We start from the raw sequence: 56,150 nt of genomic DNA on the forward strand, positions 1-56,150 counted from the left end.
GTTCTCATGGACGTTCCAGACATTCTTGCTACAATTCAACCCACCGGGCGGTCTCGCCCGCACTCTAGAGTTGGCTTCTTAACAATTAGCCAACCATGGCCCGCATCACTTCGGTGTAAAACCACATGGGAAGTGACTTGAGCACAGGACAAATGCACGGCTTTGGCCCCAGCATCACCCGCATCTTCGGTTCCATTGGAATATGGCGGCAACGTGGCTGTTGCTCGAATTTGGATCGGCCGGCCTGACGAAACGGCAAGACCGGTGCTTTTCGGCACCGGCCTTTGGTCCACTCCGCGGCAGCACTTCCGTAGTCCAGCTTCAAATCTAGATGCGGCGGATGCGATTACATCCGGTAGGCGATGGTATCGTTCCAGAACCGATCCAGGCGCTGCAGGGCGCGGTTCATCTGCTTGAACTCCTCCGTGTTGATGCCGCCAACCTGCTCGATCGAACCGACATGGCGCTCGTAGAGGCCGGCGACGACTTCCGCCACCTCATTGCCCTTCGGCGTCAGCGAAACCCGCACCGAACGGCGGTCGATGCGCGAGCGCTGGTGGTTGATGAAGCCGAGATCGACCAGCTTCTTCAGATTGTAGGAGACGTTCGAGCCGAGATAGTAGCCACGCGAGCGCAGTTCGCCGGCGGTCAGCTCCGAATTGCCGATGTTGAACAGGAGCAGCGCCTGGATGGCGTTGATGTCGGAGCGACCGTTGCGGTCGAATTCGTCCTTGATCACATCAAGCAGACGGCGATGCAGCCGCTCGACCAGCTGCAGCGATTCCATGTACAGCGAACGGATCGCCTCGCGGCGGTCATCGGATACGTTGGCGGTCTTCGCCGCCGGACGCGAATTGATCATTGTCTTTGCCTCTCGTTTGTCGCCCGGTGATTTTTTGTTCTTCACCTTGACCGCGACACTATCGAATACTCATAAAATTCGACTTAAACGCCAAGGCTAACAAGAGCTTACCGGTAAGGGGTTTCGAAAGAGGCTTAACGGACGGTCACCCGAGCAAGGATAATTAACCTAAAGATTTAGCCAACGATCCTGGCCGGAATTGCTATCGCCGGGGTTGCCGCTTCTGGATCCAGATCACCACGCGGAACACTATGTAGAGCAGCGCCACCGCAAGGTGCGAGGCGACGATCAGCGGCCGGTGGCCGAACAACTCGGGGAAGCCAGCATACATGACGCACTCGGTCACCGCGCAGATGAACCAGATCACCGGCCCCCAGGACGCCAGCATCCACAGGCCGGCGGCAGCGAACGGAAAAAACACCGCCAGCACCACCGCCGCCACCTGCCAGTGTACCGGCATCAGGTCGAAGCGCCACAACGGGCCGGGGTAAAAGCCGATCAGCCGGATCCAGTACAAGATGCCGAACAGCAGACAGTAGCCGGCGATGACGCGCTGGAACCAGGCGAAGATGACCTCGATCGTCGAGGGCTGCAGCACCACGCGTCTCGAGGCGACCTCGCTCACAGCTTCAGTTCCCGTTCGCCGAGCGATGCGAAATAGGCGTCGACGTTGGCGGCGCTGACGTCATCGATACCTGCCGGCCGCCATTGCGGCGTCGAGCCTTTATCGATGATGGCGGCGCGGATACCTTCATAGAAGTCGTGCCCGGCAAGCATGCGGTTGAGGATACGGAACTCCATTTTCATGCACTCGTCCATCGACAACGTCTGCCCGGCGCTAATCTGGCGCCATGCAACATGCAGGCTGGTCGGTGAACGTGTGCGGATGGTGGCCAGCGTCTTTGCCGCGAACTCGTCGGCAGCGGCTGCCCGCTCCAGACTGGCGACGATATCGGCCAGCGACGGCTGCGCGAAATGCCGGGCGATGGCTTCCAGCGTCGGCCTGTCGGTCTCGCGCCTGGCTGGGACGAAGCAGCCGCGCAGCACCGATTCCGGGTCGCCGCTTTCCGCCAGACGGTCGAGGAAGCCGGCCTGGTCCTCCGCCTTGATCGTATGGGTGGCGAGGCCCGAGCACAAAGCATCGCCATAGCGGATGCGGTTGCCGGTCAGCGCCAGATACATGCCGAAGCTGCCGCCGAGATCCGGCAACAGATGGCTGGCGCCGACATCCGGGAAAAAGCCGATGCCGACCTCGGGCATGGCAAACTGGGCGTTCTCGGTCAGCACTCGCTGCGAACCATGGAAGGAGATACCTACGCCGCCGCCCATGACGATGCCGTCGATCACCGCGACATAGGGTTTCTTGAAGCGGGCGATGCGGGCGTTCAGCCGGTATTCATCGGCGAAGAAATCGACCGGAGGCCTTCCTGCGCGGCCGGCTTCGTAGATGTGGAGGATGTCGCCGCCCGCCGAAAATGCCCTGCCCTCGGCCTTGACGACGACAACGTCGACGCCGTCGTCGCGCTCCCAACTGCGCAGCGCCTTGTCCAGCGCCTTGACCATGCGGTGGGTTACGGCATTGAGCGCCTGCGGCCGCGTCAGCGTGACGACGCCAGCCCTGCCCAATCTTTCGAAGCGAATCTCGTCGCCTCCGCCAAAATCCATCGCCAGAGAATCCCTCCCCGCGCCCGCCGGGAGTGAAGTGCTAAAGCGTGGCGCATGGCCGCGTCAATGGCGGCGGCCAATCCGCTGCATGGTCGTCGGCGTCACCCAGTGCTAATGCTGGCGCTTTGAACCGGAAGGTTGAACCATGCCTTGGTTGCCGCGCCTTGCTGTTATGGTGGTCGGCCTGATCGCTGCGAACACTCCTCCCGTATCGGCCGAAACCGTCGACGAGCTCTATCAATCGCAGACCATCGTCACCGGCCAGGGCGAGGTCAACAGGCAGATCGGCTTCAAGGCCTGCCTCGATGCGGTGCTGGTTCGTGTGTCCGGCGATCAGCGGCTGCCGAAGAGAACTGAGATGGCGGCGCTGCGCGACAAGGCCGGCAGCTTCGTTGCCGAATTCCGCTATCGCGACCGTCTCGAAGGCATTCCAATCCATGACGAACAAGGCACCCATGACCGGCCGCATGATCTCACTTGTCTGTACAGGCCTGACGTTATCGATCCGGTGCTTGCCGCGCTTGGCAGCAAACCATGGCTTGGCGAGCGGCCACGCCTGGCAATTTTCCTGGCGGCGGAGCAAGGCACAAGGCAGTTCGTGCTGACCGCCGACGATGAGGGGGCGGCGATGCGCGAATCCTTCGTCAATGCCACCGGTCCGCTGGTCATGCCGATTGTGTTTCCCGAAGCGTCACTGCTGTCGGCCTCGAAGCTTGACGACCAGGCCCTGCGCCATGCCGATATCACGACGCTGGACCAGCTTGCCAGGAAGGCCGGAGCCGACCAGGCGCTCGCCGGCAGTATCGTCTGGAGCGACAAGGAACTGGGCTGGATAGCCGACTGGCGGCTTGCCTTGAATGGCAAGAGCTACAATTGGCAAGTGCGCGGCGTCAGCTTCGACGAGGCATTCCGCGTCGCCATGCGGGGTGCTGCGCAGATCCTGTCGGGCAATGGCCAACCAGAATAGCGCCCGACAGGACCCTGGCACAATCGTGTCGCATTGGTCAGCAGCGGAGGCTCGTGGTAAAAGCCGCCCGATCCGGAGTTTTTGCGATGAACAAATTCACCCCTGCAAAGCCTGCCGGCGCGCGCAGCGTCGACGAGATCACCGGCAGCCGGCGTCTGCGGCGCATGCGCAAGGCCGATTGGTCGCGCCGCCTTGTCCAGGAGAACCGGCTCTCGGTCGACGATCTGATTTGGCCGATCTTCGTCGTCGACGGCAGACAAGTGCGCGAACCGATCGCCGCCATGCCCGGCGTGTTCCGCCTGTCGCTCGACCTCGCCGTCAAGGAGGCTGAGCGCGCGGCCAAGCTTGGCATTCCGGCGATCGCCACTTTCCCCAATGTGGAGCTCGGCCTGCGCGATCAGACCGGTTCGCACATCCTCGATCCGGAAAACATCATCAACCGCGCCACCCGCGCCATCAAGCGGGCGGTGCCGGAGATCGGCATCATCACCGACGCGGCGCTTGACCCGTTCACCTCGCATGGCCATGACGGCATCTTGCGCGAGGGCATTATCGTCAATGATGAAACGGTGGAGCAAGTGACGGCGGCGGCCGTCATCCAGGCGGCGGCGGGGGCCGACATCATTGCCCCCTCGGACATGATGGACGGCCGGATCGGTGCCATCCGCGATGCGCTCGACGCCAATGGATTTCAGGATGTGGCGATCATGTCCTATGCGACCAAGTTCGCATCCGCTTTTTACGGCCCCTACCGTGAGGCGGTCGGCACCGCCGGCCTGCTCAAGGGCGACAAGAAGACCTATTATATCGATCACGCCAATTCCGACGAAGCGGTGCGCGAGGCCGAGCAGGATCTGGCCGAGGGCGCCGACATGCTGATGGTCAAGCCCGGCCTGCCCTATCTCGACATCATCCGCCGGCTGAAAGTCGAGTTGCAGATGCCGACCTTTGCCTATCAGGTCTCGGGCGAATATTCGATGATCAAGGCCGCCGCCGCCAATGGCTGGATCGACGGCGAAAAGGCGATGCTGGAATCGCTGCTCGCCTTCAAGCGCGCCGGCTGCGACGGCATCCTGACCTACTTCGCGCCGGAAGTGGCGGCGATGCTCAAGGGGTGATGCGCCTTTGTAGCGTCTACATCGAGTAGTGTTCGTTCGTCCAAAGCGCGACATGGAACGCCGCAGGACATCGCTTCAAGTTTACGCTGCCCCTCGTTGCCCTGCCGGGTATTTCTCCCCGTAAAGTGGCAGGGAGAAAGACGCGTTCGTAAAAGATTTTACCAATCTCCAGCGTTGCAAAAACATCGACGTTGCGGCCGGCCCCTTCTCCCCGTCACTATACAGGGAGAAGCTGCCGGCAGGCGGATGACGGGCGGCGCCGACATTGAGATTGGTTATTCCAACATGATTTGGAAGCGATTGCCCCGCCAGCAAAAATACCGCTTGCAAAATGCAATCAGTTAAGCTACCCCGATAACTGCTTGCGTGTCACAATTGGTTATCGAGGAGGCTCCCATGTCCAAGCTTCGCGTCAGCGCTTTCACCCTGTCGATCGACGGCTTCGGCGCCGGTCCCGACCAAGACCTGAAGAACCCGCTGGGTGTTGGCGGAGAAGCCCTGCACGAATGGATGTTCGGCACCCGCACCTTCCGCAAGATGGTCCTCGGCAAGGATGGCGGGACCACGGACACCGACGAGGCGTTCGCGGCACGCAGCTTCGAAAATGTCGGCGCATGGATCCTCGGCCGCAACATGTTTGGGCCGATCCGCGGCGAATGGCCGGATGACAGCTGGAAAGGCTGGTGGGGTGACAACCCACCCTACCACGTGCCGGTCTTCGTGCTCACGCACCATGCGCGTGATCCTATTGTCATGGAGGGCGGCACGACCTTCTATTTCGTGACCGACGGCATCCACTCAGCGCTGGAGAAGGCGAAGGCAGTGGCTGACGGCAAGGATGTACGGCTGGGCGGCGGCGTTTCTACGATCCGGCAATATCTCAAGGAAAAGCTCATCGACGAAATGCATCTGGCGATCTCACCGGTCCTGCTAGGCGCTGGCGAGAGCCTTTTTGCCGGCATCGACCTGCCCAAGCTCGGCTATCGCTGCAGCGAGCAGGTCGCGACGCCGAAGGCCACGCATGTCATCATCGAGCGCACCTAGCTTGTTGCAGGGTGCCGCCATGGAGCGGCGCCCTCCTCGCCGCTTTAGTCAGTACTTCTCCGGCACATACTGTTTGCGCGGCAGTACCTGGCGCTCGTATTCGGGATTGAAGACGCGCTCCGCAGTGTGATCTCCTCGTGCGGCACCTCCTCATAGGGCACCTGCTTGAGGAGATGGTCGATGCAGTTCAGCCGTGCCTGTTTCTTGTCGTTGCCCTCGACGATGAACCACGGGGCTTCCGGGATATTGGTGCGGGCGAACGTTTCTTCCTTGGCCTTGGTGTACTGCTCCCAGCGCACGCGCGACTGGAGGTCCATCGGCGACAGTTTCCATTGCTTCATTGGGTCATGGATGCGCATCAAAAAGCGCATCTGCTGCTCCTCGTCGGTGATCGAAAACCAGTATTTGACAGGCGTAATGCCCGAGCGGACCAGCATGCGTTCGAAATCCGGAACGTCGCGGAAGAACTCCTCGACCTGATCCGGCTGGGCAAAGCCCATTACCCGTTCGACGCCGGAGCGGTTGTACCAGGAGCGGTCGAACAGCACGATCTCGCCGCCGGCCGGCAGATGCGGAACGTAGCGCTGGAAATACCATTGCGACTTCTCGCGCTCGGTCGGCGCCGGAAGTGCTACGACACGGCAGATGCGCGGATTAAGCCTCTGGGTGATGCGCTTGATAACACCACCCTTGCCCGCCGAGTCACGGCCCTCGAAAACCACGACGAGCTTCTTCTTGTGATAGGCGACGCAGGACTGCAGCTTGATCAACTCGGATTGCAGCGTGATGAGATCGCGAAAATACTGCAGGCGGTCGATCGATGGCGGATGTGCATTCTTGTAGATCTTGGCGATCTCCATCGACAGCGCCGGCTCCGAGATTTCCAGCTCATAGTCTTCATCCAGCGTGTCGGCGAGTTCCGCTTCCAGCCAGTCCCTGGCCGGGGAATTCTGTTTTATCTCGGTCATTTATGCTGCTCCGCTTACAGGCCTTGCCGGCCGCTGTCAGGCGCTCTGCCGCCCGGCCCGGCGGCCGGAAGTCGAAGCGCTGGACCGATGTTACTATAGGCCGGCAATGACGGTTTTATTGCAGCCACTACTGCGCTGGCTGTGCGTTTCAATCCGCAAGATGTGATCGAGCTTGCCCTGCGGAACGGGCGACAAGCGGAACGAATTATCCTACAAATAGCTGGTTCATTGAGGGCTGTCGTCTGCAACGCCCTTTCCCGATAAATTGTGAGGATACGACATGGAATACCGCACTCTCGGCCGTTCCGGGCTGAAGGTTTCAACGCTGACCATGGGCACCATGACGTTCGGCGGCGGCGGCGCGTTTTCGGCGGTCGGCAAGACCGACCTCGACGAGGCGCGCCGGATGATCGACCTTTGCATCGATGCCGGCGTCAATGTCATCGACACCGCCAACGTCTATTCGAACGGCGTGTCGGAAGAGATCATCGGCGAGGCGCTCGGCGGCAAGCGCAAGGGCGACGTGCTGATCGCCTCCAAGGCGCGCATGCGGATCGGCAAAGGCCCCAATGATGAAGGCCTGTCGCGCTACCATCTGATCCGCGAATGCGAGAGGAGCCTGAAGCGGCTCAGGACGGATGTCATCGACATCTATTTCCTGCACGAGTGGGATGGCCTGACACCGCTTGAGGAAACCATCGCTGCGCTCGACACGCTGGTCGCGCAGGGCAAGGTCCGTTATGTCGGCTGCTCCAATTATTCCGGCTGGCAAGTGATGAAGGGGCTGGGGATCAGCGACCGTCATCACCAGCCGCGCTTCGTCACCCAGCAGATCCATTACACGTTGGAAGCGCGCGAGGCCGAGTATGAATTGTTGCCGATCTCGGTCGACCAGGGGCTCGGCGTGCTGGTCTGGAGCCCGCTTGCCGGCGGGTTGCTGTCCGGCAAATACCACCGTGACCAGCCGACCGCCCGCCAGCTCAGCGGCTGGTCGGAACCGCCGATCCGCGACGAGGACCGGCTGTGGCGGATCGTCGACACGCTGATCGATATCGGCGATAACCACGGCGTGTCGGCGGCGCAGGTGGCGCTTGCCTGGCTGCTCGGCCGGCCCGCTGTCAGTTCGCTGGTGATCGGCGGACGAACCGAAGCGCATTTCAAAGACAATATCGCCGCTGCAAGCCTTGTGCTTGCCGATGAGGAGCGCACACGGCTCGATGTGGTCAGCAGGCCGCCCGTGCTCTATCCCTACTGGCACCAGCAATTCACGGCAAAGGACCGGTTCGGGCCGGCCGATCTCGTTCTCGACCGCGACGGCGCCTGAAAAGCCGGGCTCTCCGGACTGCGCCGAGATATGGAGCCCGATCGTGCCTTGCGGTGTTGTGTTTGCGGTCCAATGCTCCTAGGCAAAGGCCAAGCACAACGAAAGGAAACGATATGGCACGAGCACCGAACTACGGTCAGGAACGCAAGGAACGCGACCGGCAGAAGGCCGCCAAGAAGGCGGAAAAGCAGGCTGCCAAGGTCGCAGCCAAGGAGCGATCGAAGCCCGAGGGCGAGAGCGAGTCCCAAACCAAAACCGAAACGACCGAGTGATGACGCCCGGCCTGTCAGGCGGTCCGGGCCTCGGTCAAATCCCGCTATGCCTCAGGCGGGCGCCTTGTCGCTGACGAAGACGTTCACTTCACGAGCGGCGGCAATGAAGGCCCGTCTTGCGTTCATGGCCGGCTTGTCGCCGGCCAGCGCATCATGACAGGCTTGCAACGCTTCGCGGTGCTTGGGGCTGCGCTTGCCGGGCCAATTGTTGAGGAGGTAGTCGGAAGCCTCACGGGCCGTACGCAAGAGCTGATTGCTTCCCGCCGCGCCCTTGACGGTCACGGGTGTGTCAAATCGGTTGTTTTCCATCGCCGCTCTTACGCCATCGGCATTTGCGAAGCGAGACCGAAAGTAGCATTCTTCGCTCATCTGCTCTTTTCGTGATCAATGGCAGCCGATCCTCACTCAAGCGACGACGGCAAATCCCCGGGCGCGCAGGCCGCGCCGGTCGTTGCGCAGCGAGGTCACCAGCCGGTCGCGGCTGCCGATGATATGGGCCGAAAGCAGGCGGGCGGCGCTATCGGCATCGCCGGCCCGCACCGCCGACAGAATGGCATGGTGTTCGGCCCAGGCACGGCCAAGCGCTGCCTCGTCCCGAACCTCGAGCCAGCGGGCGCGCGACAGGCGCGTCATCGCATCGCGAACCGCTCTGAACAGGAACTCGTTGCCTGACAGGCGTGCCAGCTCGATATGAAAATCCATGCCGACACGATGCCATTCCTCGCGCGACGTCTTGTCGTCGCAAGAATCGAGCATCGCCTCGATGATTTCGACGGCACTTCTGTCCTGCAAGGTGCAAGTCAGCCTGACTGCCGCGACCTCGACCGCCTCGCGATAGACGGCGATCTGCTCCAGCTCGGCAAGATTGATTGGCGAGACCGTCCAGCCGCGGCCGTCGCGGCAGATCAGGCCTTCGGTCTCGAGCCGCAGCAACGCAGCCCTGACCGGCGTGCGCGAGGCGCCGAAGCGGCTTTCGACCCAGCGCTCCGTCAGCCGCTCGCCGGGACCAATCTCGAGCCCGAGGATCATCTCGCGAAGCTGCTTTTCGACGTTCTGCATCTGCGACATTGGCGTTCCGTTCAGGTCATTCGTTCCGGCAATCGGTTCACTGGCCGGCGTTGGCCGATCACGCCGGCCTTTGTCGATCATGTTTGAGAGGCCCGCATTGACAGCGACGGGGCTTGCGTTCATGACAGATACCAGGTTGGTATCCCAAATTGGTATCCACAGCAAGTTTCATGCAAGCTGGCCGGACAGGACAGACATGCCGCAAGACGCCAACCGCGCCACGCACAACGTCCACTGGCGCCGCAATCTCGCCGTGTGTTTTGCCGGCTCGTTCAGCACGCTTGTAGCGATGACGCTGCTGTTGCCCTTCCTGCCGCTTTACGTCGAGCAGCTGGGCGCAGAGGGCCATGCGGCGATCGTGCAGTGGTCGGGCGTCGCCTACGGCGCCACCTTCCTTGCCGCCGCGCTGGTCGCGCCCCTGTGGGGGCGGCTAGGCGACCGCTACGGCCGCAAACTGATGCTGGTGCGCGCCAGTTTCGGCATGGCGCTGTGCATGTCGCTGACCGGCATGGTGCAGACTGTCTGGCAATTGGTGCTCTTGCGCCTGCTGATCGGCTTTGCCGGCGGCTATTCTTCGGGCTCGACCATCCTGGTTGCCATGCAGACGCCGAAGGATCGCTCCGGCTGGGCGCTGGGCGTGCTGTCGGCCGGTATCACCGCCGGTGCCCTGGTCGGTCCGCTGCTTGGCGGCGCGCTGCCGCCGCTGATTGGCATCCGCGCCACATTCCTGCTCGCCGGCGGCGTCATTTTCCTGGCTTTTCTGGCAACCACCTTGCTGATCAAGGAGGCGCCTCGCCCGGTTGCCGCCAAGGCCGCGTCAGAAGAAAAAGTGAAAGACAGCTGGTCGCAGATTCCCGACAAGCGCCCCGTCGTCGCGATGCTCGCGACCGGCATGCTGTTGAGTTTCGCCACCATGTCGATCGAGCCGATCATCACCGTCTATGTCCAGCAGCTCATCGAAGACCAGAGCCAGGTCACGCTGGTCTCCGGCATCGTCATGTCCGCGGCAGCGCTCGGCGCCATCCTGTCGGCGTCGCGGCTCGGCAAGCTCGCCGACCGTATCGGCCACTGGAACGTCATCGTTGCCGCACTCGCCGTCTCGGCGCTGCTGCTGATCCCGCAGGCCTTCGTTACCCAGGGCTGGCAACTCGTCGTCCTGCGTTTCCTGATGGGCCTGGCGCTTGGCGGTCTTTTGCCCTGCATCACCAGCGTCATCCGCCACAATGTGCCCGACGGGGTCGGCGGCAATGTGCTGGGCTTGTCGATCTCGGCGCAATATGTCGGGCAGGTCGCCGGACCGTTGCTCGGCGGCTTTGCCGGCGGCCATTTCGGTATGCGCTCGGTGTTTCTCGGCACATCCATTCTGATGGCGGGCGGAGCGGCCTATAACTGGCTGGTCCAGTCGCGCCGCGAACGCGACATGCTGGCGGAAGCCGGCAAATCCTGACACGGTTCGCGGCACTATCTCAGGCGGTCGCCAGGAATCACGGAGGCGTGGACATGAGCACGGATGAACACGCGGCAGACGGCCGCATTCTGGTTTTTGCCGGCGGCCTATGCGGCGCGGCTGGCGTGGCGCTTTCGGCGGCGGCGGCACATCTCGGCCGCGCTTTCGTCGGTACGGCCGCATCCTTCCTGCTCTTGCATGCGCCGGTCTTCCTTGCCGTCGGGCTGCTCGGTGGCAATAGCATCCTGCGAACCGGAAGCCTCATCCTTCTCGTCGGGCTTCTGCTGTTCTCTGGAGATCTTTTGGCCCGCGACTTCCTTGGCTCGCGGCTGTTCCCGATGTCGGCGCCGATCGGCGGCACGTTGCTCATCGGCGGCTGGCTGATGATGGCCGCCTCGGCGCTGGTGCGGCCGCGCCCTTGACGCGGCAGCCAGGTTCGCCGGTTCTGTCAGTCTTGGCGACGTTCGGGCCGGACTTGGCCGTCGCGTTTGGCCGTTTTGACCACACGCCGCCGCTCCGGCCGTTCGGTGGCCGGCGATATGCCCCAATAATTGCGATAGATGTCTTCGAACAGATGCTTGATCGGGTGCATGGCTTAATCTCCTTTTTGAATCGATCCAATCAGCGGGCACAAAAAATAGGCCGCCGATCAGCTCCGCTTGCGTCCTACGAGGAAACGCAGGTCGCGAATCCACGGACCGGTCCTGTCGCGCCCCTTGCGGGCCTCCGCGCTCGAGCGGATGCTCCAGTCGTTCCGGTAAATGTCCTCGAACAGATAATTGACGGGGTGCATCGCACTCTCCTCTTGTATCGATCCAATCTGCGGGTAAAGCCGCTCTTGGATCGATTCAAGAATATGCGTCACAGCATAAATGTCAAGCAAAAATTTGAATCGATCCAAGGAAGATGTTAGGTAATCGGCACTACTGTCGGACAGGAGTCCTGGAGACGAACAAATGACATCACCCACCGAGGGCAGCAGGAGGCCCATCCGGCTGGCGGACATTGCCAAAGCCGCGGGCGTATCGCACGGCACTGCCTCCAATGTCTTCAGCCGTCCCGAAATCGTGCGCGAGGAAGTCCGCGAGCGGGTCAAGGCGGCGGCCGAGGCGCTGGGCTACGCCGGCCCGGATCCCAAGGGCCGCCTGCTGCGCGCCGGCAAGGTCAATGCAATCGGCGTCGCCACAACCGAGCCGCTGTCCTATTTCTTCGACGACCCGTTTGCCCGCGTGATGATGGCCGGCATCTCGGAAGCCTGCGACGCCACCGGCGCGGGGATAGCCCTCGTGTCGGCTGGCAACGAGGAAAAACTTGCCTGGAATATCCAGAGCGCCCTCGTGGACGGCTTCATCCTTTTCTGCATCGAGGGCGGTCCGCGTCTCGTTGAGCTGACGCGCGAACGAAAGCTCCCCTTCGTCGCGCTCGAGCTCGGCTCGCAGGACGAGACGGTCTCGGCGATCAGTATCGACAATGTTGCCGGCGGCCGGCTCGCGGCGCGCCATCTGGCGGAACTTGGACATCGCCGCTTCGCCGTGCTGTCGCTGGCCTTCGCCGACGACAGCACCGGTCTTGTCTCCCCCGAGCAGGTCCGGACCGCGGTCTATACCGGAACCCGTGACCGCCTCCTCGGCTATTTCGAAGAGCTTTCCCGGTTTGGTATCGGCACCGCCAAGGTGCCGGTCTACGAGACCGAAAACGACAAGGCGAGCACAAGGGCTGGTCTCGAAACCATCTTCGCCTCGGCGGAACCGCCGACCGCCATCCTGGCGATGTCGGACCGGATCGCGATGGTGGCATTGGAATGGCTCAACGCACGGGGCATCGCGGTTCCCCGCGATGTTTCCGTCGTCGGCTTCGACGGCGTGCCTGAAGCCGCAACTTGCGAGCCTCCGCTCACCACCATCGCCCAGCCGATCGCCGAGATCGGCCGCCGGGCAGCGCGAAGAATCCTCGACTTCGACGGCACGGTGCGGCGAGAAACGCTCGATGTCGAACTTGTCGTCAGGGCATCTTCCGGACCGCCGCCAAGTACAGGCTGACTGGGGCAGATCGGCTCCAAATCTTACCTATTGGCCGCCATGGGACCGATGCCAAAGGATGGACGGACAGGCGGCGCCTCGTTGCGGACCGGCTTGCCCTTGCCGGACCAGCCGATGGCGGACAGCCACTCCAGATAGAAGGCGAGCGCGAACTGCATGGCGATGCCGGCGGCGAGCAGCAGACTGTCATAGGCAAAGCCGCCCGGGTTGATCAGCTTCATCACCTGCACCGCCATGGCAATCACCGTGCCGGCAATGAAAACCGGCAGCGAGCGTTTGCCCAATATGGCGAGCGGATTGTCGCGGCCGGTGCGGAACAGGTTCGAGACGACAGGCAAGGCGACGACCAGATAGCTCATCGCCAGGATGTGCAGCAGCCGCGGCAACGACAGGAACGTCTTGTCGAAACCGGTCAGCACCACCGGCAGGTCGAGCCATGAAACATGCCCCCATAAGGGGCTGTGCACCCAGACGAGCGACGTCAGCACATAGGCGGCCGCCGCGCCGACCAGCCAGCGATTGACCGGGATGGCGCCGCCGCGCCGCACATGCAACACGCTGGCCATGCCGATATTGAACAGCAATTGCCATGACAGCGGATTGAGGAACCAGAAGCCGGGCTCCGGGTAGTTCGGCGGCGCGATCTGGTAGATACCGGCAATCAGCCAAAGGGCTGCGGATACGGCGAGCGCCGCCAGTGGCCGGTAGCTGATGAACAGCAGGAAGGCCGGCGCCATCAACAGCAGGGCCGCATAGACCGGCAGTATGTTGTTGTAACCGAGCTGATGGCCGAGCGTGACGATGCCGACGAGGACTTGCGGCGGGTTCCTGACGAGCGGCTCGATGTTGATCAGGGTCAGAAGGTCCGGCCGTTTCGCAAACACCGCCGCTGCGCAGAAGATAGCCATGACCACCATCGTCGTGACGATGTGGGTGACATAGAGCACGCCGGCGCGGCGCCACATCTTCAGCGTTGCGACCAGCCGGTTTCCCGGCTGGAATTTGGTGCCGTAGGCAAGAGCGACGGACATGCCGGAGATCAGCACGAAGGCCTCGGCCGCATCCGAAAACCCGAAATTCTTGTAGGTCAGGGTTTCGAAAACGGTGCCCGGCACGTGGTCGATGAATATGGTCAGGAGGGCGAGAGCCCGGAACACGTCAATACGCGTATCGCGTTCCGGCGAAACTGGCATGGTCATCGATAAAAGGCCTTAAAGCTGGTTGTTTATGCCCGGCATGCGATCACTCGGGCGACCACCCGGCGCACACTGCTTCGATCCCCCCGCGGGGATTATATGGGCAAAGAAACGGACTGAAATGCGCCCGGTTCAATCAATTTTCGCGGAGCTTGAAAATATTTCGTTTTGAAGCCGGCAAATTAACGAAAGTAACGCGAAATCAAAAGGATGTGACTATGGCCGAGGAGAGCCTCGAAGACGGTATTCTGCAGGAAAATTCAGGCTTTTTCTACCGGCTCCTTCGACCCGCCAACTTACCCGGTGACTGGCTGTTCCTGTTGCATGGATCGGGTGTCGACGAGACGACCTTGCTGCCGCTTGGTCGGCAAATCGCGCCGCATGCTGTGCTGGTTGCGGTCCGTGGCCGCATTCCTCAGGAGGACGGGTTCCGTTGGTTCACGCGAATCACCCCGACGCGATTCGAGCAGGCAAGCATCCGCACGGAGGCGGAGGCATTCGCGGGCTTCGTCGCCGGCGTCGCGAAGCGCCACAGCCTCGATCTCCGTCGCGCGACCTTTCTCGGTTATTCGAACGGCGCCAATTTGGTTTCAAGCGTCATGCTGCTGCATCCGGGCCTCATCGAGCGCGCCGCATTGCTGCGTCCGATGCCGGTGCTCGACGAGGTGCCGCCGGCCGACCTGTCGAAGGCGCGGGCGCTGATCATCGCCGGCGCCGCCGACCTGACCTACGTGCCATTCGCGCCGGTGCTGGCCGCTCTACTGAACTCGCATGGCGCCAAGGTCGAGGCCCACACCGTCGCCTCCGGCCATGAAATTGGCGATCCGGACGCCGACATCGTCAGGCAATGGCTGGCGGATCCTGCGGTCGCCGTTGCAGCGTCGGATCGATGAGCCCCGAAGCTACCCTCGCCCCATGCGGTTCCAGGCGTCCAGCCCGGCGATCTTGTAGGCTTCCGCCAGCGTCGGGTAGTTGAAGGTGTTGTTGACGAAGAAGTCGACTGTGCCGCCGAGATTGATGACCGCCTGGCCGATGTGGATGAGTTCGGTCGCGCCCTCGCCGACAATATGGGCGCCGAGCAGACGGCGTGTTTCGATCGAGAACAGAAGCTTCAGGAAACCGGTGTTGACACCCATGATGTGGCCGCGCGATGTCTCGCGGAACCGCGCCACGCCGACCTCGTAGGCGGCACCGCTCTCGCGCACCTGCTCCTCGGATTGCCCGACGGTGGAGATTTCCGGCACGGCGTAGATGCCGTAGGGAAAGGTTTCGGGCGGGGGCGGCAAGGGCACGCCGAAGGCATGGCAGGCGGCCACCCTGCCCTGCTCCATCGAGGTCGATGCCAGGCTCGGAAAGCCGATGACATCGCCGGCGGCATAGATGTTGGGCGCGCTGGTCTGGAAGGTCTGCGGATCGACCTTGATGCGGCCTCGCGAATCAGCCTCGATGCCGACGGCGTCGAGCCCTAAATTGCCGACATTGCCGGTGCGTCCCGCGGCATAAAGCACGATCTCGGAACGTATGGTGCGGCCGTCGGCCAGCGTCACCTCAGCATAGTCGGGTTTCGAGGCGATCTCCTTGACGGCACTGCCCAATCGGATGGTCATGCCGCGGTCGCGCATCTGATGGATGAAGTCGTCGACGATCTCGCGGTCGACGAAATCCAACATCGTGTTGCGCGGCTCGACCAGTGTCACCGGAACGTCGAGTGCCGAAAAGATTGTCGCATATTCGACGCCGATGACGCCGGCGCCGATCACCGTCAGCGTGCGCGGTAGCCGATCGAGCTCCAGCATCTCGTCGCTGTCGAAGATCCGTGTCTTGTCGAACGGCACGTCGCGCGGCCGGTGCGGCCGGGTGCCGACCGCGATCAGCGCATGGGCGAAGCCAACCTCGCTGTAGTCGCCGGTGTCGGTGGTCAGGCTGACCTTGTTGGGGCCCAGGAATTTTACCGCGGCGCGCGCACTCTTGACCGTGTTGCGCATGAACTGGTGCTGCAGCACCTCGACCTCATGGTCGAGCGTCTTGTGCAGGCGCTCGACCAGATCGCCGACCGAAATGTCCTGCTTGACGCGGTAGCCGCGTCCATAAAAGCCGCGCTCGCGCCAGCCGGAGAGGTTGAGCACCGTCTCGCGCAACGTCTTCGACGGTATGGTCCCGGTATGCACCGAAACGCCGCCGAGACGCCGGCCTCTGTCGACCACCAGCACCGACTTGCCGAGCTTGGCCGACTGCACCGCAGCGCGGCGCCCAGATGGGCCGCTGCCGATGACCAGCATGTCGTAGTCCATGTCGCCCCGTCCCCTCGGCTCGGCGCGCTTTGTTGCGCCGCAGCAAACTAACGCTATCCGCGCCATGAATTCAACAAGTCAGACGGCCCCAGGCACTCCGTCACCATCTACACGGCGGCCAAAGGCTCGATCTTGATTCCGCCGCGAACCTTCACCATTTCACCAAGAAGCGGCCGTGCTTAACTCGGGTTCGATTACGAGGAAATGACATGAACGCTCGCGTTCTCGACGGCGATATCATCACCAGCAGGCTCGAAGACGTCCGCGCCTATGAAGGCGTGCGCACGCGGCGAATTCTCGCCTTCGTCATCGATTATTTCATCGTCGCGTTGCTCACCATTCCATTCGCGATCCTGGTGTTCCTGTTCGGGCTGTTGACGCTCGGCCTCGGCTGGATGCTGTTTTCCATTCTCGTGCCGACCGTCGCCATCCTCTACATCTGGAACACGCTCGGCAGTAAAGACCAGGCCACCACCGGCATGAAGATGATGGGCATCCGGCTCGACCGACTCGACGGCAGCCGCATCGACGGGCTGACCGCCGTCGTGCATTCGGTGCTGTTTTGGGCCGGTAATGTCATCCTTTCGCCGCTGGTCCTGCTGGTGAGCCTGTTTTCCGACCGCAAGCGCACGCTGCACGACCTGCTGCTCGGCACCGTTGTCAGCCGCAGTGGCCGCTGAGCAGACTTTTGAAGCGCGGCCGCAACCTTTGCGCACAAATGTGAAGACGTCCAATCAACCAGGCTTTCACAATCCTGTTGAATTTTTCGGCGTCCGCGCCAAAGGTAGAGCGATTCGCAGGAGTATTTCCAAGGCTCGATGACGCAGCACCCGACCCAGTCGCCGCAGTTCTTTCTGACCGCGCCCTCGCCATGTCCCTATCTCGAGGGCCAGTTCGAGCGCAAGGTGTTCACACACTTGGTCGGCGACAAGGCCCCCGAGATGAACGATCTGTTGACGCAGGGCGGTTTCAGGCGGTCGCAGAACATCGCCTACAGGCCGGCCTGCGAGACCTGCCGCGCCTGTGTGTCGGTGCGCATCCTGGCGCAGGAATTCACCGCCAGCCGCAACATGAAACGGGTCATACAGCATAATTCGGATCTGGTCGGCGCCATGCACGACGCCGAACCCTCCACCGAACAGTATTCGCTGTTCCGCAGCTATCTCGACGTCCGCCACCGCCGTGGCGGCATGTCAGACATGACCGTGCTCGACTACGCCATGATGGTCGAGGATACCCATGTCGACACCAAGGTCATCGAATACCGTCGCCGCGGACCTGACAGCTTCATCACCGGCAAGGGCCAGGGCGAGCTGATCGCCGTGGCGCTCACCGACAAGATGGCCGATGGCCTGTCGATGGTCTATTCCTACTTCAACCCGGACTTCGAGGACCGTTCGCTCGGCACCTTCATGATCCTCGATCACATCGCCCGCGCCAGGGCGATGGGCCTGCCCCATGTCTATCTGGGTTACTGGGTAAACGGCTCGCGCAAGATGAATTATAAGATGCGCTTCCAGCCGCAGGAGCATCTCGGCCCGAAAGGCTGGGAACGCTATAATCACGAAGCGGTTTCGCGCTGATCTTCGCTTTCGGTATTCACTCTTAAATTGTTTCGAGGAGAATGCCGCCGGGCTTCCGGCCGATCGGCTGGAAAACCGGGCGGGCCAATTTTGCGCTTCCAAGCCTACGCGAGAATTGCCGCATGCCTTCCCACAACGACCACCAGAGAGGCCTTCTGATCACCGCCATCGGCGGGCTGACGCTGACCGTCGACATTCCGCTGATCCGGCTCGCCGACGGCGAGGCGTGGACGATCCTGCTGTTGCGCACCGGCACGACCTTCGTCGCCACGCTTATCATCTGGGCCGCCTGGCGCTCGCTGAGCGCAAAGGCACCGCAGCTTGTGCCGGGCTGGTCAGGGCTCATCGTTGCCGGCCTCTACGGGCTCGGCTCGATCGCCTTCATCACCGGTGTCTACAATACCTCGACAGCCAACCTCGTTTTCATCCTGGCGTTCACAACCATGTTCGCGGCCCTTTTGTCATGGCTGTTCCTGAAGGAGAGGCCACGGCCCCTGACGCTTGCAGCGCTGGCATTGATGATCGCTGGCGTCGTGATCATCGTCGGCGATTCCGTCGGAACCGGGCATCTCTTCGGCGACCTGATGGCGCTATGCTCGGCTTTCATGATCGCCGCGGCCATCACCATCTCGCGCGCCAGCGGCAAGGATATGGGCTTCACGGCGCTGATCGGAGTGGTCCTGCCGCTGGCCGTCGCCACCCTGATGGTTTCCAAGGCGGGTTTTCACGTCAACGCGCCATGGTGGATCGTCTTCAACGGTGCCGTCATCATGCCGATCTCGTTCTTCTGCCTCGCCAACGGCCCGAAATACATCTCCGGGCCGGAAGTGGCGATGTTCTACCTGCTTGAAACCGTGCTGGCGCCGGTCTGGGTGTGGATGATCTTCGCCGAAACACCGACGCGCAACAGCCTGATCGGCGGCGCGATCCTCATCATGACCTTGATCGGCCATTCGCTCTGGCAGTTGCACGAGGGGCGCAAGCGCCGCGCCACGTTCGCCGTCAGTCACCCGGCCTGATTCTTTTTCGCGGCGGCGCGTCCGGCGACAATTTCGATCTGCGGCGGTGCATCTTCCTGCTCCGCCGGTTCGGCGGCAGCGAGTTCATCGGTCAGTTCCACTTCGCGCAGCCATTCGCGCCAGATTGCGACCAGCAGGGCCATCAGCACCGGGCCGATGAACAGGCCGAGAAAGCCCATTGTCTTGACGCCGCCAATCAGGCCGAAAAAGGTTGGCAGGAAGGGAAGCTTTATCGGCCCGCCGACCAGCTTCGGGCGCAATGTCTTGTCGACGATGAAGAGTTCGACCGCGCCCCAGATGAACAGCGCCAGCCCCGCCATCGGCGAGCCGCTGGCCGCGAGATAGATCGAGACCAGCGTGAACGACAGCGGCGCGCCGCCGGGGATAAGCGCCATGATGCCGGTCAGCGCGCCGAGCGTCACCGGCGACGGTACGCCGGCCAACCAGTAAGCGATGCCCAGCACCAGTCCTTCGCCGATGGCGATAACGGTCATACCGGTAACCGTCGACGAGATCGTCGCCGGCACCACGCGTGAGATCCGTTCCCATCTGGCCGGCAGGATGCGTTCGCCGAGGCGATCGACCTGTCCGGCGAAATGCTCGCCGTCGCGATAGGCAAAGAACAATGCGATCATCATGAACAGCAGCGTCAGCAAAAGGCCGAAGGCGCTACCGCCGGCGGCAAGCGCGCCGCGATAGATGCTGCCGATATTGGCGCCGCTGATCAGCTGGATCAGTTCGCCGATACCGCCTGGATGGCCAACGTTGACCGTCCACTGTTCATTGAGCCATTCGCCTACTACAGGCAGCGTGGCGATCCAGTGCGGCGTCGGCGCGCCGTAGCGGTTGGTCTCGATAGCCCAGCCGACCCATTCGCGCACCTCGTTGATGGCGTACGTGCCGGCAAGCGCGATCGGCACCACCAGGAAGGTCAGGATGAACAGGATCGCAAGAGTAGCGGCAATCGTGCGGTTGCCGCCGACGCCTGCGAGCAGCCGCCGATAGAGCGGCCAACTGGCGAAAGCGATAACCAGGGCGGCAAGGACCGGGAACAGGAAGCCGTGGAAAAAATATACGCCGGCGGCGACGATCAGCACCAGGAGCCAGCGCGCCGCTGACAGCGGCGGAATGACAGCGGCCCTGAGCGGCGTCGACAGGCCAAACAGACGCTGTTGCCGCTCCGGCTTCTGGATTCTGATTTCCTTCAAGCGCCCAATTCTCCCTAGCCCATCGCATCGCTTATGCACTGATATAGTGCAGCAATCGTGACGACATTCCAAATGTTCGGGTGGCGCTGCTAATCTCCCCCCTTGAGGGGGAGATGTCGCCGAAGGCGACAGAGGGGGTCGGGACGTCCTGACGCGACCTTACCACGAACAAAGCAGGCTGGCGCTTCATGCGCGGGGACCCCCTCTGGCCTGCCGGCCATCTCCCCCTCGAGGGGGGAGATTACCGCTTCACCCGAACTTGCCAGTCCTCGGGAAACCCTTCGGCACCATGCGGCCGGCCGAGGCGCGGGCGCCGATCCATTCGGCAAGCTCGTCACGCGATTTGGTGAAGGTGCGGTCTGCCGAATCCTGCCAGGACAGGCCGCTTGCCAGCGTGAAGGTCTTGAGGTCGAGGACACCGCCATCCTTGTATTTCTGCAGGCGCACGCCCTTGCCGCGTCCCATCTCGGGGATCTCGGCCAGCGGGAACACCAGCATCTTGCGGTTCTCGCCGACAATGGCGAGATGGTCGCCGGCGACGCTCACACAGCGCTGGGCTTCGTCGGGCGCCTTGACGTTCATCACCTGCTTGCCCTTGCGGGTGTTGGCGACGACTTCTTCTTCCGGCACGATGAAACCGTTGCCGTCATGCGACACCAGCAGCAGCTTGCGCTTGGGATCATGGACGAAAGCGGTGACGATATCCTGGTCGTTGTCCATGTCGACGATGATGCGGATCGGCTCGCCGTGGCCACGCCCACCCGGCAGCCGGTCGGCGCCGATCGTGTAGAACTTGCCGCCGGTGGTGAAGACCAGCACCTTGTCGGTCGTCTGGGCGTGGAAGGCGAGCTTGAGGCTGTCGCCTTCCTTGAAGGTCAGGGCCGAATGGTCGGTCAGATGACCTTTCATGGCCCTCAGCCAGCCCTTTTCCGAAACGACCACGGTGACCGGCTCGCGCTCGATCATGGCGTGGGCGATATCGGTCAGGTCATGCTCGGGTGCGTCGGCGAACTCGGTGCGGCGCTTGCCGATCTCGGTGTCGGGCCCGTATTTCTGGCGAACATTGGCGACTTCCCACTTGATCGTCGCCCACTGCTTGGCGTCGGACGCAAGCAGTGCCTCGATCTGCTTCTTCTCGCCGGTCAGGCCATTGAATTCCTCGCGGATTTCGAATTCCTCGAGCTTGCGCAGCGCTCTCAGCCGCATGTTGAGGATGGCTTCAGCCTGGGTGTCGGTCAGCGACCAGCGCACCATCATCACCTGCTTGGGCTCGTCCTCCTCGCGGATGATCCTGATCACCTCGTCGATGTTGAGGTAGGCGATCAAATAGCCGGCGAGGATCTCCAGCCGCCTTTCGATCTCGCCGAGGCGGTGCTTGGAGCGGCGGATCAGGACGTCGCGGCGGTGCTCCAGCCATTCCTTGAGCACACCTTTCAGCGACAGCACGTTCGGCACCTTGCCGCGCGACAACACGTTCATGTTGAGCGGAAAGCGGCTTTCGAGCTCGGTCAGCTTGAACAGCGATTCCATCATGATGCCGGGATCGACCGAGCGGCTCTTCGGCACCAGCACGACGCGGATGTCCTCGGCGCTCTCGTCGCGGATATCCTCGAGCAACGGAAGCTTGCGCGCCATCAAGAGCTCGGCGATCTTTTCGATCAGTCTGGCCTTCTGGACGCCGTAAGGGATTTCGGTGACGACTATGTTCCAGGTGCCCCTGCCCTGGTCCTCCTGGCTCCACTTCGCCCTGACGCGAAAGCCGCCGCGACCCGTTTCGTAGGCTTCGAGGATCGAGGCTCGGCTGTCGACGATGATGCCGCCGGTCGGGAAATCCGGACCTTGCACGAAATCCATCAGCTTGGTGACGGGCGCATCCGGATGATCGATCAGGTGAAGCGCGGCGTCGCAGAGCTCGGCCGCATTGTGCGGCGGGATCGAGGTCGCCATGCCGACGGCGATGCCGGACGAGCCGTTGGCGAGCAGGTTCGGGAAGGCGCCGGGCAGCACGGCCGGCTCCTCGTCTTCCTCGTTGTAGGTCGGGCGGAAATCGACGGCGTCCTCGGTGATGCCTTCCAGCAGCAGCGTCGACATTTCGGTCATGCGCGCTTCGGTGTAGCGCATGGCGGCGGCGTTATCGCCGTCGATATTGCCGAAATTGCCCTGCCCGTCGACCAGCGGGTAGCGCATCGAAAAATCCTGCGCCAACCGCACCAACGCGTCGTAGATCGACTGGTCGCCATGCGGATGGAATTTGCCCATCACCTCGCCGACGATGCGGGCGCATTTGGCAAAACCCTGGTCGGGGTTGAGCCGCAACAGGCGCATGGCATGCATGATGCGACGATGCACCGGCTTCAATCCGTCGCGCACGTCCGGCAGCGCCCGGTGCATGATGGTCGACAGCGCGTAGGCGAGATAGCGCTCTTCCAGCGCCTTCTTCAGATCGACCGGCTCAATATTGTCGCCGCCGCCACTCTCGGGCGGCAAAAGCCTTTTTCCCATGGGCTGGCACTAGCCGAGCGGGTGATTCGCGGCAAGAGGCACACCGGTATGCGTGCTCCTAAAGCGCATCGCGTTCGACCGGACCCCATGCGACGCTTTAGGTCCTTGTTTTGATGCATGTCGTTATCGCAAAACCGTTGCACATTTTTGCGCGACACCCATTATGCAACAGGAATTGGAAGCGTCGCGACGCCGGCCAACATCAATCCGTTACATCCTGCTTCTATCGCAAGGCTGATGGATCGGGTTTGCCTTTGGCCGCGATTTTCGACCATTGTGCCGAGGCCCGCCTTTTTCCGGTCCAGTTCGTCACCGAATGGTGACGACGCGACGATTTGAAAAGAATTTCAGGACACTCTCAGGGGAGCTCTCGATGACGATCAGACACTCGACACTTATTAAAAGACACTCGACACTTGTTAAGAGACTGGCTTTTTCGACCTTTTTGCTGACGCTGCCGCTGAATGCGGCGTTCGCGCAGGATACCGCGGTCGCCGACCGGCTGAAGGCGGCCCTCGCCGCGCAGGGTGTCGACCTCTCCTGGACCGGAGTAACCGGCGACACCTCCAGCATGGTTCTGCAAGGTGTAGCGGTCAAACCGGCGGCCGAAAAGGAGGCGCTCAAGATCGGCGACGTCAAGCTCGAAGGTGTGACCGAAGCCAATGGCGGCTATCAAATCGCGACCGTATCGACGTCGCCGTTCGAACACAGCGAAGATGGCGTCACGCTCAATCTCAGCCCCTTCGTCATCCACGACATGACGGTTCCGGCCGAAGGCGCAACCGGTCCGCTGGGCTCGCTGATGATGTACAAATCGGCCGAGCTCGACAACATGACAGTCAAAGTGGCTGACAAAACTGCTTTCTCGATGGACGGGCTTGCCATCGCAATCACGCCGCCGGCCGACGGCAAGGCCATGGCGTTTTCCGGCACTACGGAAAAATTCGCTGCCGACCTGACCCTGGTCGAAGATCCGAAATCCAAGGAAGTCATCAACGCACTCGGCTACCAGAACATAACAGGCAATCTTGAGATGGAAGGCACCTGGCAGCCTACCGACGGCAGGATGGACTTGTCGAAATACGAAATATCGGTCGACAATGCCGGCACGCTCGGCATGACCTTCGATCTCGGCGGCTACACGCTGGACGTCATCAAATCACTGCAGGAGATGCAGAAGAAGATGGCAGCGCAGCCCGAAGGCGCCGACAATTCGGCGCAAGGCATGGCCATGCTCGGGCTGCTGCAGCAGCTTTCGTTCAACAGCGCCTCGATCCGCTTCGACGACGATTCACTGACCAAAAAGGTGCTCGATTATGCCGGCAAGCAGCAAGGCATGTCCGGCAAGGACATCGCCAACCAGGCCAAGGCGATCGTGCCCTTCGGCATGGCGCAGCTCAACAATCCGGAACTGACCGCGCAGGTTTCGGCCGCGGTCAACAAGTTCCTCGACGATCCGCAAAGCATCGAGGTCTCGGCCGAGCCGCCGGCAGCGGTGCCGTTCGCGCTGATCATGGCGGGCGCCATGTCCAACCCGCTCGACCTGCCGAAAACGCTCGGCGTGACGGTTACGGCAAACGAAGACTGACCGAGACAGGCTTCAAGCAAAAAGCCCGGCAGCGATGCCGGGCTTTTTTATGAATCAACAGCACCGGTTCGGAGCGTTTTCTAAACCTCTTTCTTCGTCGCCACCACGCGCAGCGACAATTCGCGAAGCTGCTGCGGGCTGGCTTCCGACGGCGCGCTCATCAACAGGTCGTAGGCCTGCTGGTTCATCGGGAACATAGTCACTTCGCGCAGGTTCCTGGCGCCGACCAGAAGCATGACGACGCGGTCGATGCCGGCCGCCATGCCGCCATGCGGCGGCGCGCCATACTGGAAGGCGCGATAAAGGCCGCCGAAGCGCTCTTCGACCGTTGCGCGGTCCAGCCCGACGGTTTCGAACGCCTTGACCATGGTTTCGGGCAGATGGTTGCGGATGCCGCCGGAGGCGATCTCGAAACCGTTACAGACCATGTCGTACTGGAACGCCTTGATGCCGAGCAGATCCTCGCCGTTAAGCGCATCCATGCCGCCTTGTGGCATCGAGAAAGGATTGTGCGCGAAGTCGATCTTCTTCTCCTCCTCGTTCCATTCGAAGAACGGGAAGTCGACGATCCAGCACAATTCGAAGCGGTCGCGGTCGACAAGATTGAGCTCCTCGCCGGCGCGGGTGCGCGCCGCTCCCGCGAAGGAGACGAACTTCTTCGGATCACCGGCGACGAAGAAGGCGGCATCGCCATCGGCGAGGCCGAGTTGTTGTCGGATCGCCTCGGTGCGCTCCTCGCCGATGTTCTTGGCCAGCGGCCCGGCGCCTTCGAGCTTCTCGCCCTCCTTGCGCCAGAAGATGTAGCCGAGGCCGGGCTGACCCTCGCCTTGCGCCCATGAGTTCATGCGGTCGCAGAAGGCGCGAGACCCGCCGGTCTTGGCCGGAATGGCCCAGACCTCGGCCTTCGGATCGTTGGCAAGGATGTTGGCAAATACCTTGAAGCCAGAGTCGCGAAAATGATCCGAGACGGCCTGCATCTCGATCGGGTTGCGCAGGTCCGGCTTGTCGGTGCCGTATTTGCGCATGGCGACATCATAGGCGATGCGCGGAAACTTCTCCGTCACAGGCTTGCCGGCGGCAAAGGTCTCGAACACCCCCCGCATCACCGGCTCCATGGTGGTGAACACATCCTCCTGCTCGACGAAGCTCATCTCAACGTCGAGCTGGTAGAATTCACCCGGCAGACGGTCGGCGCGCGGGTCCTCGTCGCGGAAGCAGGGCGCAATCTGGAAGTAGCGGTCGAAGCCGGACACCATGATCAGCTGCTTATATATCTGCGGTGCCTGCGGCAGCGCATAGAAAGTGCCGGGGTGGATGCGCGACGGCACCAGAAAGTCGCGCGCCCCTTCCGGCGACGAGGCGGTCAGGATCGGCGTCGAGAATTCGGTGAAGCCGACTTCGCCCATCAGCTTGCGCATCTCGGCGATGATTTTGGTGCGCGCGACGATGTTCTTGTGCAGGGTATCGCGGCGCAGGTCGAGGAAGCGGTATTTGAGGCGGATGTCCTCTGGGTAATCCGGCTCGCCGAAGACCGGCAGGGGCAATTCCCTGGCGGCCGACAGTACCTCGATCTCGCGCGCGAAGACTTCGATCTCGCCGGTTGGCAAATTAGGGTTCACGGTGTCGGCGAGGCGCGCCTTGACCTCGCCGTCGACGCGGACGACCCATTCGCCGCGCAGGGTCTCGGCGATCTTGAAGGCGGGCGAATCCGGATCGGCGACGATCTGGGTCAGGCCGTAATGGTCGCGCAAATCGATGAACAGCAGGCCGCCATGGTCGCGCACGCGATGCACCCAGCCCGACAGGCGAACGGTCGAGCCGACGTCGGCCTTCCTCAACTGGGCACAGGTATGGCTGCGGTAACGATGCATTGTCATTCTTAAAGTCCGGATGTTGGGTTGCGGCCAAGGCATGATGGCCCAGCCTGAAAATTTGCGCGAAAAGCACATGAGAGGGTGCATTTGTCAAGGCAAGCTGCAGCCGGGTCGAGTCCCACCGGCATCAATTTATGCTCGAGGCGTCAATCTGAGTTCGCTGCTCTGTGCCGGCAGTTCAACTATGCACTCACCCCTTCACCCCGCCCGCCGTGAGACCGGAAATGATCTTGCGCTGGAAGATGAGAACGAGGACGACGAGCGGCACGGTGACGATCACCGATGCGGCCATGATGTTGCCCCACGGGATCTCGAATTGAGAGCTGCCGGAGAGCAGAGCGATGGCGACCGGCACGGTTCGCTGCTCGTTGCTGGAGGTAAACGTCAGGGCGAACAGGAACTCGTTCCACGCACCGATGAAGGCGAGAAGCCCGGTGGTCGCCAGCGCCGGCCACATGAGCGGCAGGAAGACGCGGCTGATGATGATCCAGGGCGTGGCGCCATCGAGGATCGCCGCTTCCTCCAGCTCGATCGGCAGGTCGCGAACGAAGGCGGTGAGCACCCAGACGGTGAACGGCAAGGTGAAGATCATGTAGGACAAGATCAGCGCGAACGGCGAATTGTAGAGGCCGAAGATGCGGATCAGCTCGAAAAGCCCGGCAAGCACCGCCAATTGCGGGAACATCGAAACGGACAGGATAGTGAGGAGCAGAGCCGAGCGGCCGCGGAAGCGGATGCGCGCCAGCGCATAGGCGGCGGTGACGCCGAGGAACAGCGAAATGACGACAACGGCGCTCGAGATGAAAAGCGAGTTCACGAGGTTGCGCAGGAAGGTCCCCTCGGTGAACACGGTCCTGTAGTTGCTGAAGGTAATCGTCTTCGGCCAATAGTCGATCTGGAAGAGCGCCGTCCCCGATTTCAGGCTGGTGATGATGGCGTAGTAGAACGGGAACACCGCGACGACGACGATAACGGCGACGAGGAGGTAGAAAGCCGTGCGCTTGACGATCCACATGGTCAGTAGTCCCCCATGATCAATAGTCCCCCATGGTCAATAGTCCTTGTCCAGTCTTATCCGGCCGAGCCAAAGAACGAGCATGGTCAGCAGAGCGAGGATAAGGAAGAGAAGCGTCGAGGCGGCGGAACCGGAAGCGAACTTGTCGAACTCAAACAGGCTCTCGCGGGCAAACACCGACATCGACTTGGTGTGTATGTTGTTTGGCGTAAGCACGTAGATCAGATCGAAGATGCGCAGGGCATCGAGACCGCGAAAGATCATGGCCACCATCAACGCCGGTCGGATGAGCGGCAAAGTGATCTTCCAGAAAATTCTCCACGCGCCGACGCCGTCGAGCTTGGCGACCTCGTAGATTTCTTGTGGAAGCATCTGGAGGCCGGCGAGAATGAGAAGCGCCATGAAGGGGGTCGCCTTCCAGATGTCGACAACAAGGACGGCGACCATCGCCGTGTCGGCGCTGGCCGTCCAGGCGATCTTGGTGCTGATCAGGCCGAGCTTGAGCAGGACGTCGTTGATGATGCCGAACTGGTCGTTGAGCATCCACTGCCACATTTTCGCCGAGACGATCGTCGGGATCGCCCAAGGGATGAGGATCGCGGCGCGCACGATACCGCGGCCGCGAAACCTGGCGTTGAGCACCAGCGCGACGATCATGCCGAGCACCGTCTCGCAGGTCACCGAAATCACCGCGAAGCGCACCGTGTTCCAGACGGCGCGCCACCAGACCGGATCGGCGAGCAGCCCGTCATAGACGACGCGGCCGCTCGGCATTTGCACGACGGAGAAATAGTTGGCGAAGCCAACCCAGCGGCGGGCTTCGAGGTCGGCGAGCGAGGCATCGGTAAAGCCGAAATAGATCGTGCGCATCAACGGCCAGCCGGCAACGGCGGCGAGCACGATGAGCATCGGAGCAAGCAGCAGCCATGCCGAGCGCACACGCTGACGCGCCAGCAGCGAGCCTGAGCGCGGCGAGGTCACCAGGCGGTGCCCTTGAGCCTGGTCAAGGAGAACTCCAGATCGGCAAGGTTGTCGGCGGCTGTGCCCTCGCCGGAAATGGTGTTGTGGACGGCGGTCCAGAACTCGCTCGATGCCTCATTGTACCGGCTCTTGGCTTGGGCCGAGGGACGCGGCACCGCGTTGAGGACGACTTCCTTCCAGCGCGGAATCACCGGCTGGGCGCTGGCGATGTCGGCATCGTCATAGAGTGCCTGGATGGTCGGCAGATATGCCCCCTTCAAAGCGCGGTACTTCTGCATCTGAGGCGAGGCGATCCATTTGACCAGCTCGATCGCTGCATCCGGGTTCTTCGAATATTTGGAAACCGCGAGATTCCAGCCGCCAAGCGTTGCTGCCGGGTGCGCGCCCTCACCAGACCCCGGCGGCAGCGTCGTCACCTCGAACTTGCCTTTGATGGGGGAGCTTTCGCTGTTGCCAAGCGCGTAGGCGTAGGGCCAGTTGCGCATGAAGACGGCGTTGCCGGTCTGCCAGACTCCGCGCGACTCTTCTTCCTGGTAGGCCAGAACGCCGGGCGGCGAGATGGTTCCCACCCAGCTCCTCGCCATTTCCAGCGCCGCAGCTGCTTGCGGATTGTTGATGGAGATGGTGCCGTCCGGCTCGATAATCTGGCCGCCGCCGTTCGACTTCACCCATTCGAGTGCATCGCAGGTCAGCCCCTCATAGGCGTTGCCCTGGAAAACGAAACCCCACATGTCCTTGTTGCCGGCCGCGCGCTCCTTATCCATGACAAGCTTGGCGGTATCGGCAAGTTCAGCCCAGCTGGCCGGGACCCTGGCGCCGTATTTGTCGAGGAGATCCTTGCGGTAGTAGAGCGCCGGAGCGTCGGTGAATATCGGCAAGGCGACGAGCTTGCCGTCCACGGTCTGCGATTTGATGATCGATGGGAAATGGGCGCCAACGACATCCTTGGTCGCTTCGGTCAGGTCGATGAACTGCCTTGCAAGCTGGGGGGCCCAGATGATGTCCGTCTGATAGACGTCGACGTCGCTGCTTCCGGCGGCAAGCCAGAGCCGGTATTGGCCAAACTGGTCCGTCGCCGAGGGGGGCAGCGGAACGACGCTAACCTTGTTGCCGGTCGTCTTCTCGTATTGATCGAGGATCTCGCGAAGGATTCTCTGGCCGTTGCCGGTATCTCCGGACACCATGACGAGGTCGACAGCCCGCGCCGGCCCGGCCGCCAGAACTGCGGCCACGGCAAATGCCGCAAATGCGGAATGAAATTTCATGATGGCGGACCTCCCTTTGGAGCTTCAGGCCGGGCAGCAGAAACGACGTCGATGCCTGACACCATCTCCGCACACCGGCAGCTCACAAGACGCGCATTCGCCCACCAGCACTGAACTACAAAGATACGCCTTGGTTCCCAACACGGAGGGTCCGGCGCCACGCGGTAGCGCAAGTTCCCACTCGTTAATGCACCTAAAACGTGTCGCGTTCGATCGGCCTCGGCGACGCGCTTTAGGTTCTTGTTTTTATGCATGTCGTTATCGCAAAACCGCTGCACACTTTTGCGCGACATGCATTAAGGCCCCCGGCTGGCCCCAACGCCACCGGGAATTGCCGCTGGCATTGGCGAAGGCGATGGTTCAAGAAGGATCAACGACAGGCTTTCCTTCATGTCCTCCATCCGCCCGCTGATCCCCCTCCTGATCGCCGCCGGCATCCTGCTCGGCGGCAATGGCCTGCAGAGCACGTTGATTGCGCTGCGTGGTGCGCAGGAAGGTTTTCCCGCTTCCTCGATCGGCCTGATGGGCACGTTCTATTTCGCCGGCTTCCTGCTCGGCTGCCTTGCCGTGACCCGCATCATGAAGTCCGTCGGCCATGTGCGCGCCTTTTCGGCACTCGCGGCGATCGCCTCGGCGGGAACGCTGCTTCTGGTGCTGGTCATCGATCCGGTGATGTGGTGCGCCGTGCGCTTTGCCGGCGGGTTTTGCTTTGCCGGCCTGTTCACCATCATGGAAGCCTGGCTGAATTCCGGCGTCACCAACACCGACCGGGCGCGGGTGCTTGCCATCTACCGGATGGTCGACATCGGCTCGGTGACGGGCGCCCAGTTCCTGATCCCGATCTTTGGCGCCGGCGGCTTTGCCATCTTCGCCATCATGTCGATGATGATCACCGTTTCGCTGGTGCCGGTTTCGCTCGGCGACCGCTCCAATCCGACGCCGCCGGAAGACGTCAAGCTCGATTTGGCGCGCGTCTGGCGGATCTCGCCGCTCGGCTGCTTCGGCTGTATCGCCGTCGGCGTCACAAACAGCGCCTTCCGCACCCTGTCGCCGGTCTATGCCGAGCAGATCGGCATGTCGGTCGCCGACGTCGTCACCTTCGTCAGCGTCGGCATTTTCGGCGGCGCCATCATCCAATACCCGCTTGGCTATCTCTCCGACCGCTGGGACCGGCGCTCGGTGCTGCTGATGACGACGTGCTGTGCGATGGTGGCGGCACTGGCGCTGGCATTCGTGGCAGGCGGCAGCCCGTTTCTCAACTTCCTGCTCGTCTTCATCTTCGGCTGCTTCGCCATGCCGCTCTATTCGTTGTCAGCGGCGCATTCCAACGACCGCGCCGACAAGGGCGAGTTCGTGCTGATCAACGCTGCCTTGATGCTGTTTTATTCCTTCGGCGCCATCGGCGGGCCGTTCGCAGCCTCGACGGTGATGCAATTTTTCGGGCCGAGCGCGCTGTTCGTGTTCAGCGCCACCGTCTATGCGATCTTCGTGGCCGTCATCCTTTACCGGATGCAGGCGCGCTCCGCCGTGCCGGCCACCCATCGCAGCCGTTTTACGGCGCTTTTGCGCACGTCGACGATTTTTGCCCGGCTGGCGAAGCGGAATGGCGATCCCGATGAACCCGCAAAGCCTGGATAGAGGTGCTTGCGCTTGACGAAAGCGCGCGCGGCTGAAATTGAAAGAGACCCTATCCCTTGCCAAAAGCGATTTGATGCACGTCATCACCACCCAGAAAGAACTCGAGACCGCTATTGCCGCCTTCGAAAAGGCGGAATTCGTCACCGTCGACACCGAATTCATTCGCGAAACGACCTTCTGGCCGATCCTGTGCCTGATCCAGATGGCAGCGCCCGAGGTGACCGCGCTGATCGATCCGCTGTCGCCCGACATCGACCTGAAACCGTTCTTCAGGCTGATGGCGAACGAAGCGATCGTCAAAGTCTTCCATGCGGCGCGCCAGGACATCGAAATCATCGTGCATCTCGGCGATCTGGTGCCGCATCCGGTGTTCGACACCCAGGTCGCGGCAATGGTCTGCGGCTTCGGCGACAGCGTCTCCTACGACCAGCTGGTGCAGCGCATCACCGGAGCGCGGCTCGACAAGTCCTCGCGCTTCACCGACTGGCGCCACCGTCCGCTGTCCGAAAAGCAGCTCGACTACGCGCTCGCCGACGTCACCCACCTGATCGAGGTTTACAAGCATCTCAGCGCCGAGCTGGTGCGAGAAAACCGTGCTCACTGGCTGAACGAGGAGATGGACGTGCTGACCTCGCGCGAGACCTACGATCCGCATCCCGAGGATGCCTGGAAGAGGCTCAAGATGCGGCTGCGCAAGCCACAGGAACTGGCGATCGTGCAGGCAGTGGCCGCCTGGCGCGAACGCGAAGCGCGCGAGCGCGACGTGCCGCGCGGCCGGGTGCTCAAGGACGATGCGATCTACGAAGTGGCGCAGCAGGCGCCGCGCGACGCTGCGGCGCTGAGCAAGCTGCGTACCACGCCGAAGGGCTGGGAGCGCTCGTCGACGGCGACGGCACTGCTTGGCGCGGTAAACGCTGCCCTCGCCCTGCCCAGGGAAGAGATGCCGAAGCTGCCGAAGAGCTTCCAGCCGCCGGAGGGGTCAAGCGCCGCGGCGGAGTTGCTGAAGGTGCTGCTGCGGATCGTTGCCGAAAAGGAAGGCGTCGCATCGAAGGTACTCGCCTCCAGTGACGACATCGACCGCATCGCTGCCGAGGGCGATGAAGCCGACGTGCCGGCATTGCAAGGCTGGCGGCGTGCCGTCTTCGGCGAGGCCGCGCTCAAGCTGGTGCGCGGTGAACTCGCCATCAGGTTCGACAAGCGCAAGATCGCTGTGTTCGATTTGTAAGCTTGAGCTTGCTCAGACCAAGCCGAGCAGATGCAGCGCTAGCCATATCCATCCAAGTGCAAGAACCACCGCGCCCAGGTAGAATGCCCTGCTGCGCAGGATCAGCTGATTGCTGGTCAAGTGGACCGATGCGTGAAGATAGCGGGAGACGACAAAGATCCACATCAGTGCCAAGGTCAGATAATTGACGCCATTGGTCACGTGCAGCGTCAAGCATAAGACGTAGAAAAGCACCGGCAGTTCGAACTGGTTGCTCAGATTGTCGGTGACGCTGGAACCAGGCTCCGTCGAGCGCGTCTTGAACTGGCCGGCCTTGGCTTCGCCCGATCTGAACGCACCATGGCGGCGCCGGCCCATAACGACGTAGACGATATAGACCAGCAGCACCTGCGCCAGCATCGGCCAGAAGATCGCGGTCTGGTTCAAGATGCCCCCTGTCTCTGTCACCCAGCCTTCAAGACCGTTTCTGAGCCATCAGAGTGAAAGCCGCAGTGACGGTCACTGGTATCGCCAGTAGGGCGAATTTGGTGACGATCAGCGCCGAGGCGAAGGACAGCGAATCCGGATTGGCCGACAGAAAATCAGACAAAAGACGAGCCACGGCGATATTCTGGGCATAGTCGGTAAGCAGGTAGGGCAGCACCAGCACAACCGCGAATATCGACTGGGTTTGCGCAGGCAGTGCACGGAAATTCTTCAGCCGCCGGCCCGTGGCCAGGATCAGGCTGACCATCGTCAGCGACAGCAGCGCCGGAAACAGCAGGTCGAAGGTCAGGTAATGCCAGACGAGAATAATTTCGCTGCCGCGCCGGCCGAGTGCCGTCAGCCAGGCCATGCCCTCATCCGGGGTGAAACCGGCATAGCGCATGTCGAGCGACGGCAGACCGCCGCTCAATTGGCGAAAATAGAGGAACTCCATTGCCGTCATGATGATGAAAACCGCCACGGTGGCGACACAGAGTGCGGCCGCGTGGCGCGACAGCCGCAGGATCATTGCCGCCAGATTGCGCCAAGACGCATGACGGTCAGGCTCCGCCAGGATAATTCGGGCTTTCGCGGGTAATCGTGACGTCATGGGCGTGGCTTTCACGAAGTCCGGCATTGGATATCCGCACAAAAGTGGCGCGCTCGCGGAAATCGGCAAGGTCGCGGCCACCGACATAACCCATAGCGGCTTTCAGGCCGCCTGCAAGCTGGTGCAGCACGCCAGACACAGGTCCTTTGTACGGCACCTGCCCTTCGATGCCTTCCGGGACCAGTTTCAGCGTGTCGCGCACCTCGGCCTGGAAATAACGATCGGCGGAGCCGCGCGCCATCGCGCCGACCGAGCCCATGCCGCGATAGGCTTTGAAGGAGCGGCCCTGGTGCAGATAGACCTCGCCCGGGCTCTCGTCCGTGCCGGCCAGCAGCGAGCCGATCATCGCAGCACTTGCGCCGGCGGCCAGTGCCTTGGCGAGATCGCCCGAATATTTGATGCCGCCATCGGCAATGACCGAAACGCCGGATTTCTGCGCCGTCTCGACCGCCGACATGATCGCCGAGAGCTGCGGCACGCCGACGCCGGCGACGATGCGGGTGGTGCAGATGGAGCCTGGTCCGATGCCGACCTTGACCGCGTCGGCGCCGGCATCGATCAGCGCCAAGGTGCCTTCCGCGGTGGCGACGTTGCCGGCCAGGATGCGAACCGAGTTGGACAGTTTCTTGGCCCGCGTCACCGCATCCAGAACGCGCTGCGAATGACCGTGCGCGGTGTCGATCACGAGAAGGTCGACGCCGGCGTCGATGAGGCGCTCGGCGCGTTCGAAACCGTCATCGCCGACGCTGGTGGCGGCGGCTGCGCGCAAGCGCCCCTGCGCATCCTTGGTGGCGTGCGGGTTGAGCTGCGACTTCTCGATGTCCTTGACCGTGATCAGCCCGACGCAATTGCCGTCCCGATCGACCACAACAAGCTTCTCGATGCGGTGCTGATGGAGTAGCCGCTTGGCCTCGTCCTGATCGACGTTCTCCTTGACCGTGATCAGGTTCTCGCGGGTCATCAGCTCATAGACCTTTTGCGCCGGATCGGACGCGAAGCGGACGTCGCGGTTGGTCAGGATGCCGACGAGCCGGCCGACCGTGTGGCCGCCGGTGCCGCCGTTCTCGACCACCGGAATGCCCGAAATGCTGTAGGTGCGCATCAGACCCAGCGCATCGGCAAGCGTCGCCTCGGGACCGATGGTGACAGGGTTGACCACCATGCCGGACTCGAATTTCTTCACCTGCCGCACCTGCTCGGCCTGTTCGGCCGGCGAGAAATTGCGGTGGATGACACCGATGCCGCCGGCCTGGGCCATGGCGATGGCGAGCCGCGCCTCGGTAACCGTGTCCATGGCGGCCGACAGGATCGGCACGTTGAGGTCGATGTCGCCGGCGATGCGGGTGCGGATGTCGGTCTCGCCGGGCATGACCTCGGAATGACCCGGCTGCAGCAGCACGTCGTCAAAGGTCAGCGCCAATGCGCCGGTGGACGTCTCGATGATTTTTGCCATGGCCAGCCCTCGGAATGCAGGAAAGGCGCTCGCCCTGGATGGACAGCGCCGACTCGTCTTCTTCCCTTTCAGGATTGGCGCTGGCTCGTAACACGTCCCGTGGCCGTTGAAAAGCCGATGGTTGTGTAGTGGCGAAGCTGCATTTTGCCCCAAGGGCTGCGGGACTTGCGGTCGCACAAACGTGACAGCAAATTAATGCGACATCCGGGCCAAGCCATGATAACCGCCCTACCTGTCGGTTTGGCCCCCAGGGCCGGCAAGCAATCGCGACGCACATTTCAAGGCCGGATCCATCGTGAACCGCACCATTCCGCTTATCCTGGCGGTCGCTCTATTCATGGAAAACATGGATTCGACCGTCATTGCGACATCGTTGCCGGCGATCGCCATCGACATCCACACCAGCCCGATCGCGCTCAAGCTGGCGCTGACCGCCTATCTGGTATCGCTGGCGATCTTCATTCCGATCAGCGGCTGGATGGCCGACCGCTTCGGCGCCAAGAATGTCTTCCGTGCCGCGATCGCCGTGTTCATCGTCGGTTCGGTCGCGTGCGCCATTTCCAATTCGTTGCCGGCTTTCGTGGTGTCACGCTTCCTGCAAGGCATTGGCGGCGCCATGATGACACCGGTCGGACGCCTGGTACTGGTACGCGCGACGCCGAAAAGCGAACTCGTCGCCGCCATGTCGTGGCTGACTGTCCCGGCTCTGGTCGGCCCCCTGGTCGGCCCGCCGGTCGGCGGCTTCATCACGACCTATTTTTCCTGGCACTGGATTTTTCTGATCAATGTGCCGATCGGGCTGATCGGCATCTGGCTGGCCACGCGTTTCCTGCCGAAGACCGACGCCGCGCAGACGCCGCCGCTCGATCTCATCGGTTTCGTGCTGAGCGGGCTGGCGGCATCGGGCATTGTGTTCGGCCTTTCGGTGGTCAGCCTGCCGGCTCTGCCGCCAGTTGCCGGCTTTATCACCGTTGCCGTCGGACTGGCATCGGCGGTGCTTTACCTGCTGCACGCGCGCCGCGCCAAGAACCCGCTGCTGGCGCTCGAGCTGTTTCGCAATCGGGTGTTCCGCTCCTCGGTGCTCGGCGGCGGACTGTTCCGCATCGGCATTGGTGCCGTATCTTTCCTGTTGCCGCTGATGTTCCAGATTGGTTTCGGGCTGACGCCGTTCCAGTCCGGCATGATCACCTTCGTCTCGGCAATCGGCGCCATAGGCATGAAATTCGTCACCGCGCTGATCTTCAGGGTCGCCGGCTTCCGCCGTGTGCTGATTTCAGGCTCGCTCATCGCTGCCGCGTCCATCGCCATCAACGGCCTGTTCACACCCGACACGCCCTACGGGCTGATCCTCGCCATGCTGCTCGCCGGGGGCTTCATCCGGTCGATGTTCTTCACCGGCATCAATGCGCTTGCCTACGCCGAGATTTCGGCCGCCGACACCAGCAAGGCCACGCCGATCACCGCGGTGTTCCAGCAGTTGGCGATCGCGCTCGGTGTGGCGCTGGCCGGCGGCATCCTGGAAGTGTCGACCACGATCCATGGCGGCCCGCTGACGCTGAGCGACTTCCACACCGCCTTCTTCATCGTAGCGGCGGTATCGGCGGCAGCCTCGCTGTCGTTCATGCGGCTGGCGCCGGACGCCGGCAATGCCGTGTCTGGACATGGCCGGCTGACACCGCCGAAGACGCTGGAGCCGGTGAGCCCGCCGGGGAGTTGAGGACCCCTTCCCTTCTCCCCTTGTGGGAGAAGGTGGATCGGCGCGCAGCGCCGAGACGGTTGAGGGGTGTTGGAAGAAATGAGGCGATGATAACTGCAAGCGTGTTGCCAAGCTGGAACACCCTCATCCGACCTCGCTTCGCGAGGCCACCTTCTCCCACAAGGGGAGAAGGAAAGGGCGCTACCCCTTAAAATCCTTCGCCAATAAATAAAGCTCCACCGATTCGTCGCGTGAGGCCGGTGGCTTGACGTGATGGACCGAGCGGAAATTCCGTTTCAGCCTGGCCAGCAATTCGTTCTCGGCGCCGCCCTGAAACGTCTTGGCGAGGAAATGCCCGCCCGGCTTCAGTACCGACAGCGCGAAATCGGCCGCCACCTCGCACAGATGCATGGTGCGGATGTGGTCGGTCCGTTTGTGGCCGGTGGTCGGTGCGGCCATGTCGGAGAGCACGATGTCGGGCTGGCCGCCCAGCGTCGCGGCCAGCTTTTCGGGTGCCTGCGGATCGAGGAAATCCATCAGCAGCACCGGGGCGCCCGGCACGGCGTCCATCTCGAGGTAATCGATGCCGACGACGTTAGGGTGTTCCGCGGTCGACTTGGTACGCGCGGCGGCGACCTGGCACCAGCCGCCGGGTGCCGCGCCAAGGTCTATCACCTTCATGCCTGGCTTGAGCAGATGGTGCTTGTCGTCGATCTCGATCAGCTTATAGGCGGCGCGCGAGCGATAGCCGTCGGCCTTCGAGCGCTGGACATAGGGATCGTTGATGTGGCGCTGCAGCCAGCGGCGCGACGATTCCTTCAGGCCGCTTTTCTTCTTGATCTTCGTCTTCAGCACGCGAATGCCGGCGGAGCTCGGTCTTTCCGGTTTCTTGGTCATTGCTTGATTGCTTGTTTGAGCATGATCTTGTCCGAAAACGGGCAGCCACTTTTCGGGATCATGCTCTGCCTCGCCGCCAGACGCCGTCATCGGCCATCAATTCGCTCAATATGCCCTCGCGCAGGCCGCGGTCGGCGACACGCAGCCGCTCCGACGGCCAGACGGCACGGATCGCCTCCAGTATGGCGCAGCCGGCCAGAACCAGGTCGGCGCGGTCGGCGCCGATGCAGGGGTTGGCGACGCGTTGCTGGAAATCCCAGCCGACCAGTTTTTCGACCATGCGGTCGACGCTGTCGCGATCCATCCACAGCCCGTCGACGCGGCGCCGGTCATAGCGTTCGAGATCGAGATGGACGCCGGCCAGCGTCGTCACAGTGCCCGAGGTGCCGAGCAAATGGAATTTCGGGCTGGCCAGGAGGTGGCTCAGCCGATCACGCCCGTCGAAGGCGCGCAGCCGCATTGCGACATCCTCGACCATGGCGCCAAAGATCTCGCGTGTCACCGTGCGGCCGCCAAAACGCTCGGCCAGCGAGACGACGCCGACCGGCAGCGACGTCCACGAGACGATATGGTTGGCAAGCCTTGGCGAGCGCTGACCGGTGAGGTCGATCAGCGCGATTTCGGACGAGCCGCCGCCGATGTCGAACAGCACGACGCCTTGCGTGTCGCGCTCGACCAGCGAACCGCAGCCCGACACCGCCAGCCGCGCCTCGGTCTGGCGGTCGATGATCTCGAGCTGCAGGCCGGCCTCGCGCTCGACGCGCTCGAGGAACTCGACGCCATTGGCGGCGGTTCGGCAGGCCTCGGTGGCGATCAGCCTGGCTTTCCTGACCTTGCGGTTGCGCAATTTGTCACCGCAGATCTTCAGCGCCTCGACCGCGCGGTCCATTGCGGCGTCGCCGAGCCGGCCATTGGCGGTAAGGCCCTCGCCCAGCCTGACGATGCGCGAGAAGGCATCGATGACGCGGAACTGGCCATGGCGCGTCGGCACCGCGACCAGCAGCCGGCAATTGTTGGTGCCGAGATCGAGCGCGGCAAACACCGGCAATTCCTGCAGCGGCGGCGGTGTGCGGGCACCTTGCCCCGGTCTTGGCGGAGCTGAGGGCGGAGGCGCGTAAGCCGCTGGCTGGGGCGGGCGCGCGGCCGGGGCCTCGTTGGCGGCGGGCACCGAAGCGCCGGCCGCCAGCGGACGAGTCTCGTCGCGTGCGAAAACCTTGCGCCCGCGCCGGCGCTTGCGCCGTTTCTTGGGTTTGCCGTTCTGATGCGGGCCGTTCTGACCCTTGTGATCGTGGGACGTGTCGCCAGCCTGTCCATTGCCGGACCAGGGTTGCACCTGACGGCCGTAGCGTCCGGTGGATGGGCTTGCCTGGCCGGACGGCGGCGGCGAACCCCTGGACACGCCCACTTCCGGCGCGCCAGCGCCGGCGTCGTGGTCTTCCACTGTCGTTCCTTCCGGCGCCGCGCGAACCGGAGACCGGACGCAGCAGGCGCATTTACATGTTCAAGTTGCCGCCAGACTATCAGCGCACGGCCGGATCACCAAGAGTGCTCGCGGCGAATTTTGCCGGCGGCATTGTCTTGCCAGTGCCCTCGCCCCGATGATGGCGCGCCTTCCCGGTTGAATAGCCGGCTTCAATGAGGCATTTCTGAATGGAGGGTAAATCATTCGGCAACGCGGGCGGTTTGCCTGCTGCGAACCGGAAAACGGTACGGGCTGCAACGCATGATCGTCATGCCATGAACTGGAGGCGCTATTTCTGGCCCGTCATCGGCATCGCCGCGGTGGTGTTCTCGCTGTGGCTGCTGCTGCACGAATTGCGCGGCATCTCGCTTGACGATGTCTGGGCCGGCATAATCGCCATCCCGGCGCGCGGCTGGGTGCTGGCGGCGCTGAGCTCGGTCATCGCCTATGCCTCGCTCGCCGGCTACGACCACATCGCGTTGCTGCACATCGGCAAGAAAGTATCGTGGCTGTTCGTCACCTTCTGCTCGTTCACCACCTACGCGCTGTCGCACAATATCGGCGGCTCGGTGTTTTCCGGTGCGGTGATCCGCTACCGCGCCTACGGCACCAGGGGCCTGACCGGGCAGGACGTCGGCATTCTGGTGGCGATCTGCTGGATCACCTTCGTGCTGTCGACGCTGTTCGTCTCAAGCATCGTCCTGCTGCTCGAGCCCGACGTGATCGACCGGTTTTCCGGCACGCCGCATCACCGGCTGTCGCAAGCAGCAGGGCTCGCCATGCTGCTCGTGGTGGCGGCCTACATATTCGGCAGTTGGCTGCATCTGAGACCACTCAGGATCGGCAGCTTTCAGCTGCATTATCCGGCGCTGCCGATCGTGGCGCGGCAATTGCTGGTCGGCCCGATCGAACTGCTGGCGGCGGCGGCGATCATCTTCTTCGCCCTGCCCGCCACCGGCAATCCCGGCTATTTCATCGTGCTCGGCGTTTTCCTGGTGTCGTTCTCGATCGCGCAGATCTCGCATGCGCCGGGCGGGCTGGGCGTGTTCGAGGTGGTGTTTCTCGCCGGCTTGTCACATATGGACCAGGTCGGCGTGCTGGCGGCGCTGCTGGTGTTCCGGCTGTTCTACCTGATCATCCCGCTGCTGATCGCGCTCGGCGTGGTGCTGTTCTTCGAGCACTCGCAATACAGCCGCAGCGAGAGTTGAAGCTTGGCAATCGCGTCAGGCCTGATGACGACCGTGAGAAGATCAATCCTCAATGTAGGCGCCGCCCCTCAACCCCCTGCCGGGACCTTCTCCCCGTGAAGAACGGGGAGAGGGTGAGGGGCAGCGCAAACGCCGGCAGGAGTGACGATAGGGCAAATCTGAAGCAACCGCGCCGATTGAAATGCCTACGGCAGGGTTGACTATTTTCCGGCGGCGGCTACAAGGCACGCGCGGCGACATCGTCGCCCTGCCCGTGTGGTTTTCAACGGCCGCGCCTGCTGGGGAATAGGTTAACGGTAGACCCACGGACTCTGACTCCGTTAGTCCTGGTTCGAATCCAGGTTCCCCAGCCAAGCAATTTCAATTACTTAGCTACCGAACCCGCTCCTCCAGGAATAACTTCCGTCGAATTACGGTGGTCGAATTACGGTGACAGTGCACTTTTCCCGTGTCGCCCTCTCCAGTATTGTCGCGTCGCCGACGTCGCGGTTTTCGATGCACCCGTGGGCCGAGAGCATCGCCGTGCAAATCGGCAAAGCCGTGAGAACCCGGAAAACGAGGCAGACGGAGAAAAGAAATTAGTGCGCCGTCACCGCAATTCCTAAAACCTCTCCGGCAACCCTTCTACTCCCCGACAATGGACGTCGGCGGGCGTGCCGAGGTTATCGGATCGGCATGACGAAGGACGATCCTCCACGCGCCTTCCTCGCGCCGGAATATGGTGGTGACTCGAAGCGCAATCGGCACCAGTTTGTTGCCACCACCGACCTTGGATTGGAACCGCTCGACCTCGATGATGTATCCCAAGTCGGCTGTCGCATACTCCGAGATGCGCTCAAAGCCGATGGCCTTGCCGTGCCGGTAATTAGTGGCGGCCCGTTCCATGGTCTCAGCGGCCTTTCTCCATCCCTTCGCCGGCGGACCAAAGGGATTGGCAATAATGACGTCGTCCTGTCGCGAGTAGAGGTTTTTCAAGGGCTCAGGATCGCCCTTTACGAAGGCATCCAGGGCCAGATGATCCTGCTCGATAAATTTCGTCAGGTCGGAGGCTAACATCTTAACATCGCCACATGACTACAAAGAGAACACTATCAAGCGCTTCATCCGCCCTTCGCTTTGCCGTAGGCGGTCGGTCCGGAGTATAGATCAGAATTAAGGTGAGTGCACTTTTTACCATGTCGCCCCCGCCGCATGGTGCACCTTGCCGGCGTTCTCGGTCTGTCGCATCCCCAGCACCGTACGGGCGTGCCAAAGCGTCTTCACGTCCGAAGACTATGGTTCCACAAGAACTGCTCATCGAGTATTGCCGCGTCACCGATGTCGCGGTTTTCGATGCGCCCGTGGGCCGAGCATCGCCGGGCAAATTGGCAAAGCAGTGAAACCCGGAAAATGAGCCAGGCGGCGAAAAGAAATAGTGCACTGTCACTGTAATTCCACAGTGCACTAGCACTGTAATGTCGCCTAATCTTCGCAGGGAGACCTTCTGCTCGCTTTGTTCGGGCGCTGAAACCGCTCGAGGAGACAGCGGCTAGACCTCTGCAAAACCATTCTGGAATGCCCAGTTGCCGATTTTGTTACCAAGCTGGATGCCGTCCTCGCCATCCGGCCGCCAATGAACACCCAGCCACACACGGCTGAAGGCATTTTCAAATTCAGCATCCTGCAAAGCCACGAATGAAAGCGGCAAATATGGCCGGGGTTTTGCGTCATTGACCCCTTTGTGCTTGCCGTTGAACTCATCTGACACGAGCACGAAGGGAGTATCGTCGCCGGTGTCTTTGAAAATCATCCGCAAAACCTGGAACAGCGCTCCCCCGAAAGTTGCGTGGCCGGACGGGTACGCGGGGAAAGGAGGGGTAAAGTTGGCCTTCTTCGAATCCGTATTGGGCGATCCGAGCGGCTCCCACGTCGGATCCGGCACATTTGAGGCATCCCCCTTTGCATCCCCTTCCATTCCTGGCCACCGAATGCCAGTTACCGGGCGCCAGTAGCGATGCGTGAATTTGGAATCCCAAGCCGCAATTGCTGCATCGGCCATTGTTGTGTTGCAAAGAGCCAATATCCTAGCCAATTCTGCGGGTTCGGATATTTTTTTATCAGTGGTAATAGTCCTCACCACCTGATTGTATAGACGTGGGGGCGCGCAGAGATTTGGCGTCCCGTCATACCCCCAGAAGATCGCGCGGAACGTCTCGCCCTTCTTTCGCGAGGTGTCCATCGGATAAACGCCCTTCTTTCCGATGTCCTTTACCTCGTCGAACGCCGCAATATACCGCGCATCGTTGAGTTTGGGCGGATCGGCGAGCCGGAACTGATCGCCTTTCATCAGCAAGAACGGCGTCACATCTTTCCATTTAGCGCCGAGTGCCGTCTCAATCTTGCTGACAGGATCAATCGACCATTTAAGGGGCCCATTGTCCGGTGGCAGATCCGCGAATTTGATCTCTTGGTGGTTTGTCCCATCCTCCTTTCGCTTCTCGATGATGGACTTCGCTGCCGCCTGACCGATCTTGCGTCCAGCCGCAATATCGATCTTGTCGCCCGTCGGTGATGTACCGGATATGCGGGCAATATCTCTGTCCAGGACACTGCGAACATCGGCTGCCTTGAACGGGTACAGGTGGGCAAGGGCATCATGCATAGCCTGGGCGATCGCACCGTCCAACGATGCGTCCGCAGGCGCTGATGGCGCGCTGCTGAAGCCGGTATAGCTCTGATATTTCTTCGGATTTGCGCTCCTGGGGAACGCATTGACTGCCTCAAAGACGGCTATCTGAGCAACCGCCATTGCGTAGGAGGACCGATGCGGACCAAGCTGCTCACCGAACCGGCGCGGGTCCGGTGCGCTCGAGCCGCCCCCGTCCAATTGGTCCGCGGCTGGGGTATGGTCAATTGCGGATATGTTGAGCCCTACGTTATTCCAGTAGTAGACCCGGTCAAGAGGTCCCTCCGGGAGAATCTCAGTATCGGTGATTGCAAAAAGATGGCGTCGCATCTCGTCCTGCGTTGCCAACAGATCTTCGAACTCCTTCCGGCTCGCATCATCAAGGTGTGTTTCCTGTCCATAGGCACTTGCGGCCACGGTAGTAAATCCCGCTGCCGGGAGCACTTTAATGAACGTACGACGGTCCATATTTCCCCCCTAGATCGCTAATTTCTTTAACTTTTGGACGAAATTCGAATTACGGTGACAGTGCACTTTTACCATGTCGCCCCCGCCGTTGTGTCCAGATTGACCGCAGCACCTTTCCCGCGTTCTCTGTCAGCCGCGTCCCCCAGCACCGTACGGGCGAGTCAAAGTGTTTTCACGCCCGAAGACTATGTGTTCCACAAGCACTGCCCATCGAGTATTGCCGCGTGCTGATGTCGCGGTTTTCGATGCACCCGTCGGCCGAGAGCATCGCCGGGTAAATCGGCAAAGCGGCGAAACCCCGAAAACGAGGCAGGCGGCGAAAAGAGTGCACCGTCACCGTAATCCGGCCGAGCGTCGGTTCGTCACGGACGCAGGCGCCCGGCTTTGAGCTTGGCTATTTGCACTCACTACATGAACAACTGCCTCCAGAGGAGCTACAGCTGCAACTCTTTCCCGACTCACAAGCTCTCTCGCAGCCAGTTCCGGACGAACATTGCGGCATGAATTCGCCACTTTTGCCTCCCGTTCTCAATTTGTCCCACTCAACTTCTAACTTCCCCATAAGATCCACCATCTCCTGCGTGGGTTGAGATGTTTGAGCGTGACCAGGACCGGACATGAGAAGCGAGGATATTACAATGAGAAAAATCGATATCAATTTCATCTTGCATTCCTCCCAATAGTAAACAACGGAGCGTATTTTCCTAAGCGATACTTGTAACGGTGGCTATGCAAAATTTACTAAAGTTCTTTTGGTCGATAGTAAGATCAGTAAACTTTGTCGCAAAGTGCTCCGCCGCCCAACCGCGCGACACGACGACTGCACTAGACTAATGCGCGCCACAGGACTTTGTTGCTTTCGATAAACGGCAATTGCATCCCCCGCCGAACCAGCAAACTCTGATCAATCCCAAGTATCTTCCGCACACTCGCCAGCGCCGCCTCGTTCACCTCGATATACGCGACGATGTACCACTCGCCGTTCTCTTCCCTGGCCATGCCCATCGGTTCGGCCCGCCATTTGAGCGCGCCGTGGTGCGGCATGAAGTACGTTTCCTGGATGCCGCCGACGGCGCTGAGGCCCTCGTCAAGAGCGTATTCCATCACCGCGCAGCACAGCTGCGTCAGCGTGCCCCTCAGTCCGGCAGTGCGTTTGTCGGGAACGACGAATGTGCGGGTCCATTCGGCCCAGTCAGGTCGCCTCGGGACGCCCGATTTTTCGCACATATGAGAAAAGACCTCCGAGACCATGTGCGGCTCGCTCGTTGGGATCAATCGAGCCGAAGTCACTACGCGATCGTCGTCTTCAATGCCCAGCAGGTATGTCGCCGCGTCTGTATCGAATTGATCCAGTTCGCGACCATCCGGGCTCGGAGGGCGCCAACGTTTTTGATGCACGAAGAAATCGTGCCGGCGGCGCAGAAACTCGTCGAATTCATTTTCGTAGAGATGCTTGTTATGCGCGTTGACTACGTGGGCCGTTATCATGGCGCGATCCCCCGATCGTTTCTCGCAGGGATACTCGCAGTCGCGCTAATATACGTCACCTGTCCGATGGGACAGTTGACGCGTTTAGGGATGGATCAGACGCCGGCGTACCGCCTCGACGACCGCTTGCGTGGTCGTGCCGACACCAAAAGCCTCGCGAGCCCGTGTCGAGTGCCATTTGACCGTGCGCTCGGTCAGGCCGAGAATCTGCGAGGTTTCGGATGAGGTCTTGCCGGCCGCGGCCCACAAGAGCACTTCTTTTTCGCGGTCGGTCAGCACGCCCTCATGGTCATCATCGTCATTCGCCAAGGCCTGGATCGACATGCCGGCATAGACCGCCATCGTCACCAGTTGCACTTGATGGCGCGGCGACAGGGCGCAGGCCTTCGCGGAAGAGGCAAACGACAGCACGGATTGCCAATGATGAACGCTGAGCATCGGTACGGCGAAACCGCTACAGATGCCGAACTCCGTCGCCTCGCCGGCGACGCGTCGTGAGCCTTCCGTATCCGACCACTTTGCCGGAACTTCGGACCAGAGGAACGGCTTCAGGGTCTTTGCAGAATAGATGCAGACACCATCAACCGCCGCATGCTCGGCCTCGACATAGCGCTCGAACCAGCTGGCCGGCCAGCCATTCAGTTCGACCATCGGTGCAAGCTTCTGCCCGCCAAGCGGCACGCCGCTCAGGATCAGGTGCTCGAAGCCGAGATTTCGCACGGTCTCGAGAAGGTCGCCCAAAAGCGGCCCGGTAGCTGTGTGTTTCCTGCAGCGTTCGACAAAGTCGAACACGTCTGAATCGATCATCACAGAGACCCCCCGTCTCCACGCCCGAAAACAAAGCTTACCTTAAATTAGTGACTTCGAATATCCCAATAAGTGTGTCCGCGACGCAGGACGCGTGGACCAAAATCAGCTAAATCAGCCGGATTGTAGTCAGCAACACAGGACCCCCAAGCATGACGCCATCACTGCCGAAACGAAACGAGCCGTTCCGGGCTGGCGAAACCGCGCTGCTGCTGGTCGACATGCAACGGGTCTGGCTGGAGCCGGGTGCTGATCCGGCGCATCCGGAGCGCGGTCCCGATCACTATTTCTACCGGCAGACGGCGTCGCAAACGATCCCCAACCAGGAGCGCCTGCTGGCGGCGGCGCGGGCCAACGGCGTCGAGGTGATCCACACGATCATCCAGAGCCTGACCGAAGACGGCCGCGACTGCTCGCTCGACCACAAGCTGACGCCGATCCATATCGCGCCGAGCCGGCCGGAAGGCCTGCCGGTGCCGTCGCTGGCGCCGGTCGGCGACGAGATCATGCTGCCGAAGACATCGTCGGGCGTCTTCAACTCGACCAACATCGACTATGTCTTGAAAAACCTCGGAGTGCGTTATCTGATCGTCGCCGGCATCATGACCGACCAGTGCGTCGACATCGCGGTGCGCGATGCCGCCGATCGCGGCTATCTCGTCACCTGCGTATCGGATGCCTGCGCCGCCGCCTCGCAGGAGCGTCATGACGGCGCGCTCGAGGCTTTCGGTGGCTATTGCTGGGTCACTGATACCGCCACCGTTACGGGCCGTTTCGAAGCCTTGGGAAAAGCTGCATGACATCGACCGTCGAACCGCTGGTTGCCGTCGTCACCACCGATCTTTCGGCGATCACGCGCGGCCGCTCGGTCGTCGAAAGCAAGCTGCAGAAGATCGCGGCGACCGGCGTCGGCTGGCTGCAGGCCAACCTGTCGCTGACGCCGTTCAACTCGATCGTCGATCCCAATCCGTGGGGCTCGTCAGGCGATGTGCGGCTCGTTCCCGATCTCAACGCGCGGTTCCGCACGGCGCTGACCGGATCGGCGACGCCTTTCGACATGGTCGCCGGCAACATCGTCGAACTCGACGGCAGCCCGTGGGTCGGCTGTACGCGGACCATGCTCAAGGATGCGCTGGCGGAGTTGAAGGCGGCGGCCGGGCTTTCCGTCATCGCCGCCTTCGAGCATGAATTCCATATCGAGGGCGACTTCGGGCCGGCCCATTCGATGTCGTTGGCCGCACTGCGCCGCGCCGACCCGTTTGCCGCCAATCTGATGGCGGCGCTGGCGGAAGCCGGCGTCGCGCCCGAAGTGGTGATCGCCGAATTCGGCACCGACCAGTTCGAGGTGACGTGCGAGCCAACCGATGCGCTTGCCGCGGCCGATCGCACCGTCGCCATCCGCGAGATCACGCGCGAAATCGCGCGATGCGCCGGCTGGCGGGCGAGCTTCGCGCCGAAGATCGCGCCGGATGCCGTCGGCAACGGCGTCCATATCCATTTCAGTTTCGTCGACGACGCCGGCCAGCCGGCGACCTACGACCCGGCCCAGCCGGGCGGCCTTTCCAGCCAGGCCGCTTCGTTCTGTGCCGGTGTGCTGCGCCACCTGCCCGCGATCACCGCCATGACGGCGGCGAGTGTGTCGTCCTACTACCGGCTGAAGCCGCATAGCTGGAGTTCGTCCTACACCTGGCTTGCCGATCGCGACCGCGAGGCGAGCCTGCGCATCTGCCCGACGGTGACGATCGGCGGGCGCGATCCGGCGCGGCAGTACAATATCGAATACCGGGCAGCCGACGCCACCGGCAATCCCTATTTGTCGCTGGCAGCGATCGTGCGCGCCGGGCTGGAGGGGCTGAAGGCCAAGCTGCCGGCGCCGCCGCTTGTCTCGGGCGACCCGACGCTGATGAGCGGTTCCGAGCGCAAGAAGCTTGGCCTCGTGCGGCTGCCGGAAACGCTGCCTGCGGCACTCGACGCGCTCGTTGCTGACAAGACCGTCACCGGATGGTTCGCGCCGGTGTTCGTCGAGACCTTTGTCGGCCTCAAGCGGCATGAGACCGAGCGCCTCGCCGGTCTCGACCCAGTGGCGGTCTGCGATCTCTACCGGACGCTGTATTGATGGCTGAGCCGGTTGCCAACGCCATCCTACCGGAAGGTTGGCCACCCGCGGTCGACGCAATCAACGAAACGGGGCGTTCCGATATCGTTCTGATATGCGAGCACGCGTCCAATCATATTCCGGCCGAGTATGCGCGGCTCGGTCTCGACAGCCGCCATTTGCAGCGCCATATCGCCTGGGATATCGGCGCCGCCGAAGTGACCCGCGCTCTGTCGAAACTGCTCGATGCTCCGGCTTTCCTCAGCTCCTATTCGCGGCTGTTGATCGATCTCAACCGGCCGCTTGGTTCCAGCGGCAGCATTCCGGCGCTATCGGAGGACACCGGCATCCCCGGCAATGTCGGCCTCGATCCGGAGGAGCGAAGCCGGCGTGCCGAAATCATGTTCGCGCCGTTTCATGACCGCGTGGCCGCCCATCTCGACGACCGGGCGAAGCAGGGCAGAGCGACGCGGATCGCGACGATCCACTCCTTCACGCCGGTCTTCCTCGGCATTGCGCGGCCCTGGCACGCCGGCGTGCTTTACGACCGGGCAGTCGATTTCGGCCAGGCAGTGCTTGCCGGCCTGCGCGCCGACGGTGCGCTCAACGTCGAGGCAAACGAGCCTTATGCGATCAGCCGCGACGGCGACTACGCCATACCGGTCCATGGCGACGATCGCGGCATTCAGGCCGTCCTCATCGAGATCAGGCAGGACCTGCTGGCGAGCCGCTCCGGCATCGAGGAATGGGCGAAGCGGCTGGCGGCGGCGTTGCCGGTGCAGACACAGGGTTTGTGAACAAGCTCGGCTGCTCGAGCGCAACGCGAGAGCCGAGCCGTCGATGAAAAGCCTCCACCCGTCCTCAGGAGAAGATTTCCGCCAAGTCTTCGACGCTCGTGCCTTCCTTGACCTGGCGCAGCTCGACATAGCTGACGGCGATGGCAGTGGAAAACACGACTTGCTCGACCGCGCGCGCCAGAGCGTCCAGGAAGAACACGAGCGGAATGCCTAAGTGGGATAGGACGCGGCCCAACGTGAAATTTGTTGCGACCAAAGCTACGAACAGGGGGAACCAGAGACTGAGCAGAGACCAACGGCTGCCCTTGGAAAGATCGCGGCTGCGGCCCAAACTCGCGAATACCCCCAGTTTTTCCTGAATCAGAACCGGTATCGCTACAACCCAGAGAACCAACAACAAAAATCCCGGAACGACGAGCAGCACGAGGCCGACTGTGAAGCCAATGTTGACAATCAGCGAAATGCCGATTGCCGGCAGCAGGAGTGCCACGGCCGTCCCGATGCAATCACGCATCGACGGCCGCTTGCCGCTCAAATCCTCAATGGCAGCGCGCGTCAAAGCCACCTCCAGCAAGGACATGAGGACAATATAGCCGATCGCGCCAACCACCGTGAGCGCGACCCGTTGAACCGAGAATTCCGGGCCGCCATGCTCGACATTCGTAACGGTATTCCTGAACCAGAGCGCAAATACGAATCTCGGCAGGGCGGAGAAAATCAAGGCAAGCCCTAGGCAAAGAACGGGATTGCGTCCGATGACGGCAAAGCTGTCGTTGAAAACCCTGCCGATGCGAAATTTGTCGGGCTGTTCCAGCGTTATTGACGCCACGATATTACCTATCCAGTCCAGACCGATCCTGACGCGATGAAGGCAGCAAATCCCTTGCCGCTACGAGAAGATTTCCGCCAAGTCTTCGACGCTGGTGCCTTCCTTGACTTGTCTCAGCTCGACATAGCTAACGGCGATGGCAACCGATATTACCGTCGACACGACCGTTGACACAACGGCGCTTCCAATCGCGCCCACAATCAGGCCAACGGTCGAGAGGCTGCCGGTAAGGGCGAAAGCCAATCCAAACACCAAAGCGAATGCCATTTGGAAGGCAATCGCCACCAAGAACAGAATCAGCAAAAGGCCGAATAGTGACCAGCGGCTGCCCTTCGTCAGGGCGCGGCTCCGCGACATCGAGCCAAACACGCCAAGGCGCTCCTGGATCAGCACGGGTACGGAAACCGATATACCAAGCAACCACATGATGCCGGGAACAAGCAGCATCACGAACGCGACGATCGTCCCGAAGATCGGGATAATCAGCCCTGCGACGGCAATCGCAACAACCCCGAGGACCATGACGAAAAAGACCACCAGCCCGATCCCAAGCGTCGGGAATATGCAGCGTAAAGCTATTTGGATGCAGTCACCGATTGCCGGGCGCTTGCCGTTCAAGTCTTCTATCGTCGCCCTCACCAGTGATGATTGAAACAACAAAGCCAGCACAAGATATATCAAGCCAAAAGCCACCGATATTAACGAGTTGCGTAGAATCGCCGAGGGATCGGCAACAGCCAGAGTTTCGGGACTAGCAATATTGATGTTGGCAAAATTGCTGTAATTCCAAAGGTTAAGCACCAGTGCCGGAAGGGCGGAAAAAAGAGCCGCTAGTCCGACCAACAGACCCGGATTGCGGCCGATAACCGCAAAACTGTTGCTGAAAACCCTGCCGATGCGAAACTTGTCCGACCGTTCCAATGTCGTTGAAACCATGATGCGTCCCCCGCTTAATCACCGCATATCGGCTGGTGATCCCCGCATTAAATGTGCCAACATTGGAGGTCGCCGTCCAGCCCACTTGCAATTGTTCCGCTGCATTGTCAGTGTCGGCTGGGAACCACAGGTTGCAGGGGAGCGGGTGGCGGTGGCACAGCCAGGCACAGCGGAAGCCGAACGGCTGACCAATCTGCACAAGCAGCTGATCGCCGATGAGTCGATCCAGTTCGACCTGCCGGCCTATGTGCCGTCGAAGCCGCCCGAATGGCTGAAACCGCTGCAGGATTTTTTGTCGTGGCTCGGTCCCTACATGATCTATCTGTTCTGGGGGGCGGTGATATCGGGCGTCGCAATCATCCTGCTTCTGGTCTTCCTCGAGGTGAAAGGCATCGCCTGGCGGCTGCCGTGGCAGCGCGCCCGACCCGAAGTCGAAGACGAAGAAGCCTGGCGCCCCGACGCCGGCGCCGCGCAGATCCTGTTGTCGCAAGCGGATGCACTGGCCGCACGCGGCGACTACGACGAGGCGGTTCACCTTTTGCTTCGGCGCAGCGTCGCCGATATTGCCGGGCGGCTGCCGGACTTCCTGCGCCCGTCGCTCACCGCGCGCGACATCGCCAATGCCCCTTCCCTGCCGGGAAGGGCGCGCCATGCGTTTACCGAGATCGCCCGCATTGTCGAGGCGGCGCTGTTCGCGCGCCGGCCGGTCGGCGCGGAAGGCTGGCGGCAGGCGCGCGGCGCCTATGAACGTTTCGCCTTCCGGGATGCCTGGACGTGAGCGCACCGGCGGTCGAGGCACAGGAGCCGTTCAATCGAAAGACACTGTTTTGGGGGATTTTCGCCAGCCTCCTTGCGGCGGCCGGTTTCTTCCTGCTGTCCACCTATGCTCCCGATTTCCGGCAACCCGGCAATGGCGGCGCCACGCCGCTGTCGAAAAGCGGCGTCGGCTACGCCGGCCTGGCGGAATGGCTGCGGCTCACCGGCGAAGCGCCCTTGATGGCGCGGACCGAAGACGACCTTGCCAGAGATATACTGCTGATCGTCACCATCTCGCCCGACAGCGATCCGGAGGCGCTTGACCGCATTCTTGAGCTTCGCGATGACCGCGAGACTCTCTTCGTGCTGCCCAAATGGCAGACCTTGCCCCTCCAGCAGCATGAGGGATGGAAGATGAAAATCGAGCGTTTGCCCGACACCGTAGTCAACGATTGGCTCGGCCGGATCGCCAAGGCTAAGCTCGGTGTCGGCAGGAGCACCGTCGAGCAACTCGAGATCCGGGGCCATCTCGTCGCCGCGCCGCAAGACATGCAATGGGTTGCCGACGATCACCCGATCATTGCGGCAGGCAGCGGCAAGGCCGTCCTCATCGAATTCCAAGACAAACCCTTTTTCATCCTGACCGACCCCGACCTAATCAACAATTCCGCGCTTGGAGATGCCGACAAGGCGGCCGCGGTGCGCGACCTGATCCAATGGCTGCGGCCTGGCAAGGGTCTGGTCATGTTCGACCTGACGCTGCACGGCGGGGCGCGGAAATATGACCTCGCCAAGCTCCTGGTCGAGCCGCCGTTCCTGGCGCTGACACTGACGATCCTGATCGCTGCGGCGCTGGCGTTCCTGCATGGCCTTGGCCGGTTCGGCCCGCCGCGTATCGACCAGCGCGCGATCGCCTTCGGCAAGCGTGCGCTGGTCGATACGACGGCGATGCTCATGCGGCGTGCCGGCCGGCTGGACGAGCTGGGAGGCCGCTATGCGGCCTTGATGCGGGTGCGCGCCGGCGCGCTGCTCGGCGCACCGCATGGGTTGCAAGGCAAAGCGCTCGACCACTGGCTCGACTCTCGCGATAAGGAGCAAGCCGGCGGCTTCACGACGCGCTCGCAAGCGGCCGGCGAGGCGAAGAATCTGACGCAGATGCAACAGGCAGCAGAACGGCTGCATGACTGGACGGCAAGGAGGCTCGGTGAACGTCGATGATGTGAAGGCCCTGGCGACACGGATCAGGGAAGAAGTGGCCAAGGCGATCACCGGGCAGCACGATACGGTCGACCTGATGCTGACCGCCTTGTTTGCGGGCGGGCATATCCTGCTGGAAGGTCCTCCGGGCACGGCCAAGACAATGACGGCGCGCTGCTTCGCCCAGGCGCTTGGGATCGCCTACGGGCGGATCCAGTTCACGCCGGACCTGATGCCCGGCGATATCGTCGGGTCGAACATCTACAACTTCCAGACCGGGCAGTTCACGCTGACGCACGGCCCGATCTTCTGCGATCTCCTGCTTGCCGACGAAATCAACCGCACGCCGCCCAAGACGCAGGCCGCACTGCTCGAGGCGATGCAGGAACATGCGGTCACCTTCGACGGCACCACGCATTCGCTCGGCCGCAATTTCATGGTCGTCGCGACCCAGAATCCGATCGAGCACCAGGGCGTCTATCCGCTGCCGGAGGCGCAGCTCGACCGCTTCCTGTTCAAGCACCGCGTCAGCTATCCCGGCCCCGAGGAAGAACGAGCCATCATCGTCCATCACGGCGGCGGCTCCGCCTCGCACGACATCGCGCAATATGGCATCGAGGCGCAGACGGATCGCGAAACGCTGCAGGAGGCCCTTGAAGTCGTCGGCTCCGTCACCCTTGTCGACGATGTCGTCGGCTACATAGCGGCGCTGGTTCGGGCTACGCGCGAAAATGCCGATCTGGAGGTCGGGGCCAGTCCGCGCGCCGGCGCCATGCTGGCGCGCGCGGCGCGTGCCCGGGCGGCGCTGGACGGACGCGCCTACGTGATCCCCGACGACGTCAAGGCGCTGGCGGTGCCGGCGCTGCGTCATCGCGTCATCCTTTCGCCTGCCGCCCAGATCGATGGCCGGCTGGTCGAGCAGATCGTCTCCGACCTGGTCGACCAGACGGAAGCACCACGTTGATCTATCCCAGCGGCCGAGCGGTATGGGCAGCTGCGGCCGGCGCGGTGCCGGCCTTCCTGGTCGCGCTGGCACTGCCGTCGTTCTGGTATCTGGGGTTGCTGTGGAGTTGCCTGCTACTTGCCTTCCTGGCGGTGGATGCCGCGGCCGGACGCGGACGGGCATCGCTGAATGCCAGCATCGATGCGCCGCAGCAGGTCGGTGTCGGCGGCGAGTTCAGCGTGCACGTCGCCGCCCGTCACTCGGGGCCGCGCGCCGCGGAGGCCCGCGTCGGCCACGATGCGCGTCTGGCGCCGGTGAGCGGCAGCGGCGGCGCCTTGCAGCCGACCGCTGGAGGCGGGTCGCTCAATCTCCGCTTCCAGGCGCTGCGGCGCGGCGTCGCCAGCTTCGACCGTCTCTGGGTGCGCTGGCGCGGGCCATTCGGGCTGGTCTGGAACCAGGTCGTACTGCCGGTGGAAAGCAAGGTTGCGGTGCTGCCCGACGTCAGCAGCGCTCGCGGCGAGGCGATCACGCTGCTGCAACATGCGGCGCTTGCCGAAGGCCATGCGCAGCGCCGCGCCGGTCAAGGCCGCGAGTTCGACGCGCTCAAGGACTACCAGCCGGGCATGGGCCGGCGGATGATCGACTGGAAGCGCAGCGCCCGCCACGGCAAGCTGTTGGCGCGCGAGTTCCGCATCGAGGAGAACAACAACATCGTGCTGGCCATCGACAGCGGACGCCTGATGTGCGAACCGGTCGACGGGGTGCCGAAGGTGGACCGGGCGGTGACGGCCGCCCTGCTGTCGGCATTCATCGCGCTGAAGGGCGGTGACATGGTCAGCTTGTTCGGCTTCGATGCAAGGCCGCGCGTTTCGAGCGGCGCGGTGCGCGGCCCCGCCAGCTTTGCGATGATCCAGAAACGGGCCGCCGAGATCGATTATTCCAGCGAGGAGACCAATTTCACGCTGGCATTGACGACGCTGGCGGCGCGGCTCGACCGCCGCTCGCTGGTCATCATCTTCACCGATTTCGTCGATCCGATCAGTGCGGAATTGATGCTGCGCACCGTGGGCCGGCTCACCGAACGGCATCTCGTGCTGTTCATGATGATGAAGGACACCGAACTGGAGGGCCTGGCCGACCTGCCGCCACGCTCCGGCGAGGATGTTGCCCGCGCGGTCGTTGCCGGAGGGCTCTTGCGCGAAAGGCAGGTCGTCATCGGCCGGCTGCGCCTGCTCGGGGCGCATGTGATCGAAGCCGACCACAACCGGCTGGGTCCGGCGCTGGTCGAGCGCTATCTGCAGTTCAAGCAGGAGGACTTGCTGTGACGGCGCCAGTCGCCGACAATGCTGCACGCGGCGACGCGGTACGCCAGTCGCTGGCCAGCTTCCGCCGCGAGCGCGAGGCCGACTGGAAGGCATTCGAGGCGCTGCTGGCGCGTGTCGAGAAGCGTGCGCCGCGGACGCTTTCCGAAGAGGAGTTGCTGTCGCTGCCGCTGCTCTATCGATCGGCGCTGTCTTCCCTGTCGGTGGCGCGCGCGACATCGCTCGATAATGCGCTGGTCGGCTATCTCGAAGCGCTGTCGCTGCGCGGTTATTTCTATCTCTACGGCGCGCGCCGCGGGCTGCGGCAGCGCCTCGCCGATTTCTTCCTGCATGACTGGCCCGAAGCCATTCGCGACCTGTGGCGCGAGACATTGGCGTCGGTCGCGCTGATGGTGATCGGCATTGGTGCAGGCGCCTGGCTGGTGGCATCCGACAAGAGCTGGTTCGACGCGATCATCCCGCCCGGCCTGGCAGGAGGCCGGGGCCCCGACACCTCGGCCGAACTGCTGCGAGGCATGCTTTATGATGGCGACAATGGCTTTCTCTCGGGCTTTGCCGCCTATCTGTTCACGCACAACGTCCAGGTCGCAATCCTGGCCTTCGCCCTTGGCTTCGCCTTCGCGGTGCCGACGGTACTGCTGATGCTGTTCAACGGCTGCATGATCGGGGCGTTGTTCCAAGTCTATTGGTCCAAGGGGCTTGGCATGGAGCTCGGCGGCTGGCTGGCCATCCACGGCACCACCGAATTGTTCGCAATCTCTTTGGCCGGCGCGGCGGGCATGCGCATCGGCACCAGCATCGCCTTTCCCGGCGAATTGACACGCATGGCGGCAGCGGCTCGCGCCGGACGCATCGCCGCGAACGCCATGGTTGGGGTCTCGGTCATGCTGCTGTTTGCCGGGCTGCTCGAGGGCATTGGCAGGCAGACCATCACCAGCGACGTCACGCGCTACGGCATTGGCGGTGGCATGCTGGTGCTGTGGATCGGTTATTTCTACCTGTTCCGGGCGGTGCGGCATGGCGATCGTTAAACGCGCCGCCTTCGCGGCTATACGGCCGCTGATCACGCCCGAAGGCGTCGATCTTCAGATAAAGTTGGCCGACGCCGGCACGCGGGCTTCCGCCTTCCTGCTCGACATCGTGTTCATCGCCGTGGCGGCAATCGTGATCACGATCGTCGCGCTATTCGGGGTGGGAGGCCTTGGCAGCGAGGGATTTCAGCCGCTCTTCGTCGTCTGGATCATCCTGATCTTCTTTCTGCGCAACGCCTACTTCATCGTCTTCGAAGCGGGCCGGCGCGCGGCTACGCCCGGCAAGCGGATCGTCGGCATCCGGGTCGCGTCGCGCAGCGGAGACGGCCTGTCGATCGACCAGGTCATCGCCCGCAACCTGATGCGCGAGATCGAGGTGTTCCTGCCGCTGTCGATCATCGTTGGACGCAGCGGGACCGACCTCGCCGACACGTTGACGACGGTGTTCGGACTGGTGTGGACGCTGCTGTTTGCCTTGTTCCCGCTGTTCAATCGCGACCGCATGCGGATCGGCGACCTGTTGGCGGGGACCTGGGTGGTCGAGGCACCGAAGCGCGCCTTGCTGGAAGATCTGTCGGCCCGGCAGGATGCCGGCGCTGGCGCGTTCCGGTTCAGCCACGCCCAGCTCGACGCCTACGGAATTGCCGAACTCCACAAGCTGGAGGAGGTGCTGCGCCGCGACGACTATTTCGCCCTGCGGACGGTTGCCGAGACGATCGGACGCAAGATCGGCGCGGCACCCCAAGCCCATGACGCGCGCGCGTTCCTGACGGCGTATTACGGGGAATTGCGGGCGCATCTCGAGCGCAAGCTGCTGCTGGGCAACCGCAGGGCCGATAAGCATCAGCGGTAGGTTCGCTTTCGCA

At 62.3% G+C, this 56,150-nt stretch carries 53 protein-coding genes, 1 tRNA gene and 1 pseudogene (1 of these 55 running past the window's edge); 27 read left to right on the forward strand and 28 right to left on the reverse strand.

The genetic code is table 11. From position 1 onward, the window contains the following. From NKH33_RS08200 to NKH33_RS08215, 4 genes are all read right to left on the reverse strand, one after another. On the reverse strand, window positions 1-8 hold the 5' portion of the coding sequence (locus NKH33_RS08200) for a L,D-transpeptidase family protein (protein WP_023674488.1). Its footprint begins 1,246 nt before the window's first position; 8 of the gene's 1,254 nt are visible here — the first part of the coding sequence; it begins with the start codon at window positions 6-8; its stop codon lies beyond the left edge, outside the window. Window positions 9-346: 338 nt separating this feature from the next. Then, window positions 347-862 carry a transcriptional regulator LdtR gene (ldtR, locus tag NKH33_RS08205; RefSeq protein ID WP_023674486.1) on the reverse strand — a complete coding sequence of 172 codons (516 nt, stop codon included), beginning with the start codon at window positions 860-862 and terminating at the stop codon, window positions 347-349. 202 nt (window positions 863-1,064) lie between these two features. Next, on the reverse strand, window positions 1,065-1,487 hold the full coding sequence (locus tag NKH33_RS08210) for a DUF6163 family protein (RefSeq protein WP_023674485.1): 423 nt from the start codon (window positions 1,485-1,487) through the stop codon (window positions 1,065-1,067). Next, window positions 1,484-2,527: an enoyl-CoA hydratase/isomerase family protein gene (locus tag NKH33_RS08215; RefSeq protein ID WP_352542403.1), complete on the reverse strand. Its 1,044-nt coding sequence runs from the start codon at window positions 2,525-2,527 to the stop codon at window positions 1,484-1,486. The genes NKH33_RS08210 and NKH33_RS08215 overlap by 4 nt, the downstream gene beginning before the upstream one ends. 145 nt (window positions 2,528-2,672) lie before the next feature. On the opposite strand from NKH33_RS08215, the gene NKH33_RS08220 reads away from it, so the two are divergent. The 3 genes from NKH33_RS08220 (at window position 2,673) to NKH33_RS08230 (ending at window position 5,656) form a co-directional block, all read left to right on the forward strand. Beyond that, window positions 2,673-3,494, forward strand: coding sequence for a DUF8605 domain-containing protein (locus NKH33_RS08220; RefSeq protein WP_352918855.1), 822 nt, complete (start codon window positions 2,673-2,675; stop codon window positions 3,492-3,494). Window positions 3,495-3,580: 86 nt separating this feature from the next. Then, window positions 3,581-4,612, forward strand: coding sequence for a porphobilinogen synthase (gene hemB / locus NKH33_RS08225; RefSeq protein WP_352542426.1), 1,032 nt, complete (start codon window positions 3,581-3,583; stop codon window positions 4,610-4,612). A gap of 396 nt (window positions 4,613-5,008) precedes the next feature. Further along, window positions 5,009-5,656 (forward strand): dihydrofolate reductase family protein, encoded by a 648-nt coding sequence (locus tag NKH33_RS08230; RefSeq protein ID WP_352918857.1) that lies wholly within the window; start codon window positions 5,009-5,011, stop codon window positions 5,654-5,656. A 48-nt stretch (window positions 5,657-5,704) separates the two neighbouring features. On the opposite strand, the pseudogene ppk2 reads toward NKH33_RS08230, so the two are convergent. Further along, a pseudogene (gene ppk2, locus NKH33_RS08235) lies at window positions 5,705-6,624 on the reverse strand (polyphosphate kinase 2). Between the two features lie 280 nt (window positions 6,625-6,904). Between ppk2 and NKH33_RS08240 the strand changes: the two are divergent. Beyond that, window positions 6,905-7,948 (forward strand): aldo/keto reductase, encoded by a 1,044-nt coding sequence (locus NKH33_RS08240; protein WP_352918859.1) that lies wholly within the window; start codon window positions 6,905-6,907, stop codon window positions 7,946-7,948. A gap of 113 nt (window positions 7,949-8,061) precedes the next feature. Further along, window positions 8,062-8,220 (forward strand): hypothetical protein, encoded by a 159-nt coding sequence (locus NKH33_RS08245; protein ID WP_352449291.1) that lies wholly within the window; start codon window positions 8,062-8,064, stop codon window positions 8,218-8,220. 51 nt (window positions 8,221-8,271) lie between these two features. Here the strand turns inward: NKH33_RS08245 and NKH33_RS08250 are convergent, their stop codons facing one another. Continuing rightward, a complete protein-coding gene (locus tag NKH33_RS08250) occupies window positions 8,272-8,529 on the reverse strand; it encodes a DUF982 domain-containing protein (protein WP_023674477.1) in 258 nt (85 codons plus the stop codon). A gap of 96 nt (window positions 8,530-8,625) precedes the next feature. Beyond that, window positions 8,626-9,288: a GntR family transcriptional regulator gene (locus NKH33_RS08255; RefSeq protein WP_352918861.1), complete on the reverse strand. Its 663-nt coding sequence runs from the start codon at window positions 9,286-9,288 to the stop codon at window positions 8,626-8,628. 196 nt (window positions 9,289-9,484) lie between these two features. On the opposite strand from NKH33_RS08255, the gene NKH33_RS08260 reads away from it, so the two are divergent. Both NKH33_RS08260 and NKH33_RS08265 read left to right on the forward strand, forming a co-directional pair. Beyond that, window positions 9,485-10,735 (forward strand): multidrug efflux MFS transporter, encoded by a 1,251-nt coding sequence (locus NKH33_RS08260; RefSeq protein WP_352472026.1) that lies wholly within the window; start codon window positions 9,485-9,487, stop codon window positions 10,733-10,735. Window positions 10,736-10,788: 53 nt separating this feature from the next. Continuing rightward, window positions 10,789-11,157, forward strand: a complete 369-nt coding sequence (locus tag NKH33_RS08265) for a DUF423 domain-containing protein (RefSeq protein ID WP_352918863.1) — start codon at window positions 10,789-10,791, stop codon at window positions 11,155-11,157. 26 nt (window positions 11,158-11,183) lie between these two features. Here the strand turns inward: NKH33_RS08265 and NKH33_RS08270 are convergent, their stop codons facing one another. After that, window positions 11,184-11,327, reverse strand: a complete 144-nt coding sequence (locus NKH33_RS08270; RefSeq protein ID WP_352472029.1) for a hypothetical protein — start codon at window positions 11,325-11,327, stop codon at window positions 11,184-11,186. A 57-nt stretch (window positions 11,328-11,384) separates the two neighbouring features. Then, the gene (locus tag NKH33_RS08275) at window positions 11,385-11,528 is read right to left on the reverse strand and encodes a hypothetical protein (RefSeq protein ID WP_352472030.1); all 144 of its coding nucleotides are present in this window, start codon (window positions 11,526-11,528) and stop codon (window positions 11,385-11,387) included. 163 nt (window positions 11,529-11,691) lie between these two features. Between NKH33_RS08275 and NKH33_RS08280 the strand changes: the two genes are divergently transcribed. Next, a complete protein-coding gene (locus NKH33_RS08280) occupies window positions 11,692-12,774 on the forward strand; it encodes a LacI family DNA-binding transcriptional regulator (RefSeq protein WP_352918865.1) in 1,083 nt (360 codons plus the stop codon). Between the two features lie 23 nt (window positions 12,775-12,797). On the opposite strand, the gene NKH33_RS08285 is transcribed toward NKH33_RS08280, so the two are convergent. Beyond that, window positions 12,798-13,973 carry an OpgC family protein gene (locus NKH33_RS08285; protein ID WP_352918867.1) on the reverse strand — a complete coding sequence of 392 codons (1,176 nt, stop codon included), beginning with the start codon at window positions 13,971-13,973 and terminating at the stop codon, window positions 12,798-12,800. 215 nt (window positions 13,974-14,188) lie between these two features. On the opposite strand from NKH33_RS08285, the gene NKH33_RS08290 reads away from it, so the two are divergent. Continuing rightward, window positions 14,189-14,863, forward strand: coding sequence for an alpha/beta hydrolase (locus tag NKH33_RS08290; protein WP_352918869.1), 675 nt, complete (start codon window positions 14,189-14,191; stop codon window positions 14,861-14,863). A gap of 9 nt (window positions 14,864-14,872) precedes the next feature. Here the strand turns inward: NKH33_RS08290 and sthA are convergent, their stop codons facing one another. Then, window positions 14,873-16,261 carry a Si-specific NAD(P)(+) transhydrogenase gene (gene sthA / locus NKH33_RS08295; RefSeq protein ID WP_352472033.1) on the reverse strand — a complete coding sequence of 463 codons (1,389 nt, stop codon included), beginning with the start codon at window positions 16,259-16,261 and terminating at the stop codon, window positions 14,873-14,875. A gap of 209 nt (window positions 16,262-16,470) precedes the next feature. Between sthA and NKH33_RS08300 the strand changes: the two genes are divergently transcribed. From NKH33_RS08300 to NKH33_RS08310, 3 genes are all read left to right on the forward strand, one after another. Then, entirely contained in the window at window positions 16,471-16,941 is a 471-nt protein-coding gene (locus NKH33_RS08300) for an RDD family protein (RefSeq protein WP_352918871.1), read from the forward strand. Window positions 16,942-17,079: 138 nt separating this feature from the next. After that, a complete protein-coding gene (locus NKH33_RS08305) occupies window positions 17,080-17,844 on the forward strand; it encodes an arginyltransferase (RefSeq protein ID WP_352472035.1) in 765 nt (254 codons plus the stop codon). Between the two features lie 122 nt (window positions 17,845-17,966). Further along, window positions 17,967-18,863, forward strand: coding sequence for a DMT family transporter (locus tag NKH33_RS08310; protein WP_352918873.1), 897 nt, complete (start codon window positions 17,967-17,969; stop codon window positions 18,861-18,863). On the opposite strand, the gene NKH33_RS08315 is transcribed toward NKH33_RS08310, so the two are convergent. Beyond that, window positions 18,851-20,071, reverse strand: a complete 1,221-nt coding sequence (locus tag NKH33_RS08315; protein ID WP_352918874.1) for an AI-2E family transporter — start codon at window positions 20,069-20,071, stop codon at window positions 18,851-18,853. The genes NKH33_RS08310 and NKH33_RS08315 overlap by 13 nt on opposite strands. A 249-nt stretch (window positions 20,072-20,320) precedes the next feature. Beyond that, complete coding sequence (gene parC / locus NKH33_RS08320; RefSeq protein WP_352918875.1) at window positions 20,321-22,573, reverse strand: DNA topoisomerase IV subunit A; 2,253 nt, start codon at window positions 22,571-22,573, stop codon at window positions 20,321-20,323. 373 nt (window positions 22,574-22,946) lie between these two features. On the opposite strand from parC, the gene NKH33_RS08325 reads away from it, so the two are divergent. Further along, window positions 22,947-24,161 (forward strand): aq_1923 C-terminal domain, encoded by a 1,215-nt coding sequence (locus NKH33_RS08325; protein ID WP_352918876.1) that lies wholly within the window; start codon window positions 22,947-22,949, stop codon window positions 24,159-24,161. A gap of 80 nt (window positions 24,162-24,241) precedes the next feature. Here the strand turns inward: NKH33_RS08325 and aspS are convergent, their stop codons facing one another. From aspS to NKH33_RS08345, 4 genes are all read right to left on the reverse strand, one after another. Then, window positions 24,242-26,032 carry an aspartate--tRNA ligase gene (gene aspS, locus NKH33_RS08330; RefSeq protein ID WP_352918903.1) on the reverse strand — a complete coding sequence of 597 codons (1,791 nt, stop codon included), beginning with the start codon at window positions 26,030-26,032 and terminating at the stop codon, window positions 24,242-24,244. A gap of 193 nt (window positions 26,033-26,225) precedes the next feature. Continuing rightward, entirely contained in the window at window positions 26,226-27,050 is an 825-nt protein-coding gene (locus NKH33_RS08335; RefSeq protein ID WP_352472041.1) for a carbohydrate ABC transporter permease, read from the reverse strand. 36 nt (window positions 27,051-27,086) lie between these two features. Further along, entirely contained in the window at window positions 27,087-27,959 is an 873-nt protein-coding gene (locus NKH33_RS08340; RefSeq protein ID WP_352472057.1) for a carbohydrate ABC transporter permease, read from the reverse strand. A 68-nt stretch (window positions 27,960-28,027) separates the two neighbouring features. Then, window positions 28,028-29,296 carry an ABC transporter substrate-binding protein gene (locus tag NKH33_RS08345; protein ID WP_352836428.1) on the reverse strand — a complete coding sequence of 423 codons (1,269 nt, stop codon included), beginning with the start codon at window positions 29,294-29,296 and terminating at the stop codon, window positions 28,028-28,030. Between the two features lie 390 nt (window positions 29,297-29,686). Between NKH33_RS08345 and NKH33_RS08350 the strand changes: the two genes are divergently transcribed. Continuing rightward, the gene (locus NKH33_RS08350; RefSeq protein WP_352918877.1) at window positions 29,687-30,934 is read left to right on the forward strand and encodes an MFS transporter; all 1,248 of its coding nucleotides are present in this window, start codon (window positions 29,687-29,689) and stop codon (window positions 30,932-30,934) included. A 73-nt stretch (window positions 30,935-31,007) separates the two neighbouring features. Further along, the gene (rnd, locus tag NKH33_RS08355; protein WP_352918879.1) at window positions 31,008-32,159 is read left to right on the forward strand and encodes a ribonuclease D; all 1,152 of its coding nucleotides are present in this window, start codon (window positions 31,008-31,010) and stop codon (window positions 32,157-32,159) included. A gap of 12 nt (window positions 32,160-32,171) precedes the next feature. On the opposite strand, the gene NKH33_RS08360 is transcribed toward rnd, so the two are convergent. Genes NKH33_RS08360 through guaB form a run of 3 tightly spaced genes read right to left on the reverse strand, consistent with a single transcriptional unit; the run spans window position 32,172 to window position 34,687 of the window. After that, window positions 32,172-32,585 (reverse strand): MAPEG family protein, encoded by a 414-nt coding sequence (locus NKH33_RS08360; RefSeq protein WP_352918880.1) that lies wholly within the window; start codon window positions 32,583-32,585, stop codon window positions 32,172-32,174. 28 nt (window positions 32,586-32,613) lie between these two features. Next, a complete protein-coding gene (locus NKH33_RS08365; RefSeq protein WP_352542392.1) occupies window positions 32,614-33,153 on the reverse strand; it encodes a hypothetical protein in 540 nt (179 codons plus the stop codon). Between the two features lie 31 nt (window positions 33,154-33,184). Beyond that, window positions 33,185-34,687, reverse strand: coding sequence for an IMP dehydrogenase (guaB, locus tag NKH33_RS08370; protein WP_352458563.1), 1,503 nt, complete (start codon window positions 34,685-34,687; stop codon window positions 33,185-33,187). A 295-nt stretch (window positions 34,688-34,982) separates the two neighbouring features. Between guaB and NKH33_RS08375 the strand changes: the two genes are divergently transcribed. Next, window positions 34,983-36,404, forward strand: a complete 1,422-nt coding sequence (locus NKH33_RS08375) for an MFS transporter (protein WP_352918881.1) — start codon at window positions 34,983-34,985, stop codon at window positions 36,402-36,404. Between the two features lie 180 nt (window positions 36,405-36,584). On the opposite strand, the gene NKH33_RS08380 is transcribed toward NKH33_RS08375, so the two are convergent. Beyond that, a complete protein-coding gene (locus NKH33_RS08380; protein WP_352918883.1) occupies window positions 36,585-37,280 on the reverse strand; it encodes an RlmE family RNA methyltransferase in 696 nt (231 codons plus the stop codon). A 58-nt stretch (window positions 37,281-37,338) separates the two neighbouring features. Continuing rightward, window positions 37,339-38,721, reverse strand: a complete 1,383-nt coding sequence (locus NKH33_RS08385; RefSeq protein WP_352918884.1) for a Ppx/GppA phosphatase family protein — start codon at window positions 38,719-38,721, stop codon at window positions 37,339-37,341. A gap of 296 nt (window positions 38,722-39,017) precedes the next feature. Here NKH33_RS08385 and NKH33_RS08390 point away from each other — a divergent pair, with 296 nt between their 5' ends. Beyond that, window positions 39,018-39,950, forward strand: coding sequence for a lysylphosphatidylglycerol synthase domain-containing protein (locus NKH33_RS08390; RefSeq protein WP_352501488.1), 933 nt, complete (start codon window positions 39,018-39,020; stop codon window positions 39,948-39,950). A gap of 279 nt (window positions 39,951-40,229) precedes the next feature. Next, a tRNA-Gln gene (locus tag NKH33_RS08395) sits at window positions 40,230-40,303 on the forward strand. 271 nt (window positions 40,304-40,574) lie between these two features. On the opposite strand, the gene NKH33_RS08400 is transcribed toward NKH33_RS08395, so the two are convergent. From NKH33_RS08400 to NKH33_RS08415, 4 genes are all read right to left on the reverse strand, one after another. After that, window positions 40,575-41,006, reverse strand: coding sequence for a YybH family protein (locus tag NKH33_RS08400; RefSeq protein WP_023674442.1), 432 nt, complete (start codon window positions 41,004-41,006; stop codon window positions 40,575-40,577). A 472-nt stretch (window positions 41,007-41,478) separates the two neighbouring features. After that, complete coding sequence (locus tag NKH33_RS08405; protein ID WP_352918885.1) at window positions 41,479-43,083, reverse strand: vanadium-dependent haloperoxidase; 1,605 nt, start codon at window positions 43,081-43,083, stop codon at window positions 41,479-41,481. An 825-nt stretch (window positions 43,084-43,908) separates the two neighbouring features. Then, window positions 43,909-44,571: an acyl-homoserine-lactone synthase gene (locus NKH33_RS08410; protein WP_352918886.1), complete on the reverse strand. Its 663-nt coding sequence runs from the start codon at window positions 44,569-44,571 to the stop codon at window positions 43,909-43,911. Between the two features lie 84 nt (window positions 44,572-44,655). After that, complete coding sequence (locus tag NKH33_RS08415) at window positions 44,656-45,378, reverse strand: LuxR family transcriptional regulator (protein ID WP_352918887.1); 723 nt, start codon at window positions 45,376-45,378, stop codon at window positions 44,656-44,658. Between the two features lie 152 nt (window positions 45,379-45,530). Here NKH33_RS08415 and NKH33_RS08420 point away from each other — a divergent pair, with 152 nt between their 5' ends. The 3 genes from NKH33_RS08420 to NKH33_RS08430 are packed head-to-tail and all read left to right on the forward strand — an operon-like array spanning window position 45,531 to window position 48,270. Beyond that, window positions 45,531-46,178, forward strand: coding sequence for a cysteine hydrolase family protein (locus tag NKH33_RS08420; RefSeq protein ID WP_352918888.1), 648 nt, complete (start codon window positions 45,531-45,533; stop codon window positions 46,176-46,178). After that, window positions 46,175-47,494, forward strand: coding sequence for a glutamine synthetase family protein (locus NKH33_RS08425; RefSeq protein WP_352918889.1), 1,320 nt, complete (start codon window positions 46,175-46,177; stop codon window positions 47,492-47,494). The genes NKH33_RS08420 and NKH33_RS08425 overlap by 4 nt, the downstream gene beginning before the upstream one ends. Then, entirely contained in the window at window positions 47,494-48,270 is a 777-nt protein-coding gene (locus NKH33_RS08430; RefSeq protein WP_352614156.1) for an N-formylglutamate amidohydrolase, read from the forward strand. Before NKH33_RS08425 ends, NKH33_RS08430 begins: the two co-directional genes overlap by 1 nt. A gap of 64 nt (window positions 48,271-48,334) precedes the next feature. Here the strand turns inward: NKH33_RS08430 and NKH33_RS08435 are convergent, their stop codons facing one another. Both NKH33_RS08435 and NKH33_RS08440 read right to left on the reverse strand, forming a co-directional pair. Then, window positions 48,335-49,099 carry a hypothetical protein gene (locus NKH33_RS08435; RefSeq protein ID WP_352492975.1) on the reverse strand — a complete coding sequence of 255 codons (765 nt, stop codon included), beginning with the start codon at window positions 49,097-49,099 and terminating at the stop codon, window positions 48,335-48,337. A gap of 60 nt (window positions 49,100-49,159) precedes the next feature. After that, window positions 49,160-50,035 (reverse strand): DUF7847 domain-containing protein, encoded by an 876-nt coding sequence (locus tag NKH33_RS08440; protein WP_352918891.1) that lies wholly within the window; start codon window positions 50,033-50,035, stop codon window positions 49,160-49,162. Window positions 50,036-50,186: 151 nt separating this feature from the next. On the opposite strand from NKH33_RS08440, the gene NKH33_RS08445 reads away from it, so the two are divergent. The 6 genes from NKH33_RS08445 (at window position 50,187) to NKH33_RS08470 (ending at window position 56,137) form a co-directional block, all read left to right on the forward strand. Further along, window positions 50,187-50,813, forward strand: a complete 627-nt coding sequence (locus NKH33_RS08445; protein ID WP_352918892.1) for a DUF4129 domain-containing protein — start codon at window positions 50,187-50,189, stop codon at window positions 50,811-50,813. Beyond that, entirely contained in the window at window positions 50,810-52,009 is a 1,200-nt protein-coding gene (locus NKH33_RS08450; protein ID WP_352918893.1) for a DUF4350 domain-containing protein, read from the forward strand. The genes NKH33_RS08445 and NKH33_RS08450 overlap by 4 nt, the downstream gene beginning before the upstream one ends. Continuing rightward, on the forward strand, window positions 51,996-52,952 hold the full coding sequence (locus NKH33_RS08455) for an AAA family ATPase (protein ID WP_352750464.1): 957 nt from the start codon (window positions 51,996-51,998) through the stop codon (window positions 52,950-52,952). The genes NKH33_RS08450 and NKH33_RS08455 overlap by 14 nt, the downstream gene beginning before the upstream one ends. Further along, window positions 52,949-54,256, forward strand: a complete 1,308-nt coding sequence (locus NKH33_RS08460) for a DUF58 domain-containing protein (protein ID WP_352918894.1) — start codon at window positions 52,949-52,951, stop codon at window positions 54,254-54,256. Before NKH33_RS08455 ends, NKH33_RS08460 begins: the two co-directional genes overlap by 4 nt. Further along, window positions 54,253-55,284, forward strand: coding sequence for a stage II sporulation protein M (locus NKH33_RS08465; RefSeq protein ID WP_352918896.1), 1,032 nt, complete (start codon window positions 54,253-54,255; stop codon window positions 55,282-55,284). The genes NKH33_RS08460 and NKH33_RS08465 overlap by 4 nt, the downstream gene beginning before the upstream one ends. Before the next feature lie 64 nt (window positions 55,285-55,348). Further along, window positions 55,349-56,137, forward strand: a complete 789-nt coding sequence (locus NKH33_RS08470; RefSeq protein WP_352495276.1) for an RDD family protein — start codon at window positions 55,349-55,351, stop codon at window positions 56,135-56,137. Window positions 56,138-56,150 lie beyond the last annotated feature (13 nt).

The organism is Mesorhizobium sp. M1182 (genome assembly GCF_040318335.1).
Classification (GTDB): Bacteria; Pseudomonadota; Alphaproteobacteria; order Rhizobiales; family Rhizobiaceae; genus Mesorhizobium.

What these genes read in the sequence shown, in the direction of transcription:
- NKH33_RS08220 (WP_352918855.1), top strand. Translation starts at nt 2,673, where the DNA reads ATGCCTTGGTTGCCGCGCCTTGCTGTTATGGTGGTCGGCCTGATCGCT.
- NKH33_RS08280 (WP_352918865.1), top strand. Translation starts at nt 11,692, where the DNA reads ATGACATCACCCACCGAGGGCAGCAGGAGGCCCATCCGGCTGGCGGAC.
- NKH33_RS08310 (WP_352918873.1), top strand. Translation starts at nt 17,967, where the DNA reads ATGCCTTCCCACAACGACCACCAGAGAGGCCTTCTGATCACCGCCATC.
- NKH33_RS08440 (WP_352918891.1), bottom strand. Translation starts at nt 50,035, where the DNA reads ATGGTTTCAACGACATTGGAACGGTCGGACAAGTTTCGCATCGGCAGG.
- aspS (WP_352918903.1), bottom strand. Translation starts at nt 26,032, where the DNA reads ATGCATCGTTACCGCAGCCATACCTGTGCCCAGTTGAGGAAGGCCGAC.
- NKH33_RS08305 (WP_352472035.1), top strand. Translation starts at nt 17,080, where the DNA reads ATGACGCAGCACCCGACCCAGTCGCCGCAGTTCTTTCTGACCGCGCCC.
- NKH33_RS08250 (WP_023674477.1), bottom strand. Translation starts at nt 8,529, where the DNA reads ATGGAAAACAACCGATTTGACACACCCGTGACCGTCAAGGGCGCGGCG.
- NKH33_RS08345 (WP_352836428.1), bottom strand. Translation starts at nt 29,296, where the DNA reads ATGAAATTTCATTCCGCATTTGCGGCATTTGCCGTGGCCGCAGTTCTG.
- NKH33_RS08390 (WP_352501488.1), top strand. Translation starts at nt 39,018, where the DNA reads ATGAACTGGAGGCGCTATTTCTGGCCCGTCATCGGCATCGCCGCGGTG.
- NKH33_RS08425 (WP_352918889.1), top strand. Translation starts at nt 46,175, where the DNA reads ATGACATCGACCGTCGAACCGCTGGTTGCCGTCGTCACCACCGATCTT.
- NKH33_RS08350 (WP_352918877.1), top strand. Translation starts at nt 29,687, where the DNA reads ATGTCCTCCATCCGCCCGCTGATCCCCCTCCTGATCGCCGCCGGCATC.
- NKH33_RS08410 (WP_352918886.1), bottom strand. Translation starts at nt 44,571, where the DNA reads ATGATAACGGCCCACGTAGTCAACGCGCATAACAAGCATCTCTACGAA.
- guaB (WP_352458563.1), bottom strand. Translation starts at nt 34,687, where the DNA reads ATGGCAAAAATCATCGAGACGTCCACCGGCGCATTGGCGCTGACCTTT.
- NKH33_RS08430 (WP_352614156.1), top strand. Translation starts at nt 47,494, where the DNA reads ATGGCTGAGCCGGTTGCCAACGCCATCCTACCGGAAGGTTGGCCACCC.
- NKH33_RS08405 (WP_352918885.1), bottom strand. Translation starts at nt 43,083, where the DNA reads ATGGACCGTCGTACGTTCATTAAAGTGCTCCCGGCAGCGGGATTTACT.
- NKH33_RS08215 (WP_352542403.1), bottom strand. Translation starts at nt 2,527, where the DNA reads ATGGATTTTGGCGGAGGCGACGAGATTCGCTTCGAAAGATTGGGCAGG.
- NKH33_RS08230 (WP_352918857.1), top strand. Translation starts at nt 5,009, where the DNA reads ATGTCCAAGCTTCGCGTCAGCGCTTTCACCCTGTCGATCGACGGCTTC.
- NKH33_RS08300 (WP_352918871.1), top strand. Translation starts at nt 16,471, where the DNA reads ATGAACGCTCGCGTTCTCGACGGCGATATCATCACCAGCAGGCTCGAA.
- NKH33_RS08265 (WP_352918863.1), top strand. Translation starts at nt 10,789, where the DNA reads ATGAGCACGGATGAACACGCGGCAGACGGCCGCATTCTGGTTTTTGCC.
- NKH33_RS08270 (WP_352472029.1), bottom strand. Translation starts at nt 11,327, where the DNA reads ATGCACCCGATCAAGCATCTGTTCGAAGACATCTATCGCAATTATTGG.
- NKH33_RS08380 (WP_352918883.1), bottom strand. Translation starts at nt 37,280, where the DNA reads ATGACCAAGAAACCGGAAAGACCGAGCTCCGCCGGCATTCGCGTGCTG.
- sthA (WP_352472033.1), bottom strand. Translation starts at nt 16,261, where the DNA reads ATGGACTACGACATGCTGGTCATCGGCAGCGGCCCATCTGGGCGCCGC.
- NKH33_RS08290 (WP_352918869.1), top strand. Translation starts at nt 14,189, where the DNA reads ATGGCCGAGGAGAGCCTCGAAGACGGTATTCTGCAGGAAAATTCAGGC.
- NKH33_RS08340 (WP_352472057.1), bottom strand. Translation starts at nt 27,959, where the DNA reads ATGCTCATCGTGCTCGCCGCCGTTGCCGGCTGGCCGTTGATGCGCACG.
- NKH33_RS08245 (WP_352449291.1), top strand. Translation starts at nt 8,062, where the DNA reads ATGGCACGAGCACCGAACTACGGTCAGGAACGCAAGGAACGCGACCGG.
- NKH33_RS08275 (WP_352472030.1), bottom strand. Translation starts at nt 11,528, where the DNA reads ATGCACCCCGTCAATTATCTGTTCGAGGACATTTACCGGAACGACTGG.
- NKH33_RS08240 (WP_352918859.1), top strand. Translation starts at nt 6,905, where the DNA reads ATGGAATACCGCACTCTCGGCCGTTCCGGGCTGAAGGTTTCAACGCTG.
- NKH33_RS08325 (WP_352918876.1), top strand. Translation starts at nt 22,947, where the DNA reads ATGACGATCAGACACTCGACACTTATTAAAAGACACTCGACACTTGTT.
- NKH33_RS08415 (WP_352918887.1), bottom strand. Translation starts at nt 45,378, where the DNA reads ATGATCGATTCAGACGTGTTCGACTTTGTCGAACGCTGCAGGAAACAC.
- rnd (WP_352918879.1), top strand. Translation starts at nt 31,008, where the DNA reads ATGCACGTCATCACCACCCAGAAAGAACTCGAGACCGCTATTGCCGCC.
- parC (WP_352918875.1), bottom strand. Translation starts at nt 22,573, where the DNA reads ATGGGAAAAAGGCTTTTGCCGCCCGAGAGTGGCGGCGGCGACAATATT.
- hemB (WP_352542426.1), top strand. Translation starts at nt 3,581, where the DNA reads ATGAACAAATTCACCCCTGCAAAGCCTGCCGGCGCGCGCAGCGTCGAC.
- NKH33_RS08420 (WP_352918888.1), top strand. Translation starts at nt 45,531, where the DNA reads ATGACGCCATCACTGCCGAAACGAAACGAGCCGTTCCGGGCTGGCGAA.
- NKH33_RS08400 (WP_023674442.1), bottom strand. Translation starts at nt 41,006, where the DNA reads ATGTTAGCCTCCGACCTGACGAAATTTATCGAGCAGGATCATCTGGCC.
- NKH33_RS08255 (WP_352918861.1), bottom strand. Translation starts at nt 9,288, where the DNA reads ATGTCGCAGATGCAGAACGTCGAAAAGCAGCTTCGCGAGATGATCCTC.
- ldtR (WP_023674486.1), bottom strand. Translation starts at nt 862, where the DNA reads ATGATCAATTCGCGTCCGGCGGCGAAGACCGCCAACGTATCCGATGAC.
- NKH33_RS08365 (WP_352542392.1), bottom strand. Translation starts at nt 33,153, where the DNA reads ATGATCCTGCGGCTGTCGCGCCACGCGGCCGCACTCTGTGTCGCCACC.
- NKH33_RS08260 (WP_352472026.1), top strand. Translation starts at nt 9,485, where the DNA reads ATGCCGCAAGACGCCAACCGCGCCACGCACAACGTCCACTGGCGCCGC.
- NKH33_RS08285 (WP_352918867.1), bottom strand. Translation starts at nt 13,973, where the DNA reads ATGACCATGCCAGTTTCGCCGGAACGCGATACGCGTATTGACGTGTTC.
- NKH33_RS08335 (WP_352472041.1), bottom strand. Translation starts at nt 27,050, where the DNA reads ATGTGGATCGTCAAGCGCACGGCTTTCTACCTCCTCGTCGCCGTTATC.